The 57,494-nt window shown below is 64.6% G+C and carries 49 protein-coding genes and 2 pseudogenes (2 of these 51 only partly in view); 27 read left to right on the forward strand and 24 right to left on the reverse strand.

The window, feature by feature from the left end:
* Positions 1–563 carry the 3' portion of an alpha/beta fold hydrolase gene (locus ABIC03_RS08910; RefSeq protein WP_354057206.1) on the forward strand. It extends 298 nt beyond the left edge of the window, so only the last 563 of its 861 coding nucleotides appear in the window; its start codon lies beyond the left edge, outside the window; the stop codon is at positions 561–563.
* Here the strand turns inward: ABIC03_RS08910 and ABIC03_RS08915 are convergent.
* From ABIC03_RS08915 to ABIC03_RS08925, 3 genes are all read right to left on the reverse strand, one after another.
* Complete coding sequence (locus ABIC03_RS08915) at positions 560–1,444, reverse strand: 4-(cytidine 5'-diphospho)-2-C-methyl-D-erythritol kinase (protein ID WP_275171591.1); 885 nt, start codon at positions 1,442–1,444, stop codon at positions 560–562. The genes ABIC03_RS08910 and ABIC03_RS08915 overlap by 4 nt on opposite strands.
* A 28-nt stretch (positions 1,445–1,472) precedes the next feature.
* Positions 1,473–3,275, reverse strand: a complete 1,803-nt coding sequence (locus tag ABIC03_RS08920) for a tetratricopeptide repeat protein (protein ID WP_354057208.1) — start codon at positions 3,273–3,275, stop codon at positions 1,473–1,475.
* Between the two features lie 335 nt (positions 3,276–3,610).
* Positions 3,611–5,272, reverse strand: a complete 1,662-nt coding sequence (locus tag ABIC03_RS08925) for an electron transfer flavoprotein-ubiquinone oxidoreductase (RefSeq protein ID WP_275171588.1) — start codon at positions 5,270–5,272, stop codon at positions 3,611–3,613.
* A gap of 136 nt (positions 5,273–5,408) precedes the next feature.
* Here ABIC03_RS08925 and ABIC03_RS08930 point away from each other — a divergent pair, with 136 nt between their 5' ends.
* The gene (locus ABIC03_RS08930) at positions 5,409–6,218 is read left to right on the forward strand and encodes a uracil-DNA glycosylase (RefSeq protein ID WP_275171587.1); all 810 of its coding nucleotides are present in this window, start codon (positions 5,409–5,411) and stop codon (positions 6,216–6,218) included.
* A 124-nt stretch (positions 6,219–6,342) separates the two neighbouring features.
* On the opposite strand, the gene ABIC03_RS08935 is transcribed toward ABIC03_RS08930, so the two are convergent.
* The 4 genes from ABIC03_RS08935 to ABIC03_RS08950 all read right to left on the reverse strand — a co-directional run bounded on the left by ABIC03_RS08935 (position 6,343) and on the right by ABIC03_RS08950 (position 10,528).
* A complete protein-coding gene (locus ABIC03_RS08935) occupies positions 6,343–7,851 on the reverse strand; it encodes a glycosyltransferase family 39 protein (protein WP_354057211.1) in 1,509 nt (502 codons plus the stop codon).
* Between the two features lie 98 nt (positions 7,852–7,949).
* Positions 7,950–8,807, reverse strand: coding sequence for a ribonuclease HII (rnhB, locus tag ABIC03_RS08940; RefSeq protein ID WP_354057213.1), 858 nt, complete (start codon positions 8,805–8,807; stop codon positions 7,950–7,952).
* Positions 8,808–8,884: 77 nt separating this feature from the next.
* On the reverse strand, positions 8,885–9,340 hold the full coding sequence (locus tag ABIC03_RS08945; RefSeq protein WP_354057215.1) for a VOC family protein: 456 nt from the start codon (positions 9,338–9,340) through the stop codon (positions 8,885–8,887).
* A gap of 24 nt (positions 9,341–9,364) precedes the next feature.
* Positions 9,365–10,528, reverse strand: coding sequence for a PA0069 family radical SAM protein (locus ABIC03_RS08950; RefSeq protein ID WP_354057217.1), 1,164 nt, complete (start codon positions 10,526–10,528; stop codon positions 9,365–9,367).
* Between the two features lie 211 nt (positions 10,529–10,739).
* On the opposite strand from ABIC03_RS08950, the gene ABIC03_RS08955 reads away from it, so the two are divergent.
* Both ABIC03_RS08955 and ABIC03_RS08960 read left to right on the forward strand, forming a co-directional pair.
* The gene (locus ABIC03_RS08955; RefSeq protein ID WP_354057219.1) at positions 10,740–13,154 is read left to right on the forward strand and encodes a phosphoketolase family protein; all 2,415 of its coding nucleotides are present in this window, start codon (positions 10,740–10,742) and stop codon (positions 13,152–13,154) included.
* A gap of 8 nt (positions 13,155–13,162) precedes the next feature.
* Positions 13,163–14,350, forward strand: a complete 1,188-nt coding sequence (locus ABIC03_RS08960; RefSeq protein WP_354057221.1) for an acetate/propionate family kinase — start codon at positions 13,163–13,165, stop codon at positions 14,348–14,350.
* A 234-nt stretch (positions 14,351–14,584) separates the two neighbouring features.
* Here ABIC03_RS08960 and ABIC03_RS08965 read toward each other — a convergent pair whose 3' ends face one another.
* Entirely contained in the window at positions 14,585–15,424 is an 840-nt protein-coding gene (locus tag ABIC03_RS08965; protein ID WP_354057223.1) for an RMD1 family protein, read from the reverse strand.
* 338 nt (positions 15,425–15,762) lie between these two features.
* Between ABIC03_RS08965 and ABIC03_RS08970 the strand changes: the two genes are divergently transcribed.
* Together ABIC03_RS08970 and ABIC03_RS08975 are read left to right on the forward strand one after the other, a co-directional pair.
* Positions 15,763–16,338, forward strand: a complete 576-nt coding sequence (locus tag ABIC03_RS08970; protein WP_007607113.1) for a glycosyltransferase family protein — start codon at positions 15,763–15,765, stop codon at positions 16,336–16,338.
* Positions 16,339–16,400: 62 nt separating this feature from the next.
* Positions 16,401–17,327, forward strand: a complete 927-nt coding sequence (locus ABIC03_RS08975) for a bifunctional helix-turn-helix transcriptional regulator/GNAT family N-acetyltransferase (protein WP_354057225.1) — start codon at positions 16,401–16,403, stop codon at positions 17,325–17,327.
* Positions 17,328–17,422: 95 nt separating this feature from the next.
* On the opposite strand, the gene moaB is transcribed toward ABIC03_RS08975, so the two are convergent.
* Positions 17,423–17,986 carry a molybdenum cofactor biosynthesis protein B gene (gene moaB / locus ABIC03_RS08980; RefSeq protein WP_354057227.1) on the reverse strand — a complete coding sequence of 188 codons (564 nt, stop codon included), beginning with the start codon at positions 17,984–17,986 and terminating at the stop codon, positions 17,423–17,425.
* A 135-nt stretch (positions 17,987–18,121) separates the two neighbouring features.
* Entirely contained in the window at positions 18,122–19,057 is a 936-nt protein-coding gene (gene ypfJ, locus ABIC03_RS08985) for a KPN_02809 family neutral zinc metallopeptidase (protein ID WP_275171573.1), read from the reverse strand.
* 406 nt (positions 19,058–19,463) lie between these two features.
* Here ypfJ and ABIC03_RS08990 point away from each other — a divergent pair, with 406 nt between their 5' ends.
* The 3 genes from ABIC03_RS08990 (at position 19,464) to ABIC03_RS09000 (ending at position 21,915) form a co-directional block, all read left to right on the forward strand.
* A complete protein-coding gene (locus ABIC03_RS08990) occupies positions 19,464–20,594 on the forward strand; it encodes a site-specific DNA-methyltransferase (protein WP_007607106.1) in 1,131 nt (376 codons plus the stop codon).
* Between the two features lie 175 nt (positions 20,595–20,769).
* Positions 20,770–21,096, forward strand: a complete 327-nt coding sequence (locus tag ABIC03_RS08995) for a hypothetical protein (RefSeq protein ID WP_018454920.1) — start codon at positions 20,770–20,772, stop codon at positions 21,094–21,096.
* A gap of 132 nt (positions 21,097–21,228) precedes the next feature.
* Complete coding sequence (locus ABIC03_RS09000) at positions 21,229–21,915, forward strand: glutathione S-transferase family protein (RefSeq protein ID WP_354057230.1); 687 nt, start codon at positions 21,229–21,231, stop codon at positions 21,913–21,915.
* Positions 21,916–21,973: 58 nt separating this feature from the next.
* On the opposite strand, the gene ABIC03_RS09005 is transcribed toward ABIC03_RS09000, so the two are convergent.
* The 4 genes from ABIC03_RS09005 to ABIC03_RS09020 form a co-directional block, all read right to left on the reverse strand.
* Positions 21,974–23,983, reverse strand: coding sequence for a HAMP domain-containing methyl-accepting chemotaxis protein (locus ABIC03_RS09005; RefSeq protein ID WP_354057232.1), 2,010 nt, complete (start codon positions 23,981–23,983; stop codon positions 21,974–21,976).
* A gap of 274 nt (positions 23,984–24,257) precedes the next feature.
* Positions 24,258–26,801 carry an HWE histidine kinase domain-containing protein gene (locus ABIC03_RS09010; protein ID WP_354057234.1) on the reverse strand — a complete coding sequence of 848 codons (2,544 nt, stop codon included), beginning with the start codon at positions 26,799–26,801 and terminating at the stop codon, positions 24,258–24,260.
* Positions 26,798–27,382: a biliverdin-producing heme oxygenase gene (locus ABIC03_RS09015; RefSeq protein ID WP_354057236.1), complete on the reverse strand. Its 585-nt coding sequence runs from the start codon at positions 27,380–27,382 to the stop codon at positions 26,798–26,800. The genes ABIC03_RS09010 and ABIC03_RS09015 overlap by 4 nt, the downstream gene beginning before the upstream one ends.
* Before the next feature lie 178 nt (positions 27,383–27,560).
* Positions 27,561–28,004: a nuclear transport factor 2 family protein gene (locus ABIC03_RS09020; protein WP_354057238.1), complete on the reverse strand. Its 444-nt coding sequence runs from the start codon at positions 28,002–28,004 to the stop codon at positions 27,561–27,563.
* Between the two features lie 89 nt (positions 28,005–28,093).
* Between ABIC03_RS09020 and ABIC03_RS09025 the strand changes: the two genes are divergently transcribed.
* Positions 28,094–29,014, forward strand: a complete 921-nt coding sequence (locus ABIC03_RS09025) for a LysR family transcriptional regulator (protein WP_354057562.1) — start codon at positions 28,094–28,096, stop codon at positions 29,012–29,014.
* Between the two features lie 199 nt (positions 29,015–29,213).
* Here ABIC03_RS09025 and ABIC03_RS09030 read toward each other — a convergent pair whose 3' ends face one another.
* Entirely contained in the window at positions 29,214–29,834 is a 621-nt protein-coding gene (locus tag ABIC03_RS09030; RefSeq protein ID WP_275171562.1) for a glutathione S-transferase family protein, read from the reverse strand.
* Positions 29,835–29,975: 141 nt separating this feature from the next.
* Between ABIC03_RS09030 and ABIC03_RS09035 the strand changes: the two genes are divergently transcribed.
* On the forward strand, positions 29,976–31,253 hold the full coding sequence (locus tag ABIC03_RS09035; protein ID WP_275171560.1) for a flavin-dependent oxidoreductase: 1,278 nt from the start codon (positions 29,976–29,978) through the stop codon (positions 31,251–31,253).
* 205 nt (positions 31,254–31,458) lie between these two features.
* Here the strand turns inward: ABIC03_RS09035 and ABIC03_RS09040 are convergent, their stop codons facing one another.
* Together ABIC03_RS09040 and mutY are read right to left on the reverse strand one after the other, a co-directional pair.
* Positions 31,459–31,881 carry a PaaI family thioesterase gene (locus ABIC03_RS09040; RefSeq protein WP_275171559.1) on the reverse strand — a complete coding sequence of 141 codons (423 nt, stop codon included), beginning with the start codon at positions 31,879–31,881 and terminating at the stop codon, positions 31,459–31,461.
* Positions 31,882–31,949: 68 nt separating this feature from the next.
* The gene (mutY, locus tag ABIC03_RS09045; RefSeq protein WP_275171558.1) at positions 31,950–33,050 is read right to left on the reverse strand and encodes an A/G-specific adenine glycosylase; all 1,101 of its coding nucleotides are present in this window, start codon (positions 33,048–33,050) and stop codon (positions 31,950–31,952) included.
* 142 nt (positions 33,051–33,192) lie between these two features.
* On the opposite strand from mutY, the gene ABIC03_RS09050 reads away from it, so the two are divergent.
* The 9 genes and pseudogenes from ABIC03_RS09050 (at position 33,193) to ABIC03_RS09090 (ending at position 43,320) form a co-directional block, all read left to right on the forward strand.
* Complete coding sequence (locus ABIC03_RS09050) at positions 33,193–33,687, forward strand: DUF721 domain-containing protein (RefSeq protein ID WP_275171557.1); 495 nt, start codon at positions 33,193–33,195, stop codon at positions 33,685–33,687.
* A 127-nt stretch (positions 33,688–33,814) separates the two neighbouring features.
* Positions 33,815–34,489, forward strand: a complete 675-nt coding sequence (locus ABIC03_RS09055) for a DsbA family protein (protein ID WP_354057564.1) — start codon at positions 33,815–33,817, stop codon at positions 34,487–34,489.
* Between the two features lie 218 nt (positions 34,490–34,707).
* Entirely contained in the window at positions 34,708–38,172 is a 3,465-nt protein-coding gene (gene smc, locus ABIC03_RS09060) for a chromosome segregation protein SMC (protein ID WP_354057242.1), read from the forward strand.
* A 112-nt stretch (positions 38,173–38,284) separates the two neighbouring features.
* Positions 38,285–39,262 (forward strand): small ribosomal subunit Rsm22 family protein, encoded by a 978-nt coding sequence (locus ABIC03_RS09065; protein WP_354057244.1) that lies wholly within the window; start codon positions 38,285–38,287, stop codon positions 39,260–39,262.
* A gap of 138 nt (positions 39,263–39,400) precedes the next feature.
* Positions 39,401–39,961: a LemA family protein gene (locus ABIC03_RS09070; protein ID WP_007595027.1), complete on the forward strand. Its 561-nt coding sequence runs from the start codon at positions 39,401–39,403 to the stop codon at positions 39,959–39,961.
* Between the two features lie 32 nt (positions 39,962–39,993).
* On the forward strand, positions 39,994–41,205 hold the full coding sequence (locus ABIC03_RS09075; protein WP_275171552.1) for a M48 family metallopeptidase: 1,212 nt from the start codon (positions 39,994–39,996) through the stop codon (positions 41,203–41,205).
* 216 nt (positions 41,206–41,421) lie between these two features.
* Positions 41,422–42,174: a P-loop NTPase family protein gene (locus ABIC03_RS09080; protein ID WP_028134861.1), complete on the forward strand. Its 753-nt coding sequence runs from the start codon at positions 41,422–41,424 to the stop codon at positions 42,172–42,174.
* 60 nt (positions 42,175–42,234) lie between these two features.
* Entirely contained in the window at positions 42,235–42,903 is a 669-nt protein-coding gene (locus ABIC03_RS09085; RefSeq protein WP_275171550.1) for a hypothetical protein, read from the forward strand.
* Between the two features lie 84 nt (positions 42,904–42,987).
* Positions 42,988–43,320, forward strand: a pseudogene (locus ABIC03_RS09090) (GIY-YIG nuclease family protein).
* A gap of 25 nt (positions 43,321–43,345) precedes the next feature.
* Here the strand turns inward: ABIC03_RS09090 and ABIC03_RS09095 are convergent.
* From ABIC03_RS09095 to petA, 6 genes are all read right to left on the reverse strand, one after another.
* On the reverse strand, positions 43,346–43,885 hold the full coding sequence (locus ABIC03_RS09095; protein ID WP_007595035.1) for an adenine phosphoribosyltransferase: 540 nt from the start codon (positions 43,883–43,885) through the stop codon (positions 43,346–43,348).
* An 8-nt stretch (positions 43,886–43,893) separates the two neighbouring features.
* Positions 43,894–46,059, reverse strand: coding sequence for an anthranilate synthase component I (locus ABIC03_RS09100; RefSeq protein ID WP_354057248.1), 2,166 nt, complete (start codon positions 46,057–46,059; stop codon positions 43,894–43,896).
* A 249-nt stretch (positions 46,060–46,308) separates the two neighbouring features.
* The gene (locus ABIC03_RS09105; protein WP_354057250.1) at positions 46,309–47,442 is read right to left on the reverse strand and encodes a DMP19 family protein; all 1,134 of its coding nucleotides are present in this window, start codon (positions 47,440–47,442) and stop codon (positions 46,309–46,311) included.
* Positions 47,443–47,569: 127 nt separating this feature from the next.
* Positions 47,570–48,244 (reverse strand): dienelactone hydrolase family protein, encoded by a 675-nt coding sequence (locus ABIC03_RS09110; protein ID WP_354057251.1) that lies wholly within the window; start codon positions 48,242–48,244, stop codon positions 47,570–47,572.
* Between the two features lie 144 nt (positions 48,245–48,388).
* Entirely contained in the window at positions 48,389–50,461 is a 2,073-nt protein-coding gene (fbcH, locus tag ABIC03_RS09115) for a cytochrome b/c1 (protein ID WP_354057253.1), read from the reverse strand.
* Between the two features lie 62 nt (positions 50,462–50,523).
* Positions 50,524–51,054, reverse strand: coding sequence for a ubiquinol-cytochrome c reductase iron-sulfur subunit (gene petA, locus ABIC03_RS09120; RefSeq protein WP_026232845.1), 531 nt, complete (start codon positions 51,052–51,054; stop codon positions 50,524–50,526).
* 278 nt (positions 51,055–51,332) lie between these two features.
* Here petA and ABIC03_RS09125 point away from each other — a divergent pair, with 278 nt between their 5' ends.
* The 6 genes from ABIC03_RS09125 to ABIC03_RS09150 all read left to right on the forward strand — a co-directional run bounded on the left by ABIC03_RS09125 (position 51,333) and on the right by ABIC03_RS09150 (position 55,047).
* The gene (locus ABIC03_RS09125; RefSeq protein WP_007607073.1) at positions 51,333–51,791 is read left to right on the forward strand and encodes a tRNA (cytidine(34)-2'-O)-methyltransferase; all 459 of its coding nucleotides are present in this window, start codon (positions 51,333–51,335) and stop codon (positions 51,789–51,791) included.
* Positions 51,792–51,810: 19 nt separating this feature from the next.
* Positions 51,811–52,443, forward strand: coding sequence for a 7-carboxy-7-deazaguanine synthase (queE, locus tag ABIC03_RS09130; protein WP_354057255.1), 633 nt, complete (start codon positions 51,811–51,813; stop codon positions 52,441–52,443).
* A 17-nt stretch (positions 52,444–52,460) separates the two neighbouring features.
* On the forward strand, positions 52,461–52,826 hold the full coding sequence (locus ABIC03_RS09135) for a 6-pyruvoyl trahydropterin synthase family protein (RefSeq protein WP_354057566.1): 366 nt from the start codon (positions 52,461–52,463) through the stop codon (positions 52,824–52,826).
* A gap of 3 nt (positions 52,827–52,829) precedes the next feature.
* A complete protein-coding gene (hemF, locus tag ABIC03_RS09140) occupies positions 52,830–53,729 on the forward strand; it encodes an oxygen-dependent coproporphyrinogen oxidase (protein ID WP_354057257.1) in 900 nt (299 codons plus the stop codon).
* Positions 53,726–54,472, forward strand: a complete 747-nt coding sequence (locus ABIC03_RS09145) for an HAD family hydrolase (protein ID WP_354057259.1) — start codon at positions 53,726–53,728, stop codon at positions 54,470–54,472. Before hemF ends, ABIC03_RS09145 begins: the two co-directional genes overlap by 4 nt.
* A 371-nt stretch (positions 54,473–54,843) precedes the next feature.
* Complete coding sequence (locus tag ABIC03_RS09150; protein ID WP_354057261.1) at positions 54,844–55,047, forward strand: YodC family protein; 204 nt, start codon at positions 54,844–54,846, stop codon at positions 55,045–55,047.
* Between the two features lie 1,047 nt (positions 55,048–56,094).
* On the opposite strand, the pseudogene ABIC03_RS39255 reads toward ABIC03_RS09150, so the two are convergent.
* A pseudogene (locus ABIC03_RS39255) lies at positions 56,095–56,409 on the reverse strand (winged helix-turn-helix domain-containing protein); the annotation flags it as partial.
* A gap of 278 nt (positions 56,410–56,687) precedes the next feature.
* Between ABIC03_RS39255 and ABIC03_RS09160 the strand changes: the two are divergent.
* Positions 56,688–57,494, forward strand: partial view of a DUF1127 domain-containing protein gene (locus ABIC03_RS09160; RefSeq protein WP_354057265.1) — the 5' portion only. 105 nt of this gene lie beyond the right edge of the window; 807 of the gene's 912 nt are visible here — the first part of the coding sequence; its start codon is at positions 56,688–56,690; the stop codon falls past the right edge of the window.

Genomic DNA, 57,494 nt, shown 5'->3' on the forward strand with positions numbered 1-57,494 from the left:
ATTCCATGGGCGGCATGGTCAGCCTCATCTTTACAGGGGCATTCCCCGAACAGGTCTCGAAGCTGGTCGTGCTCGACGGCGTCACGATGTTGCCGGATACACCAAAACAGCCGGTGCATGAGCGCATCGGCAAATGGGTCGGTCAGCTCGACAAGCTGCACGACCGCGCACCGCGCCGCTATTCGACCCTCGAAGACGCGGCGGCGCAGATGGTCCTTCACAACAAGCGACTGTCCCGCGACCTCGCGCTGCATCTCGCCACCCACGGCGCGCGGCAGAACGAGGACGGCACCTATAGCTGGAAGTTCGATCCCTACCAGCGCGCCTCTGCGCCGCACCGGCTCTGGCCGGACGATCACATCGCGCTGTGGTCGCGCATCACCTGTCCGACCCTGCTCTTGAATGCCGGCGAAAGCTTTCTGGCTGGCGCGAGGGCCGCGGGCCTGGAGCGCTACTTTCCGCAGGCGCGCGTCGAGACCATCGCCGGGGCCGGACACTGGCTGCAACATGACAAGCCGCAGGAGGTGTTGAGTGAGATCCGGGAGTTTCTCGGGCTGGCTTAGCTCAACGTCCCCGAGTGCACCCACCAGCCGGAATGACCCCTCCGGATCTTCTCAGCGGCGGCATGCGCCTCAGCAGATGTGCCATAGATCGCAAAGCACGTCGCACCCGAGCCGGACATGCGGGCGAGCTTGACGCCGGCGGAGCCACGCAAGGCTTCCAGCACGTCCCCAATCACCGGCTCGATGCGCATCGCAGGCGCTTCGAGGTCGTTGGCGACGGCCTTGAGCGTGTCGACCCAATCGTCAATGGAGGCGCCCTCGCCCGGCCAGGCCGGGGCGTCGAAGACGGACGTGGCGCCGACCAGGAGCTCGCCGTTGCGCAGGCCCAGCGCCTGAAACACATCCTTGGTCGCGACCGGCACGCGCGGATTGACCATCACGCAGGGCATGCTCGGCAGCATCAAGGGCAGCAGCTGCTCGCCGACACCGGTCATGTCGCAGGCGCGCGAGAACAGACACACCGGCACGTCGGCACCGGTCGCAAGCGCAACCTTCTGCAGCCGCGGGTCGTCGAGTTCCAGATTGTTGAGACGCGCCAACAACCGCAGCGCCGCCGCGGCGTCGGCCGAGCCGCCGCCGATACCGGCCGCAACCGGGAGCACCTTGTCGAGCGCGAAGGCGCCCAGCTTCAGGTTCGGGACGGCTTCGGCCAGGAGCTTGGCCGCCTTGAACACGAGGTTGTCGGCCATATCGCCGCAAGCCGCCGCGAGCGGCCCCGTCGTGGTGAGCTTCAGCTCGCCGGCGGGCTCCAGCGTGAGCCGGTCGGCGCAGTCGGCAAAGGCGACGACGCTTTCGAGATCATGATAGCCATCGGTACGACGGCCTACCACACGAAGGCTCAGATTGACCTTCGCGCGCCCTTCTTCAATCAACGCCGGCATTGACGACACGCCCCCAACTTCAACTCACTCAGCCGCCCTTGCCGTCGTCCTTCTTCTTCTCCTTCTCCGCCTGCGCAGCCGAGGAGTTCGAATTGTCGTCGGTCATACCGTTTGCAATCTTGGCCTCGATCTTCGGAAGCTCATCCGCTTCGGGCTTGAGATCGCGGGCGTGGGCCCACTGGAACTTGGCTTCCAGCGTGCGGCCGACGCGCCAATAGGCATCGCCAAGGTGGTCGTTGATGGTGGGATCCTCGGGCTTGAGGTCAATGGCGCGCTCGAGGTTCTTCACCGCGTCTTCGTAATTGCCGATGCGGTAATAGGCCCAGCCGAGGGAATCGACGATGTAGCCGTCATCCGGGCGCTGCTCGACCGCCCGCTTGATCATCTTCATGCCTTCGTCGAGATTGATGCCCTGGTCGATCCAGGAATAGCCGAGATAGTTGAGGACGTGCGGTTGGTCGGGCTGCAGCTCGAGCGCCTTCTTCATGTCGGCTTCGGCCTTGCCCCACTGCTTGGAGCGCTCCTCGCAGATGCCACGATAATAGTACCAGACGCTGTTGGCCTTGTCGTTGCCGGCCGGCAGCACGTCGACGCCTTGCGAATAGGTTGCGCCGCATTCGCCAAACTTCTTGCGGCCGCGCTCGATGTTGCCGAGCGCCATGATCGCTTCGAGATCCTTCGAGTCCTCAGTGGTGACGCCCTTGAGGATCTTGATCGCCTCGTCGGTGCGGTCGGCGGAATCCAGATCGATGGCGAGCTGGATCTGGGCGTTGCGCTTGAGCGGCGAGGACGACGGCACCCGCTCATAGACCTTGATCGCCATCTGCGGCCGCTTCACCGATTCATAGAGATCGGCGAGCGAGAGCAGCGCCAGGGGATGGGTGGGTTGGAGGTAGAGCGAGAGCTGGAGATAGACCAGCGCCAGATCCTCGCCGCCGCGGCGGGTCAACGTGGCGCCGATGCCGTAGAGTGCTTCTGCGGCGCCGGCTTGCGCGCTATCGGCCAGCGGCGGCATCTTTTTGCCGGCCTTGGTGTCGCGCAACCCTTCCACGATCAGCGGATGGCGGGCGAGCTTCTTGTCGAAAGCCTGGTAGACCGTGGTCGCGGCGGCCGAGTCCTTGTTGCGCGACAGCCAGCGCGCATAGGCCTCGGTGACGCGCAGCATGGAATCGTCGAGCTTGTAGGCACGCTCGAACCGGGTGCCCGCGTCTTTCTCCTTGCCGGCGAGTTCGAGGATCATGCCGGCGTGGAGGTCTTTGAACAGCGGATACCATTCCGGACCGGCCAGCTTGTCGATGGTGGCGACGCCGCCCTTGGCATCGCCCGCACCATAGGCGGCCCAGCCCGACAGCAGCGTGGCGACGAGATCGGTGATCGGACCGCGGATCGACTGGTTGATGTTGGTCTGCGCGGCCGCATACTTCTTGAACTTGAGATCGTGCACGCCGACGACGAGGCGTGCAACGCGGTTGGTCTTGTCGATGGTCAGGATGCGCTCGGCGAGCTTGACGGCCTCATCGATGTCGCCGTCTGCAACCGAGGAGATGAAAGCGCGGTCAAGCAGCTCGTTGTTCTTGGGATCGGTGCGCAGGGCCGAGCGATAGAACGCGGCGGCAGAGGCCGCATCGCGCTCGACGCTGGCGTGGCGGGCGGCGAGATAGCTGCCGGAAGTGGTCAGCGCCTTCAGATCGTTTCGGGTCGGAAACTGCGCCGCCGTGTCGGACGGATGGTCCGGCGTCTGCGCCAGGACCGCGCCGGGGACCGTCGCGATCGCTGAGCCCATGAGGGCAATGGCGGCAACAGTCCAACGGTTGAAACGATTTGAAAGCATCAGGGCTCGCCTTGAGTTGGTAGTGCCTGGGTTTGCAGAAGGCCGTATCGCATGCGAACGCGGCCGGTGGCATGGGGACCCGGAACTGTCGGGCCGACAATGCCGCTTTTGGCGCTTCACCGCAAGGATTCGGGCCGGGCGATCGCCTCCGCACGCCCCAAATCGGCCAAGTCACCGGTCAAGAGCGCCCCAAGACGCCGCCAGTATGGCCTTATCGTGACCACGGACCGCGACCGCGGCCGGGTTCTCACGCGAACGTGCGTCATAGGGCCAATGTCACGCAATATTGGTCACATTGGGCTTGGGTCACATGGATCGTGGCTTGCTGACCCCGCCTACATCGCCTCGTAGTTTGGACCGCCGCCGCCCTCCGGGGGAACCCAGGTGATGTTGCCGTTGGGATCCTTCACGTCGCAGGTTTTGCAGTGGACGCAGTTCTGGGCGTTGATCTGGAAGCGCGGGCCCGAACCTTCCTCGATCCACTCATAGACGCCGGCCGGGCAATAACGATTCGAGGGACCGGCGAACACGTCGTGCTCGGAGGTTTTCTGGAGGTTCATGTCCGTGACCTTGAGATGGACCGGTTGATCCTCCTCATGATTGGTATTGGACAGGAACACCGACGAAAGCTTGTCGAAGGAGATCTTGCCGTCCGGCTTCGGGTAGGCCCTCGGCGCGTGGGTCTTGGCCGGATCGAGCGTCGCGCGATCGGGCTTCGCATGCGACTGGGTGCCAAACAGCGAGCCGCCGAACAGCGTGTTGCACCACATGTCGAAGCCGCCGAGCGCAACGCCGAGCACCGTGCCGAACTTCGACCACAGCGGCTTGACGTTGCGGACCAGGAACAAATCCTTGCCGACCGAGGAGGAGCGCCAGGCATTCTCGTAGTCGACGATCTCGTCGTTGGCGCGATCGGCGGCAATGGCTGACGCAACGTGCTCGGCGGCGAGCATGCCCGTGCCCATCGCGTTGTGCACGCCCTTGATGCGGGGAACGTTGACGAAGCCGGCCGCGCAGCCGATCAGCGCGCCGCCGGGGAAGCTGAGTTTCGGCACCGACTGATAGCCGCCCTCGGTGATGGCGCGTGCGCCATAAGCGAGCCGCTTGGCACCTTCGAAGGTGGAGCGGATCGACGGATGGGTCTTGAAACGCTGGAACTCGTCGAACGGCGACAGATACGGATCGTCGTAGTTGAGATGCACGACGAAGCCGACGGCAACGAGGTTGTCGTCGTAGTGATAGAGGAACGAGCCTCCGCCGGTCTTCAGATCGAGTGGCCAGCCGAACGAATGCTGGATCATGCCCTTCTGGTGCTTGGCGGGATCGATCTGCCAGACTTCCTTGAGCCCGATGCCGAACTTCGCAGGCTCGCTCTTGGTATCCAGCGCGAACTTCGCGATGAGCTGCTTGGTCAGGCTGCCGCGCGCGCCTTCCGCGAACAGCGTGTACTTGCCAAGCAATTCCATGCCACGGGTAAAGGAGTCCTTCGGCTTGCCGTCCCGGCCGATGCCCATGTCGCCGGTGGCGATGCCCTTCACCGCGCCCTGCTCGTCATAGAGCACTTCGGCGGCGGCAAAGCCCGGATAGATCTCGACGCCGAGCGCCTCTGCCTTGCGCGCGAGCCAGCGGCAGACATTGCCGAGCGAGCCGATATAGCAGTGATGGTTGTCCATCAGAGGCGGCATGATGAAGTTCGGCAGCCTGATCGCACCGCCGCCCGTCATCCAGTAGAAGCGATCGTCCTTGACCTGCGTCTTGAGCGGACAATCGGAATCCTCGCGCCAGTCCGGGATCAGCTTGTCGAGCCCGGCCGGGTCGATCACGGCGCCGGAGAGAATATGCGCACCGACCTCGGAGCCCTTTTCCACCACGACGACATTGAGATCGGCATTGATCTGCTTCAGCCGGATCGCCGCAGCCAGGCCCGAGGGGCCGGCGCCGACGATGACGACGTCGAATTCCATGGATTCGCGCGGGGGAAGTTCTTCGGTGCTCATCTGATCTCAGCCCTTGAGACGGTCCTTGGTCGATTGCGCCCTCTTGTTTCCGATTTTTCCGGGTAGGACAACCTCGGAATCGCGTTCCGCCGGGGTGCAAGGCGCTCCAAACTGATATAAAAGTCTGACTTTCCAAATGATCCCCGAACCCGCGCCCACCGTCCGAGAGCTTCTCGCCTTCTATCTGGAGGCGGGTGTCGATTGCGCGCTCGTGGAGGAACCGATTGACCGCCTGGCGGAAGTCGACGCCCCGCCTCCGGCCCCGCGCGCCGCACCTCCGCTCGAGGCGCCACGGCCGGTTGCGGCTCCCGCGGTCATCCGCGGCGAGGCGGCACCCGCGCCCGACATCGCGATCGCCTCGGCGCGCGAGGCCGCACGCACCGCGCCGACCTTGGAGGCGCTACGCGAGCTGATGCAGAGCTTTGACGGCTGCGCGCTGAAGCACACAGCGACACGGTTGGTTTTCGCCGACGGTAATCCGCAGGCGCGCATCATGTTCGTCGGCGAGGCACCGGGCCGCGACGAGGACATCGAGGGGCTGCCCTTCGTCGGACGTAGCGGCAAGCTGCTCGATTTGATGATAGGAGCCATAGGCCTCAACCGCAGCACCGCCTACATCGCCAACGTGATCCCCTGGCGGCCGCCCGGCAATCGCACGCCGACGCCGCAGGAAACGCAAATCTGCCTGCCGTTCATCCAGCGCCAGATCGAGCTGGTGAATCCGGATGTGCTTGTGACGCTCGGCAATCCCTCGACGCAGACGCTGCTGTCGACCCGCGAAGGCATCATGCGTACCCGCGGCCGCTGGTTCGACTACGAGACGGACGCGCGCACCATCCGCGCGCTGCCGACCTTCCACCCCGCCTATCTGTTGCGCTCGCCGTCGTACAAGCGGCTGGCCTGGCAGGATCTGCGCGCGATCGCGAAGGTGCTGGCGGGCGCGTAAGGAGCCGTATGACCTCTCCCCGTCATTGCGAGCGCAGCGAAGCAATCCAGAATCCTTCCGCGGAGGGACTCTGGATTGCTTCGTCGCAAGCGCTCCTCGCAATGACGACGGAAAGAGGGAGCGACTACGCCCCCTTCGGCCGCACGATGGCCCAGCCGATACGCAGGAGTTGCTGGCGTCCAGTCACCAGCCACTCGAAGGCGCGCGGGACTTCCGGGACGATGCCCGGAAAGCGCGCGAGGATGTCCGGCGGCGGGGTCCCGGCGGTATCGGAGGCCCGCCAGACCACGACGCCGCCGGTCTCGCTGAATTTGGCCTGATTGATCCAGGGCGTACGCGCGGGCTCGGCATCGATGAAGAGATGCGGCCGGCCGGAATGCAGCGTGATCAAGCTCGCAAGCTGGGTCTCGCCGGCGACCGCGCGCAGACGATGATTGGTGCGGCGGGCAAAGCTCTCGTCGAAGAAGTCCGAAATCGCCCGCGCCGGCATCGACGTCGCGATCTCGTTGGCACCGGTCCACGGCAGGAGCAGGACGGCGAGCACGACGCCGATTGCGGGCGCGATGACGGCGGCCGCCCAGACCATCCGGAGCATCCTCGCGCGGCGCATCGCGATGAGGTCGCCGGCCCCCACGACCACGGCAAGCCCCGACAAGACCAGCACGACGCCGGCGCCGCCGACGACGGCGTCGAGGCCCAGCAGACCGGAGATCAGCACCGCGCCAAGCGCCGGCGCGAGTGCGAAGAAATAGACGAAATTGCGCGCGAGCGGCTCGACCGGCGGGCGGAAGATGATCGGCGCCTCCTCGCTCTTGGGAACGAACAAGCCGGTGTTGAGCACCGTCAGCGCCGGGATCGCGGCCGCACCGAGCAGGAGCCCCCCGAGCAGCCAGGCCGCGTGCAGTGCGCGGGCATTGAGCTCGCTGACCGCAGGCAAGGTCGGCAGGACGAGCGCCTCGGCGCGCATCAGCCAGACGGCATAGGGCAGTGCCAGCACCGCGACGACCACCAGCGCAAACAGCGGGTCGAAGGCGCGCAATGTGCGGCGGCCGCCCGCGGTTGCGAGCGCGAAGACGACGATCAGTAGCAGCAGGAAGATCGCAGCCGGCGTCGTCAGCAGCAAGAGGCCCGCCTCGATCGACCAGGCGAACCAGGCGTTGCCGCGGCGCTGTCCGATGATCTGCCAGGAGTGCAGCAGCAGCAGCGCCCAGAGTGGCCGCGCCAGCACCAGGGGGCTGAAGTCGAGTGTGGGCGAGGAGAAGGCCAGCAGCGTCATGGTCAGCAGCACGGCCAGCACTGCCTGCTGGGGGCCGACCACCGCGCGGGAGAGATGATAGAGCGTGATGAGGGTCGCGATCCCGCAGAGCTCGGCCAGGACATAGACGCCGAACACGTGGCCGCCGGCGGCGCGATAGGCGATGTCGGCGAGCCAGACCGGCAAGGGCGGGCCCAAATCAGTGCCGACCTGGTATTCGCGGCCGAAGGCCAGCAGGGTCGCGAGGCTGCCGGGCGGGCTGCGATAAAACACCAGCGCCACGAACAGCCACATCGCGGCCTGGAGCAGCACGACGATCCAGACGATCAGCCGCGGCCGCGCGCGAATGAGCTCGATGACCAGGGAGGTAAACCGCATGCAACGTCCGAAAGATGCAGCCAACCCGTCAAGCCGGCCCTATTCGCTGACGACTGTTTTGATAAAGGGCGTGACGCGTCGTGGCAACCGAGTCTCGGCTAGAGATTGGCCGACGCGTCGACTTCCAAGCCCGTATCCACCTGCAGCTCGATCTCGGTCACCGCAAACAGATCCTGTGCCGGCTCGACCGTCCAGGGCATGTGCTTGGCGCGTGCGGCGGCGACGGGGGCGAAGAAGCTGCGGTGGTGGACGGTGGGGCCGAGGCGGTTGAGCGCATCGAGGTGCTCGGGCACGGCGTAGCCCTTGTGCTGCTCGAAACCGTAGCCGGGACAGTCCTGAGCCAGTGCGCACATCAGGCGGTCCCGCGTCACCTTGGCGATGATCGAGGCCGCTGCGATCGACAGGACGATGCCGTCGCCACCGATCACGGCCTCGCAATCGCATTCCGTATCCAGCCGGTCGCGGCCGTCGACGAAGACATGCCGGGGCTGCTCGGGCAGCGCCACCACGGCGCGCTTCAGTGCCCACAGCGAGGCGCGCAGGATGTTATCGCGGTCGATGCGGGCGCGCGAGGCGACTGCCACCGAGACCTGGGCGGTGGCGCAGATCTTGTCGAACAGCCTTTCGCGCTCCTCGGCCGTCAGGCGCTTGGAATCATCGATGCCGCGCGGGATGCGGTCGGGATCGAGAATCACCGCCGCCGCCACCACAGGTCCGGCCAACGGCCCGCGGCCGGCCTCATCGCAGCCTGCCACCGGCCAGACGCCACGCTTGATCAGCGCGCGCTCGCGGCGGAAGCTTGGAGCAACGATGATGGCGCTCTTTGTGCCCGCCAGCGCCTTGGCCATTTTCTTGGGCGCAGCCTTGTCGTTCTTAGGCGCGGCCTTCTTGTTCTCAGGCGCAGCCTTCTTGGGCGCGTCTTTGGCCAGCTTCTTGGCGGATTGATCCCGAATCATGGCCGGGATCGTGCGCAAGCGGAATGGCCTGCGCAACCGGGAACCTCGGACAATTCCCGTTATTCAAGTCAGCCGCCCTATTCCGCCAGATGCACCCGCCGGTCCTCGCCGACCTCGATGCCGGGCGCGACCACGACTTCCCATGGATGGCCGTCAGGATCGGCGAAATAGCCGGAATAGCCGCCGTAATCGGTCTCATGCGCGGCCTTCAGCAGCGCGGCTCCCTCGCCGACGGCGAAAGCCAGCACCGCGTCCACCTCCTCACGCGCGCGGCAGTTCCATGCGAGCGTCATGCCGCGGAACGTCGATGGCCTCGGGTGATCAGGCAATTTGGCGTCGACCGCGAGCTGATCCCACGGAAACAGCGCGAGCACCGGACCGCCAGTATCATAGAACGCAACGGCCTCACCGGTCACCTTCAGCCGGCGCGAGAAACCGAGCGCGTCGTAAAAGGCAATGCTGGCGCGGATGTCGTTCACGCCCAGCGTGATGACGGTGAGCCGCGGGATTGGAGCTGCCAGTTCCTGACTCATACGACGCCTCTTCCACTTCGTCCCTCAGAACAGGCTGAGCTGATCGCCGTTCCGCTTCGGCTTGGCAAAATGATCCGTCGTCAGCTTGGGGCGCCGCTTGTTCAGCCCGAGCCTGTCGCAGGCGATCTCGAAGCGGCGACCGATGGTCCAGGCCATCGGGCCGGTCCCCTTCATGCGCTCGCCCCATTTCGCGTCGTAGTCACGGCCGCCGCGCATGTCGCGGATCAGTGTGAAGACGTGGCGATAGCGGTCCGGATAGTTCGCCATCAGCCATTCGCGAAAGAGATCGCGCACCTCGAGCGGCAACCGCAGCAACACGTAGGAGGCTTCCTTGACGCCGGCATGGGCGGCAGCATCCAGGATGCGCTCGATCTCGGAATCGTTCAGCGCGGGGATCACGGGCGCGACCATGACGGTGGTCGGAATGCCGGCCTCGGAAAGCTGCTTCAGCGCCTCCAGCCGCTTCGGCGGCGTTGACGCCCGTGGCTCCATTGTGCGCGCCAATTTCGGATCGAGCGAGGTCACGGAGATCCCGACCTTGGCGAGGTTGCGCTTGGCCATGCGCGCGAGAATGTCGATGTCGCGGGTCACCAGCGCCGACTTGGTGACGATCCCGACGGGATGGCCGGCGCGCTCCAGCACCTCCAGAATGCCGCGCATGATTTTGCGCTCGCGCTCGATCGGCTGATAGGGATCAGTGTTGGTGCCGATCGCGATCATCCGCGGCTCGTAGCCGGGCGCCGCAAGCTCCTTCTCGAGCAGCGCCGGCGCCTCGGGCTTTACAAACAGCTTCGATTCGAAGTCGAGCCCCGGCGACAGGCCGAGATAGGCATGCGTCGGCCGCGCGAAGCAATAGACGCAGCCGTGCTCGCAGCCGCGGTAGGGATTGATCGAGCGGTCGAAGCCTATGTCGGGAGAATCGTTGCGGGTGATCACTTTGCGCGAAGTGTCGACCGCGACCGTGGTCTTGAACGGCGGCAGTTCTTCAAGGCTCTGCCAGCCATCGTCGAAGGCGACGCGCGCCTCGGCCTCGAAGCGGCCGCTGGCGTTGGACTGCGCGCCCCGGCCTCGCCTGCGCTGGCGGTCGATGGCGACCGCCAGCTCAGGGAAGTCAGAAGGCGCACCCGCCGGCTCGGAGGGCGCCGTGACCGGCGGGTGCTTGAGAGCATGAGAGGATGCTGGACTCATGAAGCCAAGATAGCACGCCGCAGGAACAAATCAAGAACACAAACAAAAAACGTGAAAACAACCCCATGCACAGTAGAGCTGCCCAAACTTCGCGCGCTTGCTTTTGACCTCACGCAACAGTGGCGTCACGGCGATCCCGTTTGATGCTGCCGAAGGATCGATCTCGCCGGAACTCGGTTGGTGACGATCCCGGGTGAAGGTCGGCAGCAATATGACAAATCAACAACAATCGGCCGCCGCGAGCGGCGACCTCGATCTCCTCGATCGCTATTGGCGCGCCGCGAACTATCTCTCCGTCGGGCAAATCTACCTGCTCGACAACCCGCTGCTGCGCGAGCCGTTACGGCCCGAGCACATCAAGCCGCGTTTGCTCGGCCATTGCGGCACGACGCCCGGTTTGAACTTCATTTATGCCCATCTCAACCGCGTCATCCGTGCGCTGGATCTGAGCATGATCTATGTCTGCGGTCCCGGCCACGGCGGCCCCGGCATGGTCGCCAACACTTATCTCGAAGGCAGCTACAGCGAGATCTATCCCGATATCGCGCGCGATACCGACGGACTGCGCAAGCTGTTCAGGCAGTTCTCCTTCCCCGGCGGCATCCCCAGTCACGCGGCGCCGGAAACGCCGGGCTCGATCCACGAAGGCGGCGAGCTCGGTTACGCGCTGGTGCATGCCTATGGTGCGGCATTCGACAATCCCGACCTGATCGTCGCCTGTGTCGTCGGCGACGGCGAGGCCGAGACCGGCCCGCTCGCGGCGTCCTGGCATTCCAACAAATTCCTCAATCCTGCGCATGACGGCGCGGTGCTGCCGATCCTGCATCTCAATGGGTACAAGATTGCCAATCCGACCGTGCTTGGGCGGATGCGCGACGACGAGATCCGCGATCTCTTCCGCGGGCTCGGGCACGAGCCGCTGTTCGTCCAGGGCGACGATCCCAGATTGATGCACCAGATCATGGCGGACGCGCTCGACGTCGCGCTCGCCAGTATCCGGTCGATCCAGCAGCACGCCCGCGACGGCCGCAAGAGCGTCGAACGCCCGCGTTGGCCGATGATCGTGCTGCGCAGCCCGAAGGGCTGGACCGGCCCCAAGGAAGTCGACGGCAAGAAGGTCGAAGGTTTTTGGCGTGCGCATCAGGTGCCCGTCGCGAACTGTCGCGAGAACCCGGCGCATCTGAATATTCTCGAAGAGTGGATGCGCAGCTACGAGCCGGAAAAGCTGTTCGACGCGAACGGCGCGCTCATTGCCGAGCTCCAGGCGCTCGCGCCCGAAGGCCATCGCCGCATGGGCGCCAATCCACACGCCAATGGCGGCCTTCTGAAGAAGGAGCTGAAGCTGCCGGACTTCCGCAGCTTCGCCGTCGAGGTCGCTCAGCCGGGCGGCGTCGCGGCGGAGGCAACCCGCGAGCTCGGAAAATTCCTGCGCGACGTCATCCGCCTCAACGCCGAGGCCCGCAATTTCCGCATCATGGGCCCGGACGAAACCGCGTCAAACCGGCTCGATGCGGTGTTCGAGGCCACCGAACGCGTCTGGATGGAGCCGACAAAACCTTACGACGTGCATCTCGCCCAGGACGGACGCGTGATGGAAGTCCTGAGCGAGCATCTCTGTCAGGGCTGGTTAGAGGGCTATCTGCTCACCGGACGGCACGGCTTCTTCTCCTGCTACGAGGCGTTCATCCACATCGTGGATTCCATGTTCAACCAGCACGCCAAATGGCTGAAGGTGACGCGGCATCTGCCGTGGCGGCGCCCGATCGCCTCGCTCAACTACCTGCTCACCTCGCATGTCTGGCGTCAGGACCACAACGGCTTCAGCCATCAGGATCCCGGTTTCGTCGATCTCGTCGCCAACAAGAAGGCCGACATCGTTCGCATCTACTTCCCGCCGGACGCCAACACGCTGCTGTGGATCGCCGATCATTGCCTGCGCACCTATGACCGCATCAACGTCATCGTCGCCGGCAAGCAGCCGGCGCCGCAATGGCTGTCGATGCAGGAGGCAGCCACGCATTGCGATGCCGGCATCGGCATCTGGAGCTGGGCCGGCACCGAAGATGCGAATGGCGAGCCCGATGTCGTGATGGCCTGCGCCGGCGACGTGCCGACACTGGAGACGCTCGCCGCCGTCGACCTGCTGCGCAAGGCGCTGCCCGAGCTGAAGATCCGCGTTGTCAACGTCGTGGACCTCATGACGCTGCAACCCAGGGAGCAGCACCCGCACGGCTTGTCCGACCGCGACTTCGACGGCCTGTTCACCCGCGACAAGCCGGTGATCTTCGCCTATCACGGCTATCCCTATCTGATCCACCGGCTGACCTATAACCGCACCAACCACGCCGGCATGCACGTGCGCGGCTTTGCCGAGGAAGGCACCACGACGACGCCGTTCGACATGGTCGTGCTCAACGAGCTCGACCGCTATCACCTCGCGATCGAGGCGATCGAGCGCGTGGCGGGGCTCGCGACCAAGGCGGCGCAGGTGAAGCAGCAATTCCGCGACAAGCTGATCGAGCATTCGCGCTATGTGCGCGAATACGGCGAGGACATGCCGGAAATCCAGGAATGGGTCTGGCAGAACAGCGCCGGCGGCAACACGCCGGCGGAGGCAGGCGATTGACGGCAGCCATGTTGAACACGGTTCTCGTTCTCAACTCGGGATCGTCGAGCATCAAATTCGGCCTGTTCGATATCTCGGCGGCCGAGCCCACCCTGCTCTGCAAGGGCCTGCTCGACGAGCACGAGACGAAGCCGCGGCTCGTCGTGAAGAGCCCCGCGGGCGAAGACCTGTTCGAGAAACGGCGGGAAGCATCGGATGCGGACAGCGATCATCTGTTCGCCGACGTGCTCGGCTTCATCGAGGATCGTTTCGGCGACCATCGCTTGGGCGCCGTCGGCCATCGCGTCGTCCATGGCGGTCCGGACTATTCCGCCCCAGTCGAGCTGACGGACGATGTCACCGCAAAACTTGAAGAGCTGACGCCGCTGGCGCCGCTGCACCAGCCGCGGTGTCTGGCGCCGGTCCGCACTATCAAGGCGATAAGGCCCGACCTGACGCAGATCGCCTGCTTCGACACCGCTTTCCACTACGGCATTGCGCCGCCCGCGAGCCGCTTCGCCATTCCGCGACGTTATGAAGAGCGCGGCGTCCGGCGCTACGGGTTTCATGGTCTCTCGTTCGAATATGTCGCGGGACGGCTCGCCCGAATCGCGCCGCAGCTCGTTGCGAAGCGCACCGTGATCGCGCATCTCGGCAACGGCGCGAGCCTGTGCGGCTTGCGCGACGGCCGCAGCATCGACACGACGATGGGACTGACGCCGCTCGATGGGCTGGTGATGGGCACGCGCTGCGGCAGGATCGACCCTGGCGTGCTGCTCTATCTGCAACAGCACGAGAAGATGTCGGTCGAAGACGTCCAGCACCTGCTCTATCACGAATCGGGCCTGCTCGGCGTCTCCCGCATCGCTTCGGACATGCGCACGCTGCTTGCGAGCAGCGAAGCTGCGGCACGGGAGGCGGTCGAGCTCTTCACCTTCCGCGCCGCGCAGGAGGTGGCGGCGATGGCGACGACGCTTGCCGGGCTGGACTGCCTGGTCTTCACCGGCGGCATCGGCGAGCATGCCGGGGAAATCCGCAGCGCGATCGGTGAGCGTCTCGACTGGCTCGGTGTGCGCATCGATCCCGCTGCGAATGATTCAGCGCGCGAGCGCATCAACCATGGCGATAGCGCAGTCGATGTTTTCGTCATTCCAACGAATGAGGAACTGATGATCGCACGACATTGTGCGGCGGTGCTGCGGGCCGTCAGCTCGTAATCAACGGCGTAGGATCGGCGTTGCTTCCCTTCTCCCCTTGCGGGAGAAGGTGGCGCGAAGCGCCGGATGAGGGGTTCTTTCGTCGCTCACGTATGCATGTGAGTATGCGGAGGAATACCCCCTCACGCCTGTGAGTTTGTGTCTCCTTGCGGTGCTGCCCTCTCCCGCAAGGGGCGAGGGCGCAGTCACGAGCATCTCGCTCGCGGGGTAAATTGATCCAGCGGCCCGCGTGTTCTAATGCGTCCCCGACCAAATCTGGAAACACCCGATCGCGACCTCGATCACGATCAGCACCACCACCGCGACCTCGAGGCGGAGCGAGCGCTGGGTGTCGATGATGTCGGTGAGCGCGTTGGCGGTCTCGGACACGGCGGTGAGCTTGCGCTCGAGCGTGTCGAGGCGCTCCTTCAGTTCGTACTCGTCTTCAAGGCGAGCATAGAGCCGGTCGAGTTCGGGTTTCTCCCAGAGCACGTCGGGTTTCTCGGCCACCGCAACACGGCCGGCCACGCGCTGCTGGACGAGAAGCGCATTGCCGATCAATTGCAGGATGCCCTTGCGCCGGGGCGGCGTGCGGCCCTGCTCGGCGAGCATGCGCGCAAACGGCTCGATCACGTCGAAGACCGCGGCGACGCGGCGCTCGTCACGCGCGAGCGAGGTGCTCTTGGCAAGCGCGTCCGCGATCAGCAGCAGCCGGTCGTCGGAGAATTTGGCGAGGCAGATCGGGCCTCCCGGCTGGATCGCCTCGGCGCTTTCGTCCTTGCAGAGTTGCGCATGCGCGATCTCCTCCTCGTAGGGGCTGAGCTCGCCGATCACGCGGGTCTTCAGGCTGTCGATCAGCACCTTCTCCTCCGATGGGAGGAGACCGATCAGCACCACGACGCCGTAGCGGAAAATGACCGCAAGGCCGGCATGAACGCGGAAGGCGGCCGGCGTCGAGGAGACGGTCGCCCCCATCTCGAGGCCGGAGGGATTGATGCGTTCGCCCAGCATCACGGCGCGGATCCGCAAGGCCGCCGCGCCGTCCGGCCTGGGCGATGTTGCCGGCGAGTTAACAGCAAGTTGATCGGCGTTCATTTCGAAGCCCTTGTCAGCAGCGTGATTGCACGTTCACGTTCTCGCGCTCGTCCGCTGGCGCATCCTCCCTTTGCAGGATTGCGAACGGCCCGCCCATCGCGCAATATCGCGGCTCCTCTGGATTAATACGGTCCAGGACAGCTGGCGCCGAAACATTCGGCAATATTGCCACCCCGCACGGGACATATTTGGATGCGATCGCTACAGCGGTTTACCATCGTAGACCGCGGCCCGTCCGAAAAGTTGCACTCGGCAGCGCCGCGTGTTTATGACAACATCATAACAGCTACGTATAACAGCTACGTTTCTCCCGAAGTGCGGAGACTGAAGCCTCAATCATGCTAAGCGTAATTATTCCGACCGAAGGCGTCGAGCAGACGGCGGTCGCAACTCTGGCCGCGTTGGTACCGGGCGCCGCCGCAGGCATCATCCGGGAAGTGCTCCTGGTCGACGGCACCCGCAATGGAGTCATCGAGCGCGTTGCCGACGTCGCGGGCTGCCGTTTCATCGGCTTCGAAGGATCCACGCAAGGAGCCGCGCTCGCCGCCGGCGCACTCCAGGCCCGTTCGTCCTGGCTGATGTTCCTCCCTGCGGGCGCCGTGCTGGAAACCGGCTGGATCGAGGAAACCACCCAGTTCATCCAGTCCGTCTCGACCAGCGGCCGGGATCGTGCGGCCGTTTTCCGCTATGCGCGCTCGCCCTACGCCGATGCCGGCTTCCGCGATATCCTGCGGGCCCTGATGCGGAAGCTCGTCGGTCCCTTCGGCGATCAGGGACTTTTGATCGCGCGTGATCACTACGATCGCATCGGCGGCTACCCGCCCCAGGCCCGCCGCTCCGAGGCGAGGTTGCTCCGGCGGCTCGGCCGCTCATCACGAATCATGCTGCGCAGCCGGATCGTCATGGTCGGCTGAGGCACTTGGATACTTGCCAAAGTCAAATAGTTATTTGACAATGGCAAGTATCGAGGTGCCCCATGTCGTTCAACCGTACCGACGACCACATCGCGGCGGTCCGCGCCTTCAACCGCTTTTACACCCGCAAGCTTGGCGTGCTCGACCAGCACCTCGGAAAGAGCCCGTTCTCGCTTAGCGAGGCCCGCGTGCTCTACGAGCTCGCGCAACGCGACGACCTTGCCGCAAAGGAGATCGGCAACGAGCTTGGCCTCGACCCCGGCTATCTCAGCCGGATCGTGCAAAGCTTCGACGAAAAAGGCCTGATCACCCGCAGGCCCCTGCCCGCGGATCGCAGGCAATACCAGCTCAGCCTCACCGCCAAGGGGCGCCAGACCTTTGCCAAGCTGAACCTGGGTTCGCAAAATGAGGTCGCCGCAATGCTGGCTCAGCTTTCGGCTAGCGATGCGACGCGGCTCACGCAGGCCATGGCGACCATCGAGGCTGTGCTGGAGCGTCGAAGCCAGCCCGCGGCTTTCATGCTGCGCAGCCATCGCGTCGGCGACATGGGCTGGGTCATCTCGCGGCAGGCCACCGCCTACGCGGCCGACTACAACTGGGATATCAGCTACGAGGCCCTGGTCGCCGAGATCTGCGCACAGTTCATCAAGGATTATGACGCCGCGCGCGAGCACTGCTGGATTGCGGAAGTGGATGGCGAGCCGGTCGGCTCGATCTTTCTAGTCAAGGCCACGGACGAGATTGCCAAGCTGCGCCTGTTGCAGGTGGAGAAGAAAGCGCGCGGGCTCGGTGTCGGCCGCGCGCTGGTCGAGCAATGCATTCAGGGCGCACGCGAGAGGGGCTACAGCAGGATGACGCTGTGGACGCAGAGCATCCTGGTCGCCGCGCGTGGCATCTATCAAAGTGCAGGATTCAAGCTCGTCGCTACCGAGCCGCATCACAGTTTCGGGCAGCATCTGATTGGGGAAACATGGGAGCGGGATCTCTGATGCTGCAACAGCGGGCGAGATGCGCATAAATGTGCCTCGCCCCTTGCGGGACTTCGCGCCACCTTCCCCCATAAGGGGGGAAGGGAAGCAAGCGCTCACACCGTCGCGCCCTGCGACTTCGGCCGGCGCAGGTGCTCGTCCAGCCGCGGCATGATCTCGACGAAATTGCAGGGACGCGTGCGGTAGTCGAGCTGGGCTTTGAGGATGCCGTCCCAGCCGTCGCGGCAGGCACCGGGCGAACCTGGCAGGCAGAAGATGTAGGTCGCGCCGGTCACGCCTGCGGTGGCGCGGCTCTGGATCGTCGATGTGCCGATCTTGGCGTGGCTCAGCATGTGGAATGCGATCGAGAAACCGTCCATGCGCTTCTCGAACAAGGGCTCGACCGCCTCCGGCGTGACGTCGCGCCCGGTGAAGCCGGTACCGCCGGTGGTGATGACGACATCGACGCCCGCATCCGCAATCCAGCGGCGGATGATGGCGCGGATCGCCTCGACGTCGTCGGTGACGATCTCGCGCGCGGCGAGATGATGGCCAGCCGCAAGGAGGCGGTCGGCGAGCGTCTGGCCGGATTTATCATCCGCGAGCGCGCGCGTGTCGGACACGGTGAGCACCGCGATATGGAGCGGAACGAATTGTTTTGTTTCGTCGATGGAGGTCATTGCAACGCACCTTCTCTTCCCGCCCGCTGACGTCATCCTGAGGTGCGCGCTCTTGCGCGCCTCGAAGGATGGGCCACGGGCTCGCATCCTTCGAGGCTCGCCAATTGGCGAGCACCTCAGGATGACGGATAACCCCTACTGTCCACCGCCAAACGTGTTGCAGGCCTGGACGGTGCCCTGCTGATATCCGGTCATGAACCACTGCTTGCGTTGCGCCGCCGAGCCGTGGGTGAAGGAATCGGGCACGACGCGGCCCGTGGCCTGGCGCTGCAGCGTATCGTCGCCGATCGCGCTCGCAGTGGTCAGCGCAGCGTCGATATCACCCGGCTCCAGGAAGTTCGGCCGCTTCTTCGCCTCGCGGTTGACCCAGACGCCGGACAGGCAGTCGGCCTGCAATTCGACCTTCACCTGCAGCGCATTGGCCTCCGCCTTGCTGCCGGCCTGCTGCTGCAGCCGCGTCACGCGCGGAATGATGCCGAGCAGGTTCTGGATGTGATGGCCGGCCTCATGGGCGATGATGTAGGCGGTGGTGAAGTTACAGGCGGATTTGCCGGAGCAGCCGCGAAAACGTGTCTCGACCTCGCGGAAGAAACCGGTGTCGAGGAAGATGGTCCTGTCGGGCGGACAATAGAACGGTCCCATCGCCGACTCCGCCCGGCCGCAGCGCCCGCCATTGGTGACGTTGCGGAACAGCACGACCTTCGGACCGGTAAAGGTCTGGCCCGAGGCCTGGAAGATCTCGCTCCAGCGATCGTCGATCTCGCCGAGGATGCCGGAGATCATGCTGCCCATCTCGTCGGTCGGCGCGCCGCGCTTGGCGTTGGACGACGATTGGCGATCGGTCTGGTAGGACGGCGCCTGGCCGCCGCCGGTGAGGATCTCGGCGCCGCCGATCAGGATGCGCGGATCGATGCCGAAGGCGTAGCCGACCAGGCCGAGCACGATGATGGTGCCGATCCCGAGCCCGCCGCCGCCCATGGGGAGGCCGAACCCGCCTCCTCCACCGCCGCCGCCACCATCGTCGCGACGATCCTCGATGTCGTCGCTGCGGCGGAAATCATCGTAGCGCATGGCGGCTTCCCTCGGTCCTGGCTCAATCCGGCGCAAGAGCGCGAAAGCTCAACGCGCCATACACGTAAAATTTCCATTGCGTTAATCAATATCCCGCTCGGCAATTATTGCCTAGTGCGACAGCATGGCAATGCCAGCAATTTTTTCCGGGCATTGTGCAATTTTTTCCGAGAGAAATTTGGAGTCTTTTTTGCGCTCTGGCCACTCCCGCAACGCGAACAAACACGAAATACACTGCAAAACACGGCGAATGCGCGGAGCGAACCGCGTGCGAGGCGCAAGGTGAAGGCTGCTCACGAAAGCGGCGGGTTAAGTCGATTTTTACTTTGCCGCTTCAATGTAACGGTCAGTCGGTTGTTTGGTCCCGCGTCGCCGACAGCGTCGCCTGAGTCAGAGTTCTTGAGTCATGGTAGAGTCGCGTCGCGGGGCGTCTGCAAGGGCGCCCCGCACAAATTTTGAGTCTCCTTCGCACAGCATCGTCCTCGGCGATTGCGTCGCCGAGATGTCGAAGCTTCAGGCTGGTTCGGTCGACCTGGTGTTCGCCGATCCACCCTACAATCTTCAGCTCAAGGGCGATCTCAAGCGCCCCGACGAGTCCCATGTCGATGCGGTCGACGACGATTGGGACAAGTTCGATTCGTTCTCCGCCTATGACGATTTCACCCGCGCCTGGCTGCTTGCCGCCCGCCGCGCGATGAAGCCATCGGCGACGATCTGGGTCATCGGCTCCTATCACAACATCTTCCGCGTCGGCGCGATCATGCAGGACCTCGGCTTCTGGCTCCTGAACGACATCGTCTGGCGCAAGACAAATCCGATGCCGAATTTCCGCGGCCGCCGCTTCACCAACGCGCACGAAACCATGATCTGGGCCGCGCGCGACGAGAAGGCCAAGGGCTACACGTTCAACTACGAGGCGCTGAAGGCCGCCAACGAGGACGTGCAGGCACGGTCCGACTGGCTGATCCCGCTCTGCACCGGCGAGGAGCGCCTCAAGGGCGCCGATGGCAAGAAAGTGCACCCGACGCAGAAGCCTGAAGGCCTGCTCGCGCGCGTGTTGCTGTCGTCCTCCAAACCCGGCGATCTCGTGATCGATCCCTTCAACGGCACCGGCACCACCGGCGCGGTCGCAAAGCGCCTCGGCCGCTCCTATATCGGCTTCGAGCGCGACAAGACCTATGCGAAAGCGGCACAAGCGCGCATCGCCGCGGTCGAGCCGCTGCCGGAGGCAAGCCTCGCCCCGTTCATGACGGCGCGCGAAGCGCCGCGGGTTGCGTTCTCGGAATTGATCGAGCGTGGCATGATCATGCCCGGCACCAAGCTGTTCGACGCCAAGAAGAAACTCGGCGCGCTGGTCCGCGCCGACGGCGCCATCATGTTCGGCGACAAGGTCGGCTCCATCCACCGCATGGGCGCGGTGGCGCAAGGCGCGCAAGCCTGCAACGGCTGGACCTTCTGGCACATCGAGACCAAGAAGGGTCTCAAGCTGATCGACGAGCTCCGTGCCGAGATCCGCGCCGGCATGGCGGCGGGGTAGCTCAGTCCAACAGTCGCGTAGGGTGGGCAAAGGCGCTCTTGCGCCGTGCCCACCATCGCGCCTCGGGGATACAGATTTGGTGGGCAAGCTTCGCTTTGCCCACCCTACGGTGCCTTGAATGACGCGATGGCCGGGGCTAGATTTGACGAGTCAGTCCCCGTCCCGGCCGGCTCCCATGCGACGACAGTCCGAGACATTGCTGCTGGTGCCGCTGCTGCCGATCTTCCTGGTCGGCATGTTTCCGATGTTCCTGATCGCGCTGCTGGGATTTTTCGGCCTCGCTTTGTTTGGCGTGCTCGTGGTCTGTGTCGGGCTCGCCAGCAGCAACGAGGCCCATGACAGCTTCAATCACGATGTCATCGTGCACGGCTACGCGCGCGGATCCGAGCGCGCGGCGCGGGCCTCCGACATGCATATCGCTACCCGGCTCGGGCTGCGCCTGGAGGTCGTGGGCGCGGCCATGGTCATTACGGCGGCGATCGGCCTTTGTTACGCCGGCTGATCTGCGTGACACGCAGATACCGCCCGGCAAACTCGCCGGTTGCCCTCCCCGATAAGGTTCAGGCAAGACAAGGCCGCTAGCGGACATGTTGCTGCCTCCACTTTCGGCCAACAAACACAGGGGAGATGCCCGATGCTCAAATTCTATTTCAACGGTTCGCCGAACCCGACCAAGGTCGCGCTCTATCTCGAAGAGGCCGGCCTGCCCTTCGAGCCGGTGAAGATCGACACCCGCAAGGGCGAGCAGTTCACGCCGGACTATCTGAAGATCAATCCGAACGGCAAGGTGCCGTCGATCGACGACAACGGCACTATCGTGTTCGATTCCAACGCCATCCTGCTCTATCTGGCCGAGAAGACCGGCAAATTCCTGCCTGCCGCCAATGTTCGCGGCGAGATGCTGTCATGGCTGATGTTCATCGCCACCGGCGTCGGGCCCTATTCTGGTCAGGCCGTGCACTTCAAGCATTTTGCGCCGAAAGACCAGAACCACGACTACGCGCATAACCGTTACCAGTTCGAGACCGATCGCCACTACAAAATTCTCGACGGTCACCTCAAAGGCCGCAGCTACATGGTCGGCGACAGTTATTCGATCGTGGACATGGCGCTGTGGGGTTGGGCGCGGATGGTGCCGTTCAAGCTCGGCGACGACGCCTTCGCGCGATACCCGAACGTGAAGCGGCTGGTGGACGAGGTCACGGCGCGGCCTGCAGCGGCGCGCGCGATCGCGCTGAAGGACAAGTTCACCTTCAAGGCGGAGATGGACGACGAGGCCCGCAGCAACATGTTCAAGCACATGACGACAAAAGTGGCCTGATCGCGGCACGTCGCAATGCGAGGCCACGCGCATGCGCGTGGCCTTTTGCTTTCGAGGCTCAGGCGGCGTGGACCGAGTTCAGGAAGTTGGCGACTTCCTGCTTCAAGCGGTTGCTGTCGGCCGACAGCGAGCGTGCCGCCGAGAGCACCTGCGAAGAGGCCGAGCCGGTCTCGGACGCGCCGCGCTGCACGTCGCCGATGTTGGACGACACGAGTTGCGTGCCCTGGGCGGCCTGCTGGACATTGCGGGAGATCTCCTGCGTCGCCGCACCCTGCTCCTCCACGGCGGCGGCGACCGTCGACGAGATCTCCGACAGCCGCTCGATGGTGCCGCTGATCTCCCGGATCGAGCCGACCGACTCCTCCGTCGCGGCCTGGATGCCCGAGACCTGCTGGGCGATCTCACCGGTGGCCCTCGCGGTCTGCTCGGCGAGCGCCTTGACCTCCGAGGCCACCACGGCAAAGCCCCGGCCGGCTTCACCCGCGCGCGCCGCCTCGATGGTGGCGTTCAGCGCCAGGAGGTTGGTCTGGCCGGCGATGGTGCTGATCAGTTCGACCACGTCGCCGATGCGGGCCGCGGCCTTGGAGAGCTCGCTGACGCGCGCGTTGGTCTTGCTCACCTGACCGACGGCTTCGCCCGCGATCCGCGCCGATTCCTGCACCTGGCGCGCGATCTCCGTCACCGAGGAGGACAGCTCCTCGGTCGCGGAGGCGACCGCCTGCACATTGGCCGAGGCTTCCTGGGAGGCGGATTGCACTTCGGTGGAGAGATCCTGAGCGCGCCTCGCGGTCGCGGTCAGGGTGCCGGCCGAGCCCTCGAGCTCGTGCGATGCCGAGGATACGGTATCGACGATCTCGCCCACCGCCTGCTCGAACTGGCTGGCGAGCCGGGCCATGTCGGCCTTGCGGCTCTCGGCCTGCCGGGCCTCGGTTGCGGTCTGCTCATGGCGCAGCCGTTCGGTCTCGATCATGTTGGTCTTGAAAACGTCGATCGCCTTGGCCATGTCGCCGATCTCGTCGGCCTTGCCGCGCGAGGGGATCTCGACGGCGAGATTGCCCCCGGCAAGCAGTCCCATTGCGCGCGTCATCGAGGTCAGCGGCCCCACGATGCTGCGGGCGGTCAGGAAGGCGACGCTCAGTCCGAACAGGACGGCGAGGCCGCCCGCGATCCCCTGTAGCGACGTCGTGCCGTCGATCACAGCATCGGCCGCGGTGCGCGAATCCTTGTAGTCCGTCTTCAAGGCGGTTTCCGCGACCTTGAGTTTGGCGATGCTCGCGGAGATGAGCGGTGCGAGATCCTTGTGGTAGATCTCGTCGGACCGCAGCATCGCGGCGGAGGTCGTTTCGAACGCGGATTTGTAGATGCCGAGGGCGGTCTTCACAGGCGTCAGAGACGAGCGAAGGTCCGCCGCCTGCGGGCTCCTTTCGACGGCTGCCAGCCGCTGCACCGCCCTGTCGACATTGGTTCTGAAGACGGTGGGCCCGTTGGTGTCGCGCAGAGCGAGGAAGCGCCAGTTCGCGATTCGAACCAGCAGGACCCGGGATTCGACGTCCGCGACGAGCGACACCGTGTCGTCATCGGCGGCCGCGCGGGCCACATCGACCAGCTTGGCCATCTTGACGGTCAGCTCTTCGCCACTCGGCAACAGCGTCGCCTTGCCGGTCCGCGCCTCGTTGACGGCGTCGCCGAGACTGTCACGCAGGCTTTTCATTTTGGCGATGTCGGCGATCAGATCGTTGTAGAGCTTCCGCCGCTCCTCCGAGAGGGTGCCCTTTGCTCCGAGCTGCAACAGCCCGGTCGCCGCGGTCTCTCGCTCGGCAGCCTCCCGCATCGCAGGCTCGTTGGCGTCGTAAATGTAGCGCAGATTGGCCCGCTGGATGGCCTGAAGATGGGTCGATATCTCCAGGACGCGCGCCGTGCTGTCCGACAACGTGGAGAGTTTTGCGACCTGATCCTGGACGGACCGCAAATTCCAGATGGCGACCACCGCCATCACGAGACCAACCGCCACCAAGGCCATGAAACCTGCGTACAGGCGTCCCCTGATCCGCAAACGAAACTTCGGCATTCCCACTGTCCACCCAGATGCATGTCAATTCGAGCGGCCGGCCTAATCCGGCGATTGTCACCGGCCACGCTGGCAGCCGCGCGTCGCGTCTTTCGCGACCCACGCTGCACCGCGACACAATGGGGGACACTCGTTAATTGAACCTTCAAATTTTTCGCGTGCGCATGGGTCAGACGGCGCAACATCTGCTGATTTTATCGGCAGGTGAGCAAGGGCTTGGCGCGAAGCCCGCAGCGCCGTGCAGGCCGCTGCAGCTTATCCGGATGACGATCTGTCAGCTGCCGGCCTGCTGCAATTTGCCGAGCGCGTTTTCGACCACTTCCAGCGTGTAGGGCTTCTGGATCACAGGCGCGGCGGCCAGCTCCGTTGGGATCGGCGCCCGCTCGCCATAGCCGGTCGCGAACATGAAGGGCACGCCGATTTCCGTCAGCTTCTGCGCCACCCTTATGCTGCTCTCGTTGCCGAGGTTGAGATCGAGCAAGGCAAAGCCCGGGCGCGTGCGCTCGATCGCCCGCAGCGCCTGATCGACGCTTGCGGCGGTATCGACATGGCGGGCGCCGAGATCGAGCAGGATGACCTCGGCGGCCATGGCGATGATGAGGTTGTCCTCGACGATCAGCGCCGTGTCGGAAATCCTGGGACGCGAGGATTGCTGTTCTTCTATTCGCATGGCGGCTCCCGCGATGGATGGGACGAGTTCGACGAAGTTGGGGGGAATGACGAACGTTGCTTGCACCCCCAGCAGGTCGAACCGGATTTCGGCTTCGCCCTTGAGGTCGAACGGCACGGAGCGCTCGATGATCGTGGTCCCGAAGCCGCGGCGCGACGGCGGCTGCACCGGCGGACCGCCGGTCTCCTTCCAGTCGATCACGAGGCTCGACGACGGATCGAGCCGCCACGCCACCTCTACGCTGCCGGTGGAATCGGCGAGCGCGCCGTATTTGGCGGAGTTGGTCATCATCTCGTGCACGACGAGGGCCAGCGTCGCGAACGCTTTGGGATCGAGCGCCACGTCGGGGCCGCCCATCTTGACCCGGTCTGCGCGCGCGCCGAGATAGGCGCCTGCCTCAGACTCGAGCAGCGAGCGCAATGCGACCGGCGCCCAGTTCAGATTGGTGATCTGGTCATGCGCGCGCGCCAGGGCCTGGATGCGGCCGCCGAGGACGCCGGCGAACTCCTCGACGGTGGTCGCGGTATCCTTGCTCTGCGCCACCAGCGCCCGGACGAGGCTCAGGATGTTGCGAACGCGGTGGTTGAGCTCGGCGATCATCAACTCCTGCCGCTCCTGCGCGCCGCGCCGCTCGCGTGCGGCAAGATCGGACAGTTGCAGGATCACCTCGAGCAGCGTCACCCGCAGGCTCTCGGCAATGCGGATGTCGGCCGCCGACCACGGCTTCGACTGGCCCGCCACCGTCTCCTGCCACAGCTCGAAACTCCTGCGTGGCGTCAGGCGCGGCCCGTTCGGACCCTGGTCGTAGACCTTGTTGGGATCGCCGGCCCAATGGACCGAGCGCGTGACCTCGCGCCGGAAGAAGATCAGGCAATCGCGCGGGGCGCGCGAGATCGGGATGGCGAGAAAGCCCGCCGCGCGGTCGCGGAAGGACTGGCCCGCAGCATAGACCTTGGCGATCTCGGCGCTCGCGAAGATCCGTCCCGGCGACGTCCGATTGATGAAGCTGACGAGTTCCTTCACCTCGTCTTCGGTCGGCGTCTCGCCCTGGAGCACGATCCTGTTGTCGGACCACACCGCCACGCCGTCACACTCGATCATGTTGCGGTAGTCGCCGAGGAAATCGACGATCGCGCGCCGGCTGTGCTCGTGCGAGGCCGCGGTCTCGATCAGCCGCTCCTGCACATGGTGGGCGCGCGCCTCATAAGCGACGTCACCCTCGCGCTCGCGTCCCTCCACGATCCAGGAGAACATCTGCCCGAACAGCTCGGATGCCGTACGCTTCTCGAAAGAGATGTAGCGCGGCGAATAATGGTGGCAGGCGAACAGGCCCCACAGCTTGCCGTCGCGCAGGATCGACACCGACATCGAGGCGCCGACGCCCATGTTGCGCAAGTACTCGATGTGGATCGGCGACACCGAGCGCAGCACGCTCATCGACAGGTCGAGCAGCCCCGCATTGTGTGTGGCCGTCGACACCAGCGCGGCGGGTTGCGCATCGATGTCCGCGATGATGCGCAGCCAGTTGCGCTGATAGAGAATGCGGGCCTGCCTCGGGATGTCCGACGCCGGATAATGCAGGCCGAGAAACCGTTCGAGTCCCGCTTCCGCGGCCTCCGCGATCACCTCGCCCGATCCGTCCGGGTGAAACTGGTAGACCATGACCCGGTCGAAGCCGGTCAGCACCTTGAGCTGCCGCGCGGCCTCGCGAGCGAGCTCGGTCATCCCGCGCGTCTTGCGGATACGCTCCAGCATCAGACGGACGAGTTCGCCGGAATTGACGCCGGGCTCGTTGACGCTGGGCTCCGCCTCGACGACGAGATAGGCGCCGGAGAAGTGGATCGAGAGATCGTAGGGCGGCTTGCCAGCCTGAAGCTCGACGCCGAACAGGCGCTCGGTCGCGTCCGGCCCGCTGAGATGATCGACGCGGCTGCGAATGGTCTCGACCGCGGCTTCCGAGATGACGCGCGAGAGAGGCTGCTGGAGCAGGTCGGAGACGTCAGCCCCGAGAAAGCTCCCGACATTGTCCGAGGCCATGCAGATCGTGAAATCCGACAATAGCGTGAGCAGGAACCCGAACGATTGCACGCTGCCGGGAATGTGGATCGGCTCGCGATCGCAATTGGTGAGATTGACAGCCTCGTTCATGCCCGGTCCGCCGCCTGCTCGAACGCAGCGAAGGCGACGCGCGCCGCATCGATCGCCTCGTCCTCATCGCAGGCCTCTTCGCTTGCGAGCTTCACCAGGAAACTCTGCCAGAGCCGCTTGCCTACACCATGGCTGAGATAAGCGGTGGCTTCGCTGATGCGCGGATCGCCGGCGTCCGCAACCGTCTTCAGCAGGAACTTGGCCCCGAGCCGGGAGCCCTCCAGCACGTACATGGTGCCCAGCACGCCGCTGCGCGTCAGCGGGGGCACGGTCACTGTGGACTGTGCGGCACCACCGAGCCAGCCAAGATCGTCCGCAATCGCAGCGCTGCGCGCCCGCTCCGGCCAGTCCGGAAACATTTTACCGACATCCGCGTCCATCAGCGCGGCTTCGAGCGGCAGCAAGGCCCCGGCGCTGGCTTGCAGGAAACGGCGGTAGCCGGAAAACACGCTGAGATCGAATGACGAAAGCTGCGCATCGAGTTCGCGGTGCGCAGCCGCCGTCGCATCTCTCAGTCGTTCGCGGAGTCCTGGAAAGCTGCGGCCCACCTGTGTCGTAACGTCCGAAACCCCAGCCAGCATGCAATTCCCAAACGCGCGCAATGCCGGGGCGCGATTGCCCCGGAACCGAACGAACGCAGGAGGATTCCAAAGGTTCCGAACCCCTCTGGAAAACCGGGCACGGGCGGCCCGGGCCCGCTCGTCCGCTATGTCCGCCGTAGGGGCTTCCGCAGCTCGTATCCGATCTCCGACCGCGCGCTCAGCTCGCGACCCTCACGGCCGTTTGTGGAAACGGACCGAGGGCCTTCTCGGTCAGCACCGAGTCGCAATATTCCCGGATCTCCTTGATCTTGCCGTCCTCGAGCCGAAACACGAGACAATAGTCGTTGTCGTAGCGCACGCCTTCGGGCGTGACGTTGTCGCCCTTCGCTTCAACGACGACGATATCGCCGTCCGCGATAAAGCGGTGGGCGACCGTCCGCGTCCGGTCGACAAGGCGGGTCCGCACATAGGCGTGCAGGTCGTTGAGGATCGCCTGTTTGCCCGAAAAGGTGCGCGACCAGGAGTACTGGCCGGTCACGATCCACTTGGCGTCGTCGGCAAGACTATCGGTGAACAAGGCGCGGTCGCGCGCAGCCGGATCGGGGCTGGCGGCGGCTGCAAAGATATCCTGCATCAGTTTCTTGTTTGCGCTCGCGCTCATGGCGGCATCTCCTTTGTGAGAACACGCAAATTATCGCCGCCGGTGCTAAATTCTTCAAATCGATAGTGGATATGATATCTATTCACCTCATGAATTTGAACTCGCTCGACCTCAATCTCCTGACCGCGCTCGACGCGCTGCTGCGCGAGGCCAGCGTCAGCCGTGCCGCCTTGCGGATCGGTCTGTCGCAGCCGGCGGCAAGTCATGCACTCCAGCGTCTGCGCGACATCTTCGGGGATCCGCTCTTGGTGCGCACAGGCGCGCGGATGGAGCTGACGCCGCGGGCGCAAGCGCTACGCGCACCGCTGGCTCAGGCTCTCGATCAGGTGCGCGGGCTGTTCCTATCGGATGAATTTGATGCGGCGCGCAGCGAGCGGCAATTCCGCCTGATGATGCCGGATCTCGCAGTCGAGCTGTTGATGCCGCCCTTGATGGAAAAGGTGACACGCCTTGCGCCCAACGTCCGCATCGACGTGGTGCCGTGGCGGGGACCGGCGATCTTCCACGCCGAGTTCGCCCGCACCATCGATCTGGTGATTTCGATCGGCAACGCTTTCAAGGGCTTTCACCGCCAGCTGCTCTACACCGACAGCGACGCACTGGCGGTGCGGCGCGGCCACACCATGGCCACGAAGCTGAGGCGGCGCGAGACGTTCCTGGCCGCACGCCATATCGGCGTAGTCATCCGCGGCCAGCCGGAGGACCTCATCGACACCTGGCTGCGCACCAAGGGCATAGACCGGCACATCGCTCTCGTCGTACCGGGTTATCTCGAAGCGCTGCACGTCGTCGCCCGCACCGACCTCGTCGCCTTCGTGCCGCGCCGGCTGATCGCGGCGCTGTCCAAGCAGCTCGGCCTAGTCACGGTGACGCCGCCGCTCGACCCCGGCATCGACGAGCAGTTCATGTTCTACCCGACCCGCGCACAGATGGATCCCGGCTCGATCTGGCTCAGGCGGCTGATGCTGGAGACGGGACGGGAATTGGAGAAGAAAGGGCTCGCTGGATAGGACGCAACTTCAAAGCAAATGGTGTCGTCCCGGACAAGCGCAGCGAAGCGGAGCGCCGATCCGGGACCCATAACCACAGGACGTGGTTTGGCGAAGACTTGCGATTGTCAGCTTGCGTCACAACTTCTCCCTGTGGTTATGGGTCCCGGGTCTGCGCTGACGCTTGCCCGGGACGACAGGGGGATATGTTGCCGCGCTCCTACGCCTTCTGCGCGTCCATCACCTTGCGCACGGCAGGGCGATCGGACATGCGCTTGAAATGATCGGCGATCTTCGGCGTCGCGTTGATATCGACGCTGTCGCCTTCGAGCCAGGTCGACAGGGTGTAGAGATAAGGATCGCAGATCGTGTACTGCTCGCCCATCACCCAGGGTCCCTTGTACATCTTCTGCTCGATCAAGGAGAAGCAGGCGCCCATGGTCTTCGGGATCATCGCCTTCATGTCGGCGAACGAGCTCTCTTCGCTCGCCCAGCGTGCGCCACGCATCTTGTGGGCATGGTTGATGTGCACGGTCGAGCAGAGATAGGAGTTGAACGACTGCACCTGGGCGAAGTCGAAGGGATCGTCGAGCGGCGCCAGCTTCGCCTTGGGGAAGGTCTGGGCGAGATAGGCCAGCATCGCCGGGGTCTCGGTCAGGACGCCGCGATCAGTCACCAGCGCGGGCACGCGGCCTTTCGGGTTGATCGCGAGGTACTCCGCGCTGTTTTGCTGGTTGGTCTTGAAGCTCAGCCGCTCCGCCGCGTAGTCGGCGCCGGCTTCTTCCAGCGTGATATAGGTGGCGAGCGCGCAGGTGCCGGTGGCGTAGTAGAGCTTGAGCATGTCGGACCTCATGGGAAAGCCGGAAGGTAACGGCTGCGGGCCCCGAGGTCCATAGCACAGCGTTCTCAGCGCTCTTGTTCTTCGCAGTTGCCCACCGGCGCCCGGCTGTGCCAAGACGCCCTGAGTTGGAGGGGCTTTCCCATGACCGTACTCATCGCCGGTGGCGGCATCGGCGGGCTGACGCTTGCGCTCAGCCTGCACGGAATCGGCATTCCCGTAAAAGTGTTCGAGAGCGTCGCCGAACTGCGGCCGCTCGGTGTCGGCATCAACGTGCTGCCGCACGCGGTGCGCGAGCTGATCGAGCTCGGCTTGATGGACAAGCTCGATGCCGCCGGCGTGCGCACCCGCGAGTTGGCCTATTTCTCCAAGCACGGCAAGCCGATCTGGAGCGAGCCGCGCGGGCTGGAAGCCGGCTATAAATGGCCGCAATTTTCGATCCATCGCGGCACGCTTCAGCAATTGCTGCTCGACACCGCGATCGAGCGCCTCGGCCGCGACAACATCCTGACCAGCCATCATCTGACCGGCTGGAGCGAAACCGCTGACGGCGTGCGCGCCGATTTCATCGACAAGGCCACCGGCAAGGCCGCGGGGACCTACGACGGCACGATCCTGATCGCCGCCGACGGCATCCATTCCGCCGTGCGAGACAAACTCTATCCGAACGAAGGTCCGCCGATCTGGAACGGCCGCATCCTCTGGCGCGGCGTCACGCCTGCAAAAGCCTTCCTCAGCGGTCGCACCATGATCATGGCCGGCCACGAGATCCTGAAATTCGTCTGCTATCCGATCTCGAAGGAACCGGACGCCGCGGGCAACCATCTGATCAACTGGGTTGCCGAGCGCCACATGCCGCCAACTTATCAATGGCGGCGCGAAGACTATAACCGCACCGCGCGGCTGGAGGAGTTTCTGCCCTGGTTCGAGAGCTGGCAGTTCGACTGGCTCGACGTGCCCGGCCTGATCAAGAACTGTCCGCACGCCTATGAATATCCGCTGGTCGATCGCGATCCGGTGTCACAATGGACTCTCGGCCGCGTCACGCTGATGGGCGACGCCGCGCATCCGATGTACCCGATCGGCTCGAACGGCGCCTCGCAGGCGATCCTCGATGCCCGCACCATCACCCGCGAGATCCTGGCGCACGGCCCGACGCAAGCGGCCCTGCTCGCCTATGAGGCCGAGCGGCGGCCTGCAACCACCAGTCTCGTCCTGCTCAACCGCAAGAACGGCCCCGAGCAGGTGATGCAGCTCGTCGAGGAGCGCGCGCCGGATGGCTACAAGGTCGTCACTGACGTGCTGTCGCAACAGGAGCTCGAGGATGTTGCCGCCAACTACAAGCGCGTCGCCGGCTTCCAGGTGGAAGCGCTGAATGCGAAGCCGCCGATCGTGGGCGCGGGTGCGCGCGCGACGAAATGAGTATTCGCACGAAGCGAGACGCACGTTGATGCGCCCTCGCCCCTTGCGGGAGAGGGCAGCGGCGCCGGTAGACGCGGACTCACTCAGGTGAGGCGTCTGCCTCCGCGAAGCCAACCCGCATTAGAACTTGCTGAACCAACTCCTCATCCGGCGCTTCGCGCCACCTTCTCCCGCAAGGGGAGAAGGAAGAAAGAGTCCGCGGCAGCTATTTGCCCACCACCCTCGCCGCTTCGAGCAGCCGCTCGCTCGCGGTCGCCGTCGCCAGCAGCGTGCCGTCCTCCGCCGTCAGCCTGGCCTCGACGAACGCAATCGTCCTGCCGAGCTGCGTCACCTTGGCCTCGCCGATGATCGGCCCGGGCTTCGCGGGCGCGAGGAAATTCACGGTCATGCTGATGGTGGTGGTGTAGAGCCGGCCCTCGCTCATCACCAGCACGGCGGGGCCCATCGTGTCGTCGAGCATGGCCGAGAGCATGCCGCCCTGGATGAAGCCGGCCGGATTGCAGAACTCCGGCTTGCCGTCGAAGGCGAGCTTGATCCAGCCTTCCCCGGGACGGGCGTCGAGCAAGCGCCATCCGAGCAGCTCGGCACAAGGCGGCCTGGGAAAACTGTCGAGCGCGGTCTTGATCATGGGAGCCTCCGTTGCCGGCCACAGCTAACGCAGCCCTGCTGCCAGCATGTTGTCAGCAGGATGGGCAGCTAGGGGTCCAATCCACGCGCAATCACCTTGCGCATGACGTTGGGCAATGCTTCGTCGGCGAGAGTGGCAATGGGCACCCAGCGCATGCCCGCGGGTGCCCGCGTCCGCGCTTCCGCCCTGCCCGTGTAGACCACGAGCTCCAGCGGAAAATGCGTGAAGACGTGGGTGACCACGCCTGCCTTGCGGTGCCAGCGCGACAGCCCCTTCAGCGCGGGCGCCTGCTGTTTTGCCTTAGCGTCTTCCTGCCCGGCAAGCCAATCCGATCCCGGTACCTCGGTCATGCCGCCGAGCAGACCCTTTTCGGGACGGCTGCGGACGAGAAGCTCGTCGCCGCGTGTGACAACGAAGGCGGCGCCGCGCCGTAGTGCGCCGCTCTTCTTCGGGGCCTTGCGGGGAAACGTTTCCTGCGTTCCCAGCCTACGCGCCGTGCAGTCCTCGTTCAGCGGGCATAGCGAGCAGGCCGGCTTTTTCGGCGTGCAGATCGAGGCCCCCACATCCATCAGCGCCTGCGCGCTATCACCGGCGCGAGAATCGGCGAGCAGCGTCGCAGCCAACTCCTGAATCAGCGGCTTGGCCTGCGGGAGCTCTTCTTCAACTGCAAAGAGCCGCGAGACCACGCGTTCGATATTGCCGTCGACCGGCATGGTGCGGCGGTCGAACGCAATCGCCGCGATCGCTGCCGCCGTATAGGGCCCGATGCCCGGCAGCGCGCGCAGGCCCAGTTCGGTGTCGGGAAAGGTGCCGCCATGCTCGCGCGTCACCGCGACCGCGCAGGCACGGAGATTACGCGCGCGAGAATAATAGCCGAGCCCCGCCCACATCCGCAGCACGTCGTCCTGCGAGGCCCGTCCCAGCGCGGTGACATCCGGCCAGCGCGCGACGAATTTTTCGAAATAGGGCCCGACCGCCTTCACCGTGGTCTGCTGGAGCATGATCTCGGACAGCCAGACGCGGTAAGGGTCGGATGCCTCGCCGGGCGCAGCGCGCCAGGGCAATCGGCGGCGGTGACGGTCGTACCAGTCGAGCAGCGAGAGCGGGCGCGACGAGGTCTCCGGCTGAACTGGTTCCGATTTCGCCTTGAGGGCGGATTTGGGGCTCATGTTCGCACTGTAACGGCAATGCACCGATCTCTCCACGTCATGCCCACGCTTGTCGCGGGCGTCCACGTCTTTCTTCGCGGCCAAGAGCTTGTCTTCGCGGCCAAGAGCCTGTGGCCGACGCTCCGGAGTGCTATAAAGTCCCATGTCCAAGCTTCGCCCCATCAAACCCGGTCCCATCAGCGCCAAGCCGCTGTCGCTCCTGCTCAACGACGTCTTTGCCGAGGCCTATGCCAAGCAGGGATTTGCCGCGCGCGAGCTGGTGACGCGGTGGGCGCAGATTGCAGGGCCGGAGATCGCGGCCCATGCCGAGCCGCTGAAGATGCAATGGCCGCGGCCGGTCGAGGGTCAGCCGCAGGAGCCGGCCACGCTGGTGCTGCGGGTCGAGGGGCCGATGGCGCTGGAGATCCAGCACTCCGCCGATGTGATCCTGCAGCGGGTCAACCGCTTCTTCGGCTGGAGCGCGGTCGGCAAGCTGGCCTTCCGCCAGGCACCGCTGTCGCGCGCTCGCCGGCCGACCCGGCCCAGCCCGCCGGACGCCAAATCGGTGGCCGAGGTGGCTGAGAGCCTGGGCGACATCGAAGATGAACAATTGAAGTCGGCGCTGGCGCGCCTCGGGGCTGCCATCAAGCGAAATTGAGCCTTATTCTGCGGTCAAACTGGACCTGTCCTTGCCGCTCGCCATTGCCTCAAACGACGTTTCAAGCTAGCGACAGGCCGTCTGAATGGGAATTTCAGGCGAGACCACGCCAATCCGGGAGCCGACCTTGATCATCACCCGCCGCGCCTTCACGTCGATGCTGTCGCTGACCGGGCTTGCCGCGCTCGCCGGGTTCTCGCCGCTGCGGTTCATCTCCGATGCCATGATCCCTGAAGCAATGGCGCAGGCGGCGCCTGGCGACGTGGCCAAGCCGGTGTCGCTGCCCGACATGGCGCTGGGCCCGAAGGACGCCGCCGTCACCATCACCGAATACGCCTCGATGACCTGCCCGCATTGCGCGGCCTTCAACGAGCAGGTGTTTCCCAAGATCAAGTCGGAATACATCGACACCGGCAAGGTGCGTTATATCTTCCGCGAGTTCCCGCTCGACATCAAAGCCGCCGCCGGCTCGATGCTGTCGCGCTGCATCGCCAATGGCGACGCCCCGAAATACTTTGCCGTCACCGACATGCTGTTCCGCCAGCAGAACGACTGGGTGATGAAGAACACCACGGAGACCCTGACGCGGATCGGCAAGCAGGCCGGTCTCACCCAGCAGCAGGTCGAGGCCTGCCTGAAGGACCAGGCGCTGCTCGACAAGATCGCCGCCGACCAGAAATATGCCAGCGACGTTCTGAAGGTCGATTCGACGCCGACGTTCTTCGTCAACGGCGAGAAGATCAAGGGCGAGACCTCGTTCGAGGAATTCGCCAAGAAGATCAATCCGCTGCTCAAGAGCTGATTCGCACGGCACAATCCTGATTCGCATCTCGATAGCCGTATCTTTCCCGGCATAAATCCCTTGGGAAAAACGGCTTTCGCCGGTTGCCCTCGCGGCGCACCGCGGCCATTGTCCGACCGCATGAGGCGCCCTCGCGCGACTCGCCCGGATAGCGACACTGCCTTCCATGGTATTGTCCCGGCAGGGGGATTCGCGCCTGCCAACAGAGATGCGTGCTTATGAAAATCACCCGCCTGCGCCTCCACGGCTTCAAGTCCTTCGTTGAGGCCACCGACTTCGTCATTGAGCCCGGCCTGACCGGCGTGGTCGGCCCCAACGGCTGCGGCAAGTCGAATCTCGTCGAGGCACTGCGCTGGGCAATGGGCGAGACCTCCTACAAGTCGTTGCGCGCCGCCGACATGGACGCGGTGATCTTCGCCGGCTCCGGCAATCGTCCCGCGCGCAACCACGCCGAAGTGACGATGACGATCGACAATTCCGATCGCACCGCGCCGGCGGCGATGAACGACAGCCAGCTTCTGGAAATTTCCCGCCGCATCGAGCGCGAGGCCGGCTCGGTCTACCGCATCAACGGTCGCGACGTGCGCGCCCGCGACGTGCAGATTCTATTCGCCGACGCCGCCACCGGCGCGCGCTCGCCCGCCCTCGTCCACCAGGGCAAGATCGGCGAAATCATTCAGGCCAAGCCCGAGCAGCGCCGCCGCGTGCTGGAAGACGCCGCCGGCGTCGCCGGCCTGCACGCCCGCCGCCACGAAGCCGAGCTGCGGCTCAAGGCGGCCGAAACCAACCTCACCCGCGTCGAGGACGTGATCGGCCAGCTCGCCGGGCAGATGGAAGGCCTGAAGAAGCAGGCCCGCCAGGCCGTGCGCTATCGCGAGGTCGCGGCCAAGGTCCGCAAGGCGGAAGCCACCCTGTTCCACCTGCGCTGGATCGGCGCCCATGCGGACGTCAACGAGTCCGGCCAGACCCACGATCTTGCGGTCCGTGAGATGGCCGAGCGTACCCAGCACCAGGCCGAGGCCGCTCGCATCCAGGCGATTCGCGCCGCCGAAATGCCGGCGCTGCGCGATGCCGAAGCGCGCGCCGCGGCGGGGCTGCAGCGCCTGACCAACGCCCGCGAGCTGCTCGATCGCGAGGAAGAGCGCGCCAAGGAGCGCGTCGCGGAACTCGAGCGGCGCCTCGCACAGTTCGAAGGCGACATCTCGCGCGCCCAGCAGCAGACCATGGACGCCGATGTCGCGCTGCAGCGCCTCGACGCCGAAGATGCCGAGCTGAAGGAAGAGATCAAGTCGCGCGTCGAGAAGCGCTCCGGCGTCGATGAGCGTGTCGCCGAAGCCGAGGCGGTGCTGACCGAAACCGAGCAGCAGTTCGCCGAGCTCACCACCGCGCTCGCCGACCTCACCGCCAAGCGCAATCAACTCGAAGCCAACGTTCGAACCCACCGCGACAAGCTCGCCCGGCTCGACCAGGAGATTTCGAACGTCGCGGCGGAAGAGCACAAGCTCACCGAGGAGACCGGCGGCTTCGGCGATCTCGACGAGCTGACCGCGACCGTCGAGAACGCCGAGCAGACGCTGGCAGCCTCGGAAGCCGCGGCTCAAGCCAGCGAAGCCGCGCACGTCGTCGCGCGGCAGACGCTGGAATCCTCGCGCTCGCCGCTCGTCGAAGCCGACAAGCGCGTGCAGCGGCTCGATACCGAGGCGCGCACGATCTCCAAGATCCTCAACGGCGAGACCAAGAATCTGTGGCCGCCGATCATCGACGGCATCACCGTCGACAAGGGATTCGAAAAGGCGATCGGCGCAGCGCTTGGCGACGATCTCGACGCCCCGGTCGATCCGTCCGCGCCGATGCGCTGGACCAATGCCGGCGTCACCGACGGCGATCCGGAACTGCCCGAAGGCGTCGTGCCTCTCGCCAGCCACGTTCAGGCCCCGGCCGAGCTGACCCGCCGCCTGGCGCAGATCGGCGTGGTGCCGCGCGAGCGCGGCGCCGAGCTGGTCTCGCAGCTCAAGACCGGCCAGCGGCTGGTCTCGCCCGAAGGCGACGTCTGGCGCTGGGACGGTTTTGTCGCAGCCGCCCACGCGCCGACCGGCGCAGCACGGCGGCTTGCCGAGCGCGCCCGCCTCATCGACATCGAGAACGAGCTGGAGCAGGCCCGCATCGACGCGCAGATCAAGCGTCAGGCGCTGGAGAACGCCGAAGCCGAGCTGCAGATGGCCGCCAGCACCGAAGGTGCGAGCCGCGAAGCCTGGCGTGCCGCGCAGCGCGAGCTCAACGTCGCGCGCGAGCGCCATGCCACGGTCGAGCGCGAGATCAGCCGCCACGCCGCGCGCAAGGCGACGCTGTCGGAAGCGCACAGCCGTCTGGCCGCCGACCGCGCCGAGGCCGAAGCCGCCTACGAATACGCCGAAGCCGGGATCTCCGAGCTGCCGTCGAGCGAGGACACCGAAACCCGTCTGGCCGCCGTCCGCAGCGACATCGAAGGCCATCGCCGCATGGCCGCCCAGGTCCGCGCCGAGGCACAGGCGCTGGCGCGCGAGGCCGAGCTGGCCGACCGCCGCGTGCAGGCGATCCTCGCCGAACGCACCGAGTGGCAGAACCGCAAGGAGAGCGCAGCCTCCCACATCGACACGATCCAGACCCGCATCACCGAAGTCTCGATCGAGCGCAGCGATCTCGAGAACGCGCCGGCCGTGTTCGCGGAGAAGCGCAGCGCGCTGATCACCGAGATCGAATACTCCGAAAACGAGCGCCGCATGGCCGCCGATGCGCTCGCCAGCGCGGAGACCGCGATGGCCGAAACCGATCGCGTCGCGAAGCTGACGCTCGAAGCGCTCTCAAGCTCCCGCGAGGCCACCGCCCGCGCCGAGGAGCGCATGGAAGGCGCGCGGCGCCGGCTCGAGGACATCGAGCGCGAAATCCGCGACATGCTCGAGGTCGAACCGCAGGCCGTTGCCGGCCTCGCCGAGATCGAACCCGGCACGGAGCTGCCGCCGCTGCACGACATCGAGGAAGACCTCGAAAAAATGCGCCGCGATCGCGAGCGGCTGGGCGCGGTCAATTTGCGCGCCGAGGAAGAGCTGCGCGAGGTCGAAACCCAGCACAACGGCCTGGTCACCGAGCGCGACGACCTCGTCGAGGCCATCAAGCGGCTGCGCCAGGGCATCCAGAGCCTCAACAAGGAGGCGCGCGAGCGGCTCCTGACCTCGTTCGAGGTCGTCAACAACCACTTCAAGCGCCTGTTCGTCGAGCTGTTCGGTGGCGGCGAAGCCGCGCTGCATCTGATCGAGAGCGATGATCCGCTCGAAGCCGGCCTCGAAATCATCGCCAAGCCGCCGGGCAAGAAGCCGCAGACGCTGTCGCTGCTCTCCGGCGGTGAACAGGCGCTGACCGCGATGGCGCTGATCTTCGCGGTGTTCCTCACCAATCCCTCGCCGATCTGCGTGCTGGACGAAGTCGACGCGCCGCTCGACGACCACAACGTCGAGCGCTATTGCAACCTGTTGCACGAGATGACCGCCTCGACCGACACGCGCTTCATCATCATCACCCACAACCCGATCACGATGGCGCGGATGAACCGCCTGTTCGGCGTCACCATGGCCGAACGCGGCGTCTCGCAACTGGTGTCGGTGAACCTGCAAGAGGCGGTGGACATTCTCGACCAGAACGTGGCGTGATTTTTGGGACGTCATTCCGGGGCGATGCGCAGCATCGAACCCGGAATCTCGCGCCACCATTTCGAGATTCCGGGTTCGCGCTACACGCGCCCCGGAATGACGACGAATTAAGATGATCTCGCCCACGCTTCCCGCTGAGCTAAAGGCGGCCCTCGACGGCAAGCTCCAGGGGTTCTCGCGCACCGACGCTGCGCAGCGATCGCAGAAAATCTCGACCAGCTATCGCGCAGGCGGCGGCTCCGGCACGATCAAGTCGGAGGCCGACGCGCTCGCCTATGCGCTCGCACGCATGCCGGCAACCTACGCGGCGGTGGCGGCGAGCCTGAATGCGCTGACTGAGATCGCGCCGGACCTCGCTCCGGAAACGCTGCTCGACGTCGGCGCTGGTCCGGGCACCGCGAGCTGGGCCGCGGCGGAGGCGTTCTCCTCGCTGCAGGATTTCACCCTGCTCGATGCCAACGGCACGCTCAGCCGTCTCGCGCTCGAACTGGCGCGCGACAGCACCCGTCTGGCGGATTGCCGCTATCTGCCGGGCGATGCCGGCGCGAACCTCGCCGAGGTCTCGCAAGCCGATCTCGTCGTCGCGAGTTATGTCATCGGCGAGCTCAGTGAAGGCGATCAACGCAAGCTCGCGGAAACGATGTGGGCGAAAGCGCGCCACGCGCTGGTCGTGATCGAGCCCGGTACGCCCGCCGGCTACGGCCGCATCCTCGCGTTGCGCCAGCAACTGATCGCGGCCGGCGCCTATGTCGCCGCACCCTGCCCGCACGAAAAGCCATGTCCGCTGGCGACGCCGGACTGGTGCCATTTCTCCCAGCGCCTGCCGCGCTCGCAGGCTCACCGCCAGATCAAGGGCGCCGAGGTGCCGTTCGAGGACGAGCGATTCATCTACGTGGCGCTGACCCGTACGCCGCCCGCAACCCGCGGCGCGCGCGTGCTGGCGCCGCCGGACGTCAGCAAGGCCGAGATCACAGCAAAGCTCTGTACGGAGCAAAGCGTCGAACTCGCCAGGATCCCGCGCCGCGACAAGGCCGCCTATGCAAGCGCCCGCCGCTGGCGCTGGGGCGATACCGTCCTCTCCAAAAGTTAACCTCCTCCGGCGCTTTCGCCTTGAACTCGGATAGTCCCTCATCCGACCAAATCCTACCTCCCTTCTGCGCCGGGGCTCTCGCTCCGCGCCAATTTGGTCTAGGCTGCGCCCGCCTTCTTCCCCCTGCAGGAGTTCTCCATGTCGACCGGCTGGATCGTCCTCGGCGTTATCGTCGTCCTCGTGTTCTTTGCCTTCGCCGCCTACAACCGGCTGGTGGCGCTGGGCCAGCGCGTCGGCCAGGCCTTTGCCGACATCGACGTGCAGCTCAAGCAGCGCCACGACCTGATCCCGAACCTTGTCGAGACCGTGAAGGGCTACGCATCGCATGAGCGCGGCACGCTCGACGACGTCATCAAGGCGCGCAATTCGGCGATGTCGGCGCAGGGACCGGCGCAGGTGTCCGCGGCCGAGAACCAGCTCTCGGGCGCGCTCGGCCGGCTGATTGCGCTGTCGGAGGCCTATCCCGACCTCAAGGCCAACGCCAATTTCCAGCAACTCGCCAGCGAGCTGTCCGACCTCGAGAACAAGATCGCGGCCAGCCGCCGCTTCTTCAACAGCGCGGTCCAGGAATACAACACCGGCATCCAGCAGATGCCGGCCGCCTTGTTCGCCGGCATGTTCGGCTTCACCAAAAAGGACTTCTTCGATCTCGGTGCCAGCCGCTCCGAGGTCGAAGCCACGCCGCAGGTGAAGTTCTGAGTTGAGCCGATAGGCCGGCAGGGCATCGCGTCATGGCCGCGTATGGTCTCTACACGCACATCGCCTCGAACAAGTTTCGTTCGATGCTCCTGCTCGCCGGCCTGTTCGCGCTGGTCTATGTGCTGGTCTACGCCGGCGCGCTGATCGCCGAAGTCGTCATCAACGGCGACGAGACTGTCGTCCATTATCTGAGACGCGCCTTCTATGACCTGAAAGTCGCCGCACCGGTTGCGACCCTCGTGGCAGCGGCCTGGATCGCGATCGCTTATTTCTTCCACCAGTCGATGATCGATGCGGTGACCGGCGGCCACGACGTCACCCGGCAGGAGGAGCCGCGGCTCTATAATCTGCTCGAAAATCTCTGCATCTCGCGCGGCATCACGATGCCGAAGCTGAAGATCATGGAGAGCCCGGCGCTGAACGCGTTCGCGACCGGCCTCAACCCGCGGCAATATTCGATCACCGTTACCACCGGTCTCCTCAATGCGCTGAACGACAACGAGATCGAGGCCGTGCTGGGCCACGAGCTGACCCACATCAAGAACGGCGACGTGCAGCTCATGGTGGTCGCCGTCATCATCGCAGGCGTGGTCGGCTTCTTCGGCGAACTGTTCTTCCGCCTGTTCACGAATTTCAGCTGGAGCTCCGGCTCCGGCGGCTCGTGGTCGTCAGGCTCCTCCTCGTCGTCACGATCATCCTCGTCGTCGAGTGACAGCAAGAGTTCCGGCGGCGGCGCGGTGATCGTCATCATCATTGCGATCGTGCTGATCGTGGTGGCCTGGCTGTTGTCGCAGGTGGTGAAGCTCGCGCTGTCGCGCTCGCGGGAATATCTCGCGGACGCGGGCTCCGTCGAGTTGACGAAAAACCCGGACGCCATGATCTCGGCCCTGCGCAAGATCGAGAACCGCGGCGAGCTGCCGGGCGCAACCTCGGCGGTGATGGAGCTCTGCGTCGACAATCCGCGCGAGGGTTTTGCCGATTTGTTCGCGACCCACCCCTCGGTGCAGTCCCGGGTCGACGCGCTGGTCAAGTTCGCCGGCGGCCATGATCCTGGCCCGCTGCCGTCTCCCGCCGACGAGGCCGAGGAGCCAGACACGCAAGCCGATCGGCAGGACACCCCACCGCCGCTGCGTCAGGGTCCCTGGAACGACGCCAGCGGCGCGACCAGTCCGCCGCCCGTGCCCGCACCCAGCCCCGCCGGAACCGCCACCAGCAACCCGATAGGTCCTTGGGGCCGCCATTGAGCGTGATTTGACGCCACGCGCGGCAGGCCTCGTCGCGATTGGGAAAAACCTCGGGAATTGCCGTAACTGGGGCCTGCGGAATTGAATTCTCCCTTGTTTCTGCCATGTTCGCGCCCAACAGCAGGCATGGGACATCCTCGGGACATCCTTGGGACATCGATTTGGGGCCCGGCCGATTGCGACTTCGCGATCGGGGGCGCGCGTTAGGGGACAGCAATGGCAAAGCCGGCAGTGGTTGTGGTGGGCGCGGACAAGGGCGGGGTCGGCAAGACCACGGTGTCGCGGACCTTGCTCGATTATTTTTCCGCCAACAACGTGCCGACGCGCGCCTTCGACACCGAGTCGCCGCGCGGAACCCTGAAGCGCTTCCACCCTGACATCACCGAGATCGTCGACATGACGACGACGTCGGATCAGATGAAGATCTTCGATACGCTCAACGCGACGAGCCCGTCGGTCACCGTGATCGACGTCCGCGCCGGCCTGCTCTCGCCGGCGCTGGCCTCCTTGCGCGACATCGGTTTCCTCGACGCCGCCAAGGCCGGCCAGATCACTTTTGCCGTGTTCCACATCCTCGGCCCCTCGATCGCCTCTCTGGACGAAATCGCCGAGACCGCAGGCTTCATGACCGGCGCCAAATACTTCCTGGTGAAGAACTTCATCAACGACACGCAGTTCTTCCAGTGGGACCAGGCGACCTATAATTCCTACTTCCACCGCATCAAGGATGCGACCGAGCTGACCATCCCCAAGCTCAACGAAATGGCCTATGAGCAGGTGGAGGTATCCTCCGTCCCCTTCCTGAAATTCGTCGCCAACAAGGGCATCAACGACGAGGCCGCGAACTATTCGTTCGTGCTGCGCGGGTATGTCCGGCATTGGCTGGCGAACGTCTGGAGCGAATTCGACCGGATCCGGCTGACCGACATCGTCGGCTCCAAGCCCGTCACCCGCAACAGCGAAAAATAGTTGCGCAAGCCGGGCGGATACGGCTGGATTGGTCGCCGAGTTCGACGGATATAGCTATCGATGCCCGCGACGCCCCTCTACATCATTTGCTCGCCCCGCCCGCAGGTCGGCAAGACCCTGCTGGCGCGGCTTTTGAGCGAATTTTTGCTGCTCAAGAACGGCAACGTCGTGGCCTTCGACGTCAACCTGAAGGAGCCGTCGCTGCTCGACTATCTGCCGAAGATCACGGAGACAGCCGATGTGATCGACACCTATGGCAAGATGCAGCTGATGGATCGCGTCATCGTCGATGACGGGGTGGCCAAGGTGATCGACCTCGGCTTCCACGCCTTTGACGAGTTCTTCAAGATGACCGAGGAGATCGGCCTGTTGAAAGAGGCGGCGCGCCGCCACGTCGCGCCGATGATCCTGTTCGTCGCCGACACCGACCGCGTCTCGGCCCGCGCGCACGAGACGCTGCGCGAACAGATCCCGCGCATCAACCTGATCACGGTGGACAACGAGCACGTCGTGCGCGGCGAGCTGCCGGCCGCGATGGCCGGCGGCCGGCTGCTGCGCCTGCCGGCGCTGCCCGGCTTCCTCAAGACCTATATCGGCCGCCTGAATTTTTCCTTCACCGGCTATCTACGCCAGGAGAAGGATGCCTCGACCGAGCTGCATCAGTGGACCCGGCGCAATTACCTCGCCTTCCGCGAGCTCGAGCTCAGCCTGATCCTGCAACGGTCCTGAATATTTTACCCGGGTAATATTGACGTCGGGCGGCCCTGCGGTTACTGAGGTCACGCACCAGCGTTCCTCAGCAAGGACCTCACCGTGACCATCGACCGGAAAGCAGCGATCGCCGCCCACAAGGAGCGGAAGACCGTTGCAGGCGTTTACGTCGTCCGCTGCGCGGCCTCGGGCGAGGCCTGGGTCGGCCAAGCCCCGAACCTCGACACAATCCAGAACCGCATCTGATTCTCGCTGCGCCAGGATAGCCACACCTGCCGTAGCCTCCAAGCTGCGTGGAACACGCGTGGCGAGGCAGGCCTGACGTTTGGTGAATGTGAGCGTCTGGAGGATGAGGAGACCGCCTATGTCAGGAATGCGCTGCTCAAGGAGCGCATGCTGCATTGGCTGTCGGAGCTGAAGGCGGAGCCGATCTGAACGTCGCCAGCGGCGCCGTTGCCGCTCAGTGCCCCTCGAACGTCATCAGCGTGCGCACCGGCACGTCCATCGCGCGCAGCTTGGCCGCGCCGCCGAGATCGGGCAGGTCGATGATGAAGCAGGCGGCAACGACATTGGCGCCGATCTGGCGCAGCAATTTCACCGCGCCTTCCGCGGTGCCGCCGGTGGCGATGAGGTCGTCGACCAGGATCACGCGCTCGCCGGGCTGGATGGCATCGACATGCATCTCCATCTCGTCGATGCCGTATTCGAGAGAGTAAGCGATGCGCACGGTGGTATGCGGCAGCTTGCCCTTTTTCCGGATCGGCACGAAGCCGGCCGAAACCTGGTGCGCCACCGCGCCGCCGATGATGAAGCCGCGCGCCTCCATGCCGGCGACCTTGTCGATCTTGTTGCCGGCCCAGGGATTGACGAGTTCGTCGACCGCGCGGCGGAACGCACGCGCATCTGCGAGCAGCGTGGTGATGTCGCGGAACAAGATCCCGGGTTTCGGGTAGTCCGGGATGGTGCGGACGCTTGCCTTCAGATCGTGGTCAAAAGTCATTGTGCCTCTCAATCAGCGCGCGCATCCAGGCGGAACGCGTTCTCGACAATTCGTAAGCCCACCTCGCCGCTCAGCGACATCAGCGATTCCGGATGGAATTGCACGCCGGCGACCGGCAGGGTCTTGTGCTCGAGCGCCATGGCGACGCCGTCCTCGGTGCTGGCGGTGACGGATAGCACCTCCGGCATGCTGTCGCGCTCGACATAGAGCGAGTGATAGCGGCCGATCACGATCTCTTTCGGCAGATTGCGCATCAGCCGCCCGCCGCGCACCTGCACCCGCGAGGGCCGGCCGTGGGCGGGATGCGTGAGCTGCCCGAGCTCGCCGCCGAAATATTCGCCGATCGCCTGGACGCCGAGACAGACGCCGAACACCGGCAGCTTGTTCTCCAGCGCCGCGTCGATGGTCTTCTTGATCCCAAAATCCTCAGGCCTGCCAGGGCCGGGCGACAGCACCAGCAAATCCCACCGCTTCTGCTTGAGCATGTCGAGCGCATGCACATGACGGACCACGGTGACGTCGGCGCCGACCTGGCGGAAGTAATCGGCCAGCATATGCACAAAGCTGTCGTCATGGTCGATCAGCAGCACCCGCTTGCCGCTTCCGGTCGCATCGGGCGCAAAGGCCGACAGCGGCTTCGGCGGATCACCGCGCAAGGCCTGGAATAAAGCGGCAGCTTTGACCTGGCATTCGCGGTCCTCGGCGGCGGGATCGGAGTCGAACAAACAGGTGGCGCCGACACGCACTTCCGCGAGGCCTTCCTTCATCCGGATGGTGCGGATGGTGAGGCCGGTGTTGATGCTGCCGTCGAAATTCACCGCCCCGATCGCGCCCGCATACCAGCGGCGGGGCGAGCGCTCGTGATCCTCGACGAACTGCATCGCCCAGAGTTTTGGCGCGCCGGTGACGGTGACGGCCCAGGCATGGGTGAGGAACGCATCGAGCGCATCGAAGCCGGGGCGCAGCATGCCTTCGACATGGTCGACGGTGTGGAAGAGTTTTGAATAGGTCTCGATCTGCCGGCGCGCCAGCACCTTGATCGTGCCGGGGACGCAGACGCGCGCCTTGTCGTTGCGGTCGACGTCAGTGCACATGTTGAGCTCGAACTCGTCCTTCTCGGAGTTCAGGAGCTGGCGGATCTGCTCGGCATCGCCGATCGCATCGGTACCGCGCGCGATCGTACCCGAGATCGGGCAGGTCTCGACCCGGCGTCCGTCCGAGCGCACGAACATTTCCGGAGAGGCCGAGACGAGAAATTCACCCTCGCCAAGATTCATCAGCGCGCCGTACGGCGACGGGTTGATGACGCAGAGCCGCTGGAACACTTCGGCCGGCGAGCGGTCGCAGGGCTCGGCGAAGAGCTGCCCCGGCACCGCCTCGAACAGATCGCCGCGCGCAAAGGCGGCGCGCGCGGTCTCGACCGTGGCCTGATATTCGCCGGGCGCGTGATCGGCAAAACCCTGGCGCGGCGTCTTGAGGTATGGGCTCTCGGCGGTCTCGTGCGGCAGGCCCGCGGTGGACTTGCCCTTCCACGCGAAATCGTAAGTGAGCACGACGCCGCGGCCGGTAGCGCGGTCATAGGCGAGCAGGCGGTCGGGGACATAGAGCACGATGTCGCGCTGGTCGCTCTCCCGCGCGCGCTTCTGCACGAGGTCCTCGATCTGGAACACGAGATCGTAGGCGAAGGCGCCGAACAGGCCGAGCGACCCGTCGTCATTGGCGGAGAAGGCGGCGACGAGATCGCGCACCAGCGACATCACGCTGGCGCGCCGCGTGCGCTGGTCTTCGTCGATCGGAGCTTCGCCGCGGATGATATGACCGGCAAGGCGCGTGGGCGTTGTCTCGGAGATCACGACGCAGGGCTCGCGCAAGACGTCGGCGAGGAAGGCGATCAGCACCTCCCCGCGCGCGTTCAGCGCTTCCAGCTTGAAATTGACGCCAGTGGTCTCGAGCTTGAGCGGCGGATCGGAGAAGCCGAGGTCAAAGCTTTCGTAGCGGCCGGGCACGGTCGTACCCGACGACAGCACCACGCCGCGGCGACGGTCGAGCAGGCTGACGAGATCGTCGAGCCGGTTGGCGCCGCCGGAAAACTGTTCCGCCACGCGCGTGATCGCGAGCCCCGCGCGGGTCACATAGTCGCTTCGAGCTGGAAGGGCAAAGACGGTCCTGTTCATGGGGTCCTCTTACGAAACTTGTCGAGGGAACGCCACACAGGACAAACGATCAGGCCGCCGCACTGCGTGGGCGACCTCAGACGATTTTTGGAGAATAAATCGCACCGGCCACCTCTCAGGAGGTGCGCCACCAAAGACGGGATGGGCGGACGGCGGTGCTCATTGGCGGATACTCATCATGGCGCGGGAACGGCGTCAAGAGCCGCTGGGCAGGCTCGACCGGCAAAATGGCGCAAATCGCAACGAGGATTATCGCCGGTCTTGCAGGCTGGCGCGCCCCACGGCCGCGTCTGCGGCATGACGCTCGATTTCGTCTCGCATGACCGTGAGCACGAGCTCGCCGTCAGATCCGATGACCTGGGCGCGATCGCCAAAGGTTTCGACTAAAACGCTGGTCTCTCCTGTGACCGCACACCAAGTGGCTCGATCGTCGTTCACGCTCAGGGCCGTGATCGCCGCGGCGGGATCCAGACCCAACTTCCGCAACAGCAGGTCGGTCGCTTCGGCCGCAAAGTTCTGCTCGGCAATTCTCAAGAAATTCTGGATCGTGTCAGTCCCGACAGTCGACAGCCGCGCGCCCACTATCGTAGGGGGCGTCGCAAGTTCATAAAGTCGTCCACCCGCCTCGTCAAAGACGCATAGCCGCGAGCCCTTGTTGGTCCTTACGCCGAACGCCGTGCATTGCTGCCCCTCCACATCCGTGTCGAATCCTGGAAGCACCATGACCTTGAGCTCTGGGTCAGGCCTCACCGCCCCGCAGGCCGCCGCGACCGTGACCTGCAAGTCGTCAGACATCTGGAAGCTGATGTGGCGAACGCTTTGCCAGATCCGGCGGTGGGACAGATGCGGGTTAAGCTGCGCAAGCCGCTCGATTTCAGAAGAATATTGCTCCTGCGCGACGGCGTGCAATTCGGGCCAGCTCGCGATCCATCGGGCCGCGAGTGGTATCATTGGTTGCTCTCGTTCTACCGCATAGAAGCGCTTATCAAGCGCGCTGAGCGCCGCGGCGCGGTTTTCGAATCCGGTCTGCAGCGCAGCCTCGTCGGGATGTGCCTCTACCCAGGCGATCATCTCCTGCAAGATCTGGTGTTGCGCGCTCGCTCCCATCGCCTGCAATCCAGCGAGTGCATCGCCGGACGTCGTTGGGAGCATCGCGAGCCCTGTGTTGCCGATGAACTGGCTGTGACCGCCGTTGCAGACCTGAGCGAGATAGTAGTCGGCATGATAGGCCTGTATGGCCACGGCCGGGAGCTCACCTCTCGTGTAGACGCCGACGTGCTGAATTTGGCTGACATAGTCGACCACAGCGCAGGTTAGATAATCGGCCTTCTCGGGGTGCCGAGCCGCTTCCAGCGCTTTGCGCGGCACCACAATCTTGGTCAAGCGGCCATCCACAATCATCGTGCTCTCCAGCAGGCGGAAACCCCTGCGACTGCACTCTATGATTGCGGTGATTGATTTTCAATCGTGGCGCGGCAGTAGCGCTGATCGCGGTCCGTCGGCGACCAGCCTACCCGAGATGCTTCCGGAAAAACTCCGTCGCCCTGCCCCAGGCGAGCTCGGCGGCTTCGCGGTCGTGGACGGCCTGGCGTTGCTCGTTGACGAAGGCGTGCTCGGCGTCATAGCGGAACAGCTCCAGCGACTTGCCGGCGGACTTCATGGCCTTTTCGAAGCCATTGACCAGCTCAGGCGTGCACCAATCGTCCTTGTTGGCGAAATGGGCCTGGAGCGGGATCTTGACGTCGGCGGGCTTGGCTGCCTGTTCGGGCGGAATGCCGTAGAACACCACGCCGGCCGCGAGCTCCGGCACATGCACCGCGCCGATGATGGTGACGGCGCCACCGAGGCAGAAGCCGGTCAGGCCGACCTTGGCGCCGTTGCGTGACAGATATTGCGTGGCGCCCCGTACCGTCTGCGTGGTGGCGTCCATGAAATCGAGCGAGTTCATCTCTTTGCCGGCCGCGTCAGTGTCGTGATACGGCACCACCTTGCCCTTGTAGAGATCGGGCGCCAGCGCATCGAAACCGGCGAGCGCGAAGCGGTCGCACAGGCCCTTGATCTGGTCCGACAGGCCCCACCATTCCTGGATGACCACCACGCCAGGCGCGTTGCCGCGCGCGGCGTTAGCGAGATAGCCCGAGGCGTCCTTGCCGTCCGGGCGCTTGAAGGTGATGGCGGTTCCCATGGTGTCCTCCGACGAGTTTTTGGGGAGCGGTTGGCGGCATTTTGGCGTTTGAGCGGGCGATAGGCAATCGCACGTGACAACACACTCTCGTGCCCAACAAAAAAGCCCCCTCGCGGGGGCCTCTTCATTCTCGCCTCGGGCCGCTCAGTGCGAGTCAGCCCAGACCTTCTTTTTGGTGAAGTACATCAGGCCGGCGAAGATGATCAGGAAGATGAACACCTGGAAACCGAGGCGCTTGCGCGCTTCCATGTGGGGTTCGGCGGTCCACATCAGGAACGTGGTGACGTCCTTGGAATATTGCGCAATCGTGGTCGGCGAGCCGTCGTCATAGGTCACCTGGCCGTCGCTGAGCGGCTTCGGCATCTTGATGGCGTGCCCCGGGAAGTACTTGTTGTAGTAGGACCCCTCCGGGATGGTCACGCCTTCGGGCGCCTTGTCCTCAAAGCCCTGGAGCAACGCCGAGACGTAGTCCGGGCCCTGCTCCTGATACTGGGTGAAGAAGTCGACGATGAACATCGGGAAGCCGCGACCGTAGGAACGCGCCTTCGTGATCAGCGACAGATCCGGCGGCGCCGCGCCACCATTCGCCGCACGCGCGGCCTGCTCGTTCGGGAATGGCGAGGGGAAATAATCCGCCGGCCGGCCCGCGCGTTCGAACATGTCACCCGCATCGTTCGGACCATCCTTGACCTTGTAGTCGGAGGCGAAGGCTGCAGCCTGCGCGACCGAATAGCCGGGACCGCCGGCTTCCGCGAGGTTGCGGAAGGCGACGTAGGACAGGCCGTGGCAGTTGGCGCAGACTTCCTTGTAGACCTTCAGGCCGCGCTGCAATGCGCCGCGGTCGTATTTGCCGAAGGGACCGGCGAACGACCATTTGTTGCCCGGCGGCTTGTCGCTGCCTTCGGAGGCACGCGCGCTGTCGGCGGAGCCCGCAAACAACGCGCCCGCCAGCGCAAGCACGATCGCGCTCGACACCATCGGCGTCGACCTGCTCCCGGTTTTGGCCAGGACGGCGTCCGAGATCGAGTTCGGCACCGGCCGCGGCTTCTCGATGCGCGAGAGCAGCGGCAGCACGATCAGGAAGTAGGCGAAGTAGCAGAACGTCAGGACCCGGCCGGCGATCACATAGATGCCTTCCGGCGGCTGCGCGCCGAGATAGCCGAGCAGGGTGCAGACCGCGACGAAGATCCAGAAGAACTGCTTGGCCAGCGGACGGTACTTCGACGATTTCGTCCTGGCGGCATCGAGCCAGGGCAGGAAGCACAGGATGATGATCGCCGAGAACATCCCGATCACGCCCGCAAGCTTGTTCGGGATCGAACGCAGGATTGCGTAGAACGGCAGGTAATACCATTCCGGCACGATGTGCGGCGGCGTCACGCCCGGGTTCGCCGGAATGTAATTGTCGGCGTCACCGAGGTAGTTCGGCATGTAGAAGATGAACCAGGCGTAGAGCAGCATGAAGCAGGAGACGCCGAACATGTCCTTGATGGTCGCATGCGGCGTGAACGGAACCGTATCCTTTTCCGTCTTGGGCTCGACGCCATCAGGGTTGTTCTGGCCAGAGACATGCAGCGCCCAGACGTGGAGCACGACGACGCCCGCGATCAGGAACGGCAACAGATAGTGCAGCGAGAAGAAGCGGTTCAGCGTCGGGTTGCCGACCGAATAGCCGCCCCATAAGAGCGTCACGATGCTCTCGCCGACATAGGGGATTGCGGAGAACAGATTGGTGATGACGGTGGCACCCCAGAAGCTCATCTGGCCCCACGGCAGCACGTAGCCCATGAAGCCGGTCGCCATCATCAGGAGGTAGATGATGACGCCGAGGATCCACAGCACTTCGCGCGGCTCCTTGTAGGAGCCGTAATAGAGGCCGCGCAGCATGTGGACGTAGACGGCGACGAAGAACATCGAGGCGCCGACGGCATGCATATTGCGCAGCAGCCAGCCGTAATTGACGTCACGAACCAGAAGCTCGACCGACTTGAAGGCGAGGTCGGCATGCGGCGTGTAGTGCATCGCCAGGATCACGCCGGTCAGGATCTGGATCCCCAGCATGAAGGAGAGGATGGCGCCGAAGGTCCACCAATAGTTCAGGTTGCGCGGGGTGGGATAGACCACGAAGGAGGAGTGCATGAGGCCGAGGATCGGCAGACGTCGCTCGATCCATTGCAGGGCCGGATTGCTCGGCTGGTAGTCGGATGGTCCGCTCATGATGCGATCCTGAGGAAATAGTACGACGAGACGGCGCGAAGCTTCGGACGAGGGTCCGAAGCTCAGCCGATCTGGATTTTGGTGTCGGAAACGAACTGGTACGGCGGCACCGGCAGGTTCGCGGGCGCGGGCCCCTGGCGGATGCGGCCGGACGAATCGTATTGCGAACCATGGCAGGGGCAGAAGAACCCGTCGTAATTGCCTTCATGGGCGATCGGGATGCAGCCGAGATGGGTGCAGATGCCGATCACGACCAGCCACTGCTCATGGCCGGACTTGACCCGGGCCTCGTCGGACTGCGGATCGGGCAGGCTCGCCACGTTGACGGCGCGCGCCTCGTCGATCTGCTTCTTGGTGCGGTGGCTGATGTAGATCGGCTTGCCGCGCCAGAACACCTTGATGTCCTGCCCCTCGGCGACCGGGCTGAGATCGACCTCGATCGGCGCACCGGCGGCGATGGTCGACGCATCAGGATTCATTTGGGAGATAAAGGGCCAGAGCGCAGCTGCGCCCCCTACTGCTGCAGCTGCCCCCGTTGCAACGAATAAGAAATCACGGCGTGTCGGATGGTCCGCCGAAGACGCTGTCGTCACGATTCCAACCCTTTCTTCTTATGCAGCCGGCGGAACCGCTCCAGGAGCCCCCAAGGTCCCCAGAACAGTCTGCCGGCGCCCGCGGCCCCCCGCGGCGGCAGAACTTCACGTGCCCCCACCAAAACAAGGCGAAAACAGCAGTCCAGAATCGTTCTATTGGCACCCTTGCCGGGCGAGCGCAAGCCCGCTAGCGGCGCGGGAGCGTGCAATGCACGAATTCCGCGGCCAGCGATGTTTTATTGAGACATTTCCGGCCCGCACCGAACCCGGCAGAGCCCATGCAGATCGCGCTTTTCCAACCCGACATCCCCCAGAACACCGGCACGATTCTCAGGCTCTGCGCTTGCCTGGACGTGGCCGCCCATATCATCGAACCGGCGGGGTTCCCCGTCTCCGACCGGCATTTCCGCCGGGCGGGAATGGATTACCTCGATCAGGTCAGCATCGTCAGGCACGACTCCTGGTCGAAATTCGAGCAATGGCGCGCGGCGCAGGGGGCCCGCCTGCTGCTGTTCACCACCAAGGGGGCGACCGACTACCGCGATTTCCGTTACCAGACGGCGGACATCCTGCTATTCGGGCGCGAGAGCGCCGGCGTCACCGAGGCGGTGGTCGACGCCGCGGACGCGCGGCTGGTGATCCCGATCGCTCCGGGGCTGCGGTCGCTCAATGTCGCCATGACCGCGGCTATGGCCGCAGGCGAAGCGCTGCGGCAGCTTCGGAACCCGCAAGTTTGATAATGTTGAGGAGAGACGGTTGAGTTACGCGGTCAAGGAAATCTTCCTGACACTGCAAGGCGAAGGCGCCCATGCCGGGCGCGCGTCCGTATTTTGCCGTTTTGCCGGCTGCAATCTCTGGAGCGGGCGCGAGGCGGACCGCAATGAGGCCACCTGCAAATTCTGCGACACCGATTTCGTCGGCACCGACGGCACGCTCGGCGGGCGCTATGCCTCGGCCGCGGAACTCGCCGGCACCATCGCGGCGCAATGGACGGCCTCCACCGACAACCGTTACGTGGTGCTCACCGGCGGCGAGCCGCTGCTCCAGGTCGATGCGGCGCTGGTCGACGCGCTCCATGCACGCGGCTTCGAGATCGGGGTCGAGACCAACGGCACCATCGCCGCGCCCGAGGGTCTTGACTGGATCTGCGTCAGCCCGAAGGGCGGCAGCGACCTGGTGATCCGGCGCGGCCACGAGCTGAAGCTGGTCTATCCGCAGCCGCTCGCCATGCCGGAGGCCTTCGCGGATCTCGCCTTCGAGCGCTTCTCGCTGCAGCCGATGGACGGGCCCGAGGTCGCTCAAAACACCGCCGGCGCGATCGACTATTGCCTCAATCATCCGCAATGGCGGCTCAGCGTGCAGACGCATAAATCGCTCGGTATCAGATAGGATTGGTTTTCGAACAGATGTGGGAATTGACGAAATCGTTTCGCTTCGAGGCGGCGCACTCATTGTCGGGAACGACGTTCGGCGCGGCCAGCGAAGAGATCCACGGCCACTCCTTTCGCGCCGAGGTGACGCTGCGCGGCACGCCCGATCCCAAAACCGGCATGGTGGTCGATCTCGGCCTGGTCGAGCGCGCCATCGAGGACGTGCGCGTGACGCTGGATCACAAGTATCTCAACAAGATCGAGGCGCTGGGCACACCGACGCTGGAAAACCTCTCGCGCTTCGTCTGGGAACGGCTCGCCCCTATCGGCAAGCTCACCCGCGTCAGCATCCACCGCGACAGTTGCAACGAGAGCTGCACCTATTACGGTCCGCAGGGTTAGAGAATGACATCAACATTGGACCCGAGCTCGATCGAAGACCGCAAGACGCGCGCACGCGCCTGGTTCGAAGCGCTGCGCGACGACATCTGCGCGAGCTTGGAGCGGCTGGAGGACGATGCCCCGCCAGGCCTTTATCCTGGCGAGCCGGGCCGCTTCAAACGCACGCCGTGGCAGCGCACCGATCATACCGGGGCGGCCGGCGGCGGCGGCGTGATGTCGATGATGTCAGGCCGCCTGTTTGAGAAGGTGGGCGTGCATTGCTCCACCGTGCACGGCGAATTCGCGCCCGAGTTTCGCGCGCAGATTCCCGGTGCGGCGGAGGACCCGAAGTTCTGGGCCTCCGGCATCTCGCTGATCGCGCATCTGCGCAATCCGCACGTGCCGGCGGTGCACATGAACACGCGCTTCGTCGTCACCACAAAAGCCTGGTTCGGCGGCGGCGCCGATCTCACGCCGGTGCTCGACCGCCGCCGCACGCAGGACGATGCCGACAGCATCGCCTTCCACGCCGCAATGAAACAGGCCTGCACGCAGCCGAACGGCATCGCCGATTACGACAAGTACAAGAAGTGGTGCGACGAGTATTTCCACCTGCCGCATCGCAAAGAGGCGCGTGGCATCGGCGGCATCTTCTACGACTGGCACGACAGCGGCGACTGGGACGCCGACCTTGCCTTCACCCGGGATGTCGGCCGCGCCTTCCTGAAGATCTATCCCGACATCGTGCGGCGCAATTTCGCGACAAGCTGGACCGCGGAGGATCGCGAGGAGCAGTTGATCCGGCGCGGCCGCTATGTCGAGTTCAACCTGCTCTACGACCGCGGCACCATCTTCGGTCTCAAGACCGGCGGCAATGTGGATTCGATCCTGTCGTCGCTGCCGCCGGAGGTGAAGTGGCCATGACGACGATGACTCCCGCAATGAGGCCGCTGCCGCGCGCCATGCTGATCGACATGGACGACACCATCCTGTCGGCCTATGGCCGGCCCGAGATCGCCTGGAACACGATCACAGCGGAGTTCGCCGAGGAGCTCGCGCCGCTGCCGCCACACCTGGTCGCCAGCACCGTCCTGGCCTTTGCGAAAAATTTCTGGGCCAATGCGAACGCTTCGTGGCGGATGAAGCTCGCCGAGGCCCGGCATCTCACCGTCAAGGGTGGCTTCGCCGCACTCGCGGCCGCCGGTCATCGCGCACTATCAGACGACCTCGCCATTCGCCTCGCCGACCGCTTCACCAGCTATCGCGAGGAGGAGATGTTCGTCTTCCCCGGCGCGCATGACGCCATCGACAGGCTCAAGGCGCTCGGCATCAAGCTCGCGCTGGTGACCAACGGCGCCGCCGACACCCAGCGCGCCAAGGTCGAGCGGTTCGAACTGGCGCACCGCTTCCACCACATCCAGATCGAGGGCGAGCACGGTTTCGGCAAGCCCGAGGAGCGCGCCTATCTGCACGCGATGGACGCACTCGGCGTCACCGCCGAGGACACCTGGATGATCGGCGACAATCTGGAATGGGAAGTCGTGACTCCGCAGCGCCTCGGCATCTACTCGATCTGGATCGACGTGCATGGCGACGGCCTGCCGGAAGGCTCGATCGTCAAGCCCGACCGCATCATCCGCTCGCTGACAGAACTGCTGCCGGGCTGACTGCAATCAGGGTGCGCAATCAAAAACATCGAAAACAACCCCATGCACAGTAGACGGCCGCAGCAAAATCAAGGGCTTGCGGCAAACGCAAACTGCGGATCTGACGAAATCGGTTGCTCCGTCGGGCAAAACAGGCGCATGGTGTCATCGTCGCGACGCACGGGACGGAAGAGCCCTTGCGCCATCCATCGAACAGGCGCCATTGCCTCTCGTGATGGGATCGCTCCGGCCTAAAGCTCTCTGATCGACGTTTCAGCGGCCCGGCCGGCGCATGCGCGCTACCACAACACATCCACTGACCGAGTAGCCCGTGATCGGCATGTCATGCCGTTTTGCTAGCTTCACCGTCAATCAACCCGAAAGGACCATCCATGGAACTAAAAGCCGGCGATATCGTCATGCTGAAATCCGGCGGGCAGCCGCTCACCGTCGCGGACGTGAAGGGCGACGACGTGATCTGTCTCTGGATGGGCGCGGAAGGCGATCTGTTTCGCGAGACGCTGCCGCTCGCGGTGCTCGATCGACTGGAAGAGCTCGACGAAGACGAGGACGACGAAGACGAAGACGAGGAGTAAGCGCGGCTGAGGCCGCGTCCTAGTTTGATCGGAGCGCACAGCTCCGGCGCGCATGATGTCCGCTTCTTCGCCAACAATGGCGCGACAGCGGACATCGCTGCATGGCAGAACGGCCGACGAGACGTTGTCCGGATTCATCCTCTTGTCAGCATCCGTTACCTTGCTGACGGGATTCCTCGGCGGATACTTTCAGGATCATCGTGTCTCGCGTAAGGGGTGCAGCCGGCACCGTCACGATGATTTCCCATTTGTCTCGTCGGCCGTAAGCCGAGATCAGCTTGTGTAAGCCTGAAGGCCCGCGCCGATATTTAACGATCGGCTACACGGTTCGATGGCTTCTTCGTATTGACGGAGCTGCAGGTGCGCAACACAGAGGAGCCGCACCGTGATATTCTTCTGCACAATGGCCAGATCTGTCCGATCGCCGTCGAACCGGTCGGACCATATGTCGCGCGCGGTCTGAAGATCGGTCAGCGATACGCTGATCCGCACCTGATCTCCGTTGCGCCTCACCGCGCCGCGCACAGCCCAGCGGGCGCCGAGATCTCCTCCAAGCTGCTTCAGATCAATCGACTTATTCTTGTAGGTAAGGGCGGCCTCGCGTCCGATGACGAAAGTGGCGGGCGCTCGCGCAAGATCGGTCGTCAAACCTGTCGTGATGGCATCGGCAAGGTGATCCTGCTCTGGATCGTTGTTGAGGTTAGCGAAGGGCAATACGATGAGAGAGAGACGATGCGCGATCTCCGGCCCGACTATCGGTTGTCCTTGAAGCTCTCGAGCTTCCCGAACTGCGTCAGTACGGAGCGTCTTCCAGACATTCCAATAACCGAGAAGGCCGCCGGCAATTGCACCGATGGCAGCAACGGACGCCAGCGTCCCGCCGACGAACTTCAGAGGACCTCTGATGTGACGCATCCAGTTTTTGGATCGTCGTTTGCAAGCTAATTTTTCGGAGAACTCCGGGACCAAAACCGCTGCCTCCGCGGCTGCGCGCGCAAGATTCGACGGTTCTGCGAGGGCGTCTGAGATCACCGCTGTTTCAAGACATCGCTCGTCATCGTGGACAGCGCCCACGAAACGAAAGCCCTTTCGTGGAAATGTCTTGATAAGACGTTGTTGCGCGCCGGAGTCGCCGATCGCGCGTCGGACCGCATTCAATCGGGTCGTCAGCGCCGCATCAGACACGATCCGACCATCCCAAATTGCGTTTATCAGATCATCCTTGCTGACGACGCGATCCCTGCTGCGGATCAAATAGCCGAGCAGATCAAGTACCTGTGGCGTCGTAGGCACGGCATCGGGCCCGCGCCGCAACTCGCGCCGGTCGGTATCCAGCACACAGTCCTCGAAGAAATAGCGCATGGCACCATTCCCCAGGCTTGCCCTCTACTTCCGAGAGCGCCGCAGCGATTGTCCAGCGAAGATAGGCCTTCGAAACGGAAAATGTAAGCCGAATATCAAGTGTGCCTTGCCCCAGTGTCGCGGGATCGGCCGACGTCAGCCGCACGGAAACGCCCCCGCACCGGCTGGAACGCAAAGAATAAGCCGCCGGTAAGAAAAATGTAAGCCCCTCGTTAAGCGTACCGGACCGAGCATTGGCACCTTAGCCCTCGGTGAGAAGCAAGCCAAAGGAGATTGCGATGAGCGCGATCTATGGCGCCGCGTGGATGCGACGGCCCTTCGGATCAACGCAGCGCGTTGTTAGCCTCGTCCGGCAATTCTTGAGCGCATGGCGGGAGCGCCGCAGACGCCGGAGTGCACAAGCGACCCTGTGCGGCCTCAGCGACAGGGAGCTCATGGACATCGGCACGACGCGCGGCGAGATCGACTACATCGCCTCGCACCGAAACATCACGAGGCCGAGTCGTTCGACAGAACGGGACAGCGGCGTTATTACCCTGCTGCTCTGTAGCGCGCTTATCCTCGCTTTCGCAAGCGAGGCCAAAGCCCAATGCACTGCGCACGACGTTCTGCGGAATCACCTGGACCTCAAGACCGCTCCTCCGGTGCCGAGATCGCAGACTCCCGTCAGTTCGGCCGTCGATGTTCGGCTGTGGAAGACGATTGCGATAGGGACGTTCAGGGACATGCGCTCCCTTCGCAAGGCGATGAGTGCAATGGGCTGCGACGTCGGAAGCGCCGCTGCTGAAGTCCTTGCGCGGCCGGCTTTTACTCTGAGTGGCAAGAAAACGGACGTGGAGCTCGTCCCTGTCTCGGCCGCTGAGCTCGGCTTCGAGGGCGAGACAGCGTCGTTGACCGAAATCTATGCGCGCGCGCAACGGCTGGGTTTCGGACTTGCGCCCGCAGAAATCGGTCCGCAGCTGAGACTTCAGTACTTGGACCAGCCAATTGGTGAGTTTCTCATCATCGGAATGGAGCCGATCAGGACCTGGGCGGGTGAACCGGTGATCCTGACGGTTGCGAATGGTGGAGCAGGCCTGATTCTC

Source organism: Bradyrhizobium sp. RT6a, assembly GCF_040547675.1.
Classification (GTDB): Bacteria; Pseudomonadota; Alphaproteobacteria; order Rhizobiales; family Xanthobacteraceae; genus Bradyrhizobium.

Coding starts and splice junctions, on each gene's coding strand:
- ABIC03_RS08915 (WP_275171591.1), bottom strand. CDS start 1,444: ATGCCGGCGTTGATTGAAGAAGGGCGCGCGAAGGTCAATCTGAGCCTT.
- ABIC03_RS08920 (WP_354057208.1), bottom strand. CDS start 3,275: ATGCTTTCAAATCGTTTCAACCGTTGGACTGTTGCCGCCATTGCCCTC.
- ABIC03_RS08925 (WP_275171588.1), bottom strand. CDS start 5,272: ATGAGCACCGAAGAACTTCCCCCGCGCGAATCCATGGAATTCGACGTC.
- ABIC03_RS08930 (WP_275171587.1), top strand. CDS start 5,409: ATGATCCCCGAACCCGCGCCCACCGTCCGAGAGCTTCTCGCCTTCTAT.
- ABIC03_RS08935 (WP_354057211.1), bottom strand. CDS start 7,851: ATGCGGTTTACCTCCCTGGTCATCGAGCTCATTCGCGCGCGGCCGCGG.
- rnhB (WP_354057213.1), bottom strand. CDS start 8,807: ATGATTCGGGATCAATCCGCCAAGAAGCTGGCCAAAGACGCGCCCAAG.
- ABIC03_RS08945 (WP_354057215.1), bottom strand. CDS start 9,340: ATGAGTCAGGAACTGGCAGCTCCAATCCCGCGGCTCACCGTCATCACG.
- ABIC03_RS08950 (WP_354057217.1), bottom strand. CDS start 10,528: ATGAGTCCAGCATCCTCTCATGCTCTCAAGCACCCGCCGGTCACGGCG.
- ABIC03_RS08955 (WP_354057219.1), top strand. CDS start 10,740: ATGACAAATCAACAACAATCGGCCGCCGCGAGCGGCGACCTCGATCTC.
- ABIC03_RS08960 (WP_354057221.1), top strand. CDS start 13,163: ATGTTGAACACGGTTCTCGTTCTCAACTCGGGATCGTCGAGCATCAAA.
- ABIC03_RS08965 (WP_354057223.1), bottom strand. CDS start 15,424: ATGAACGCCGATCAACTTGCTGTTAACTCGCCGGCAACATCGCCCAGG.
- ABIC03_RS08970 (WP_007607113.1), top strand. CDS start 15,763: ATGCTAAGCGTAATTATTCCGACCGAAGGCGTCGAGCAGACGGCGGTC.
- ABIC03_RS08975 (WP_354057225.1), top strand. CDS start 16,401: ATGTCGTTCAACCGTACCGACGACCACATCGCGGCGGTCCGCGCCTTC.
- moaB (WP_354057227.1), bottom strand. CDS start 17,986: ATGACCTCCATCGACGAAACAAAACAATTCGTTCCGCTCCATATCGCG.
- ypfJ (WP_275171573.1), bottom strand. CDS start 19,057: ATGCGCTACGATGATTTCCGCCGCAGCGACGACATCGAGGATCGTCGC.
- ABIC03_RS08990 (WP_007607106.1), top strand. CDS start 19,464: ATGGTAGAGTCGCGTCGCGGGGCGTCTGCAAGGGCGCCCCGCACAAAT.
- ABIC03_RS08995 (WP_018454920.1), top strand. CDS start 20,770: ATGCGACGACAGTCCGAGACATTGCTGCTGGTGCCGCTGCTGCCGATC.
- ABIC03_RS09000 (WP_354057230.1), top strand. CDS start 21,229: ATGCTCAAATTCTATTTCAACGGTTCGCCGAACCCGACCAAGGTCGCG.
- ABIC03_RS09005 (WP_354057232.1), bottom strand. CDS start 23,983: ATGCCGAAGTTTCGTTTGCGGATCAGGGGACGCCTGTACGCAGGTTTC.
- ABIC03_RS09010 (WP_354057234.1), bottom strand. CDS start 26,801: ATGAACGAGGCTGTCAATCTCACCAATTGCGATCGCGAGCCGATCCAC.
- ABIC03_RS09015 (WP_354057236.1), bottom strand. CDS start 27,382: ATGCTGGCTGGGGTTTCGGACGTTACGACACAGGTGGGCCGCAGCTTT.
- ABIC03_RS09020 (WP_354057238.1), bottom strand. CDS start 28,004: ATGAGCGCGAGCGCAAACAAGAAACTGATGCAGGATATCTTTGCAGCC.
- ABIC03_RS09025 (WP_354057562.1), top strand. CDS start 28,094: ATGAATTTGAACTCGCTCGACCTCAATCTCCTGACCGCGCTCGACGCG.
- ABIC03_RS09030 (WP_275171562.1), bottom strand. CDS start 29,834: ATGCTCAAGCTCTACTACGCCACCGGCACCTGCGCGCTCGCCACCTAT.
- ABIC03_RS09035 (WP_275171560.1), top strand. CDS start 29,976: ATGACCGTACTCATCGCCGGTGGCGGCATCGGCGGGCTGACGCTTGCG.
- ABIC03_RS09040 (WP_275171559.1), bottom strand. CDS start 31,881: ATGATCAAGACCGCGCTCGACAGTTTTCCCAGGCCGCCTTGTGCCGAG.
- mutY (WP_275171558.1), bottom strand. CDS start 33,050: ATGAGCCCCAAATCCGCCCTCAAGGCGAAATCGGAACCAGTTCAGCCG.
- ABIC03_RS09050 (WP_275171557.1), top strand. CDS start 33,193: ATGTCCAAGCTTCGCCCCATCAAACCCGGTCCCATCAGCGCCAAGCCG.
- smc (WP_354057242.1), top strand. CDS start 34,708: ATGAAAATCACCCGCCTGCGCCTCCACGGCTTCAAGTCCTTCGTTGAG.
- ABIC03_RS09065 (WP_354057244.1), top strand. CDS start 38,285: ATGATCTCGCCCACGCTTCCCGCTGAGCTAAAGGCGGCCCTCGACGGC.
- ABIC03_RS09070 (WP_007595027.1), top strand. CDS start 39,401: ATGTCGACCGGCTGGATCGTCCTCGGCGTTATCGTCGTCCTCGTGTTC.
- ABIC03_RS09075 (WP_275171552.1), top strand. CDS start 39,994: ATGGCCGCGTATGGTCTCTACACGCACATCGCCTCGAACAAGTTTCGT.
- ABIC03_RS09080 (WP_028134861.1), top strand. CDS start 41,422: ATGGCAAAGCCGGCAGTGGTTGTGGTGGGCGCGGACAAGGGCGGGGTC.
- ABIC03_RS09085 (WP_275171550.1), top strand. CDS start 42,235: ATGCCCGCGACGCCCCTCTACATCATTTGCTCGCCCCGCCCGCAGGTC.
- ABIC03_RS09095 (WP_007595035.1), bottom strand. CDS start 43,885: ATGACTTTTGACCACGATCTGAAGGCAAGCGTCCGCACCATCCCGGAC.
- ABIC03_RS09100 (WP_354057248.1), bottom strand. CDS start 46,059: ATGAACAGGACCGTCTTTGCCCTTCCAGCTCGAAGCGACTATGTGACC.
- ABIC03_RS09110 (WP_354057251.1), bottom strand. CDS start 48,244: ATGGGAACCGCCATCACCTTCAAGCGCCCGGACGGCAAGGACGCCTCG.
- fbcH (WP_354057253.1), bottom strand. CDS start 50,461: ATGAGCGGACCATCCGACTACCAGCCGAGCAATCCGGCCCTGCAATGG.
- ABIC03_RS09125 (WP_007607073.1), top strand. CDS start 51,333: ATGCAGATCGCGCTTTTCCAACCCGACATCCCCCAGAACACCGGCACG.
- ABIC03_RS09135 (WP_354057566.1), top strand. CDS start 52,461: ATGTGGGAATTGACGAAATCGTTTCGCTTCGAGGCGGCGCACTCATTG.
- hemF (WP_354057257.1), top strand. CDS start 52,830: ATGACATCAACATTGGACCCGAGCTCGATCGAAGACCGCAAGACGCGC.
- ABIC03_RS09145 (WP_354057259.1), top strand. CDS start 53,726: ATGACGACGATGACTCCCGCAATGAGGCCGCTGCCGCGCGCCATGCTG.
- ABIC03_RS09150 (WP_354057261.1), top strand. CDS start 54,844: ATGGAACTAAAAGCCGGCGATATCGTCATGCTGAAATCCGGCGGGCAG.